The sequence below is a fragment of the Galbibacter sp. L-19 genome (genome assembly GCF_056857615.1).
This window is the reverse complement of the sequence record NZ_JBSXNL010000035.1, coordinates 1-48,134: the sequence shown is the minus strand read 5'-3', so window position 1 is coordinate 48,134 and position 48,134 is coordinate 1. Positions and strand designations below refer to the sequence as shown.

The window sequence follows — 48,134 nt, the reverse complement described above, 5'->3', positions numbered from 1 at the left end:
GTATACTTGTCTGCTCTTTTATCGCTTCAATGGCTACTTTGGCCTTAAAGGATGCGCTGAATTTTCTTCTTGATGTTTTCATATTGACAGGGTTAAAATTACAACTTAATTTCCTGTCCTAAATTTGGGGAGTATTATACTATGATGTTTATTGGAAAAAAATGTACCTCTATGCACTCAAAGTTTTAAACCACCAACAGCTTTGTGAAGATATTTTACAAGATATTTTTATTAGTATATGGGAGAAGGCTCCAACTGCAAAAATAAAGAATATAGAATCTTATCTTTTTAGGGCTCTTAAATATAAAATAGCAAATGCTTTAAGAGATGAAAAGTATACACAAATTAATAACGAACATTTAAATTTCCTTCCTTCTGAAGATTATGTAAAAAATGCAATAGAATACAAAGATCTAGAAACACAGGTTCATAAAACTATACAAACGCTTCCCGAAAAATGTAAAAATGTATTTTATTTGAGTAGAATTGAAGAATATACTAATCATGAAATTGCTGAGGAACTAAATATTTCTGTCCGTACTGTAGAAACTCATATTAGCAAAGCATTAAAACATTTAAGGGTTCATATTTCTTATCTATTAATAATAGCTTTTTTTTTTCAATGCATAACTTTTATCCAATTAAAACTATCTGGTTCAATATGTAGTTTAGAATTTTGAGTATTTAATTTTACAATTCCAGTTTTACGAGGATGCACTTTGTTATTTGAGTTGTGTGTATGCAAAACATAATAAGTTTGCCCAGAATTATCAATAACAATATCTCCATGTCCAGTTCCTAAGGACCCGATATTATTTTTAGAGATTATAGGGTTATTTGTAGCTTTTTTCCAAGGTCCAATTGGGGTTTTACTTGTAGCATAACCTACAGCATAATCTGGATTTCTAAAATCATTTGCCGAATAGATTAAATAGTATAGCTTCTTCTTTTTAAAAACAGTAGGTCCTTCCGCTACTGGCCATTCCACATTTTGAGTGTCTTCCCACTTTTCTTTTGCATTGATACACTCTTTTAGGGTTTCTGGTTTTATTTGATTTAGATTTTTATTCATTTCAGCTACAAAAATCCGATTCCCATTTTGCAATCTTACATGGTACATATATGCCTTTCCGTTATCAAAAAAAATAAAGGGATCTATTTGTTTTACAGGAGCTTTAATGGCTTCCATGTTATTTTTAAAAGGACCTAGCGGACTGTTACTTGTTGCAATTGCAATGTTTTCATTGGCAGTATAAGCCATATAATATTTGCCTTGATATTTAAAAATTTGTGGTGCCCAAAAACCTTTAGTACCATAAGCTTCTCCTTTTTTTAAGGCATATCCATTTTGTACTCCTTTTGGACCTTCCCAAGTTTTTAAATCTTTTGAAGTATATACTAAAAAGCCTTCTCCATCAATTCTAGGATCGCTTTTAGTTCCATACAAATAGTAAGTGTTATTATCTTTAAATATAGTAGGATCGGCTAAGTATATTTGGTCATTGGAGAGGTCTTGTCCAAAAGCATAAATGCTTATAAATATAAAAAGTAAACTTATTTTAAAATAATTCATCGTTAATAGGTCTCGATTAATAGTGTTATTGGTTGTAGCAATGGTTTGAACAAAGCCTAAATTTTTTTGTCATACTTTTAAGTACACATATTTTAACCAAAAATTCACAGCTATACCATTTTCATACCGTAAAGAGTTGCTGTTAGGGCATAGGTAGGAAATAAAAGATATAGCTATGAATTTATGGTAAATAGATTTATAGAGCGCTGCACTTTATAGTGCAGCGTACTTTAGTTATTTTCTACTGAAAACTTATATAATGAAACGGTATGGTATTCTTCCCCCGGATTCAAAGTAATTGAAGGGAAGTTAGGCTGATTTGGAGTATCTGGAAAGTGTTGTGTTTCTAGCGCAAACGTGGTTCTAAAATCATCTTTAACCCCCGATTTAAAAGTGTTTTTACTTTGCATAAAATTTCCACTATAAAATTGTACCCCTGGCTCTTCACTTGTTACATCCATAATAATTCCAGATTTATCGCCTACAATAGTAGCCACGTGGTTTAACCCATTTTTCTTACTCCCATTAAGTACAAAATTATGATCGTACCCCTTTCCAAAGGTTAATTGCTTATTGGTTTCTTCTATGCGTTCCCCAATAGTATGTGGAGTTCTAAAATCAAATGGAGTCCCTTCCACGTCTTCTATAGTTCCTGTAGGAATCAAACCAGCATCTACAGGGGTGTATTTATCAGCATAAATTTGAACTTTATGATTCAAAATAAAACCACTTCCTTCTCCATTCAGGTTAAAAAAAGCATGATTAGTTAAATTTACAACCGTAGGTTTATCTGTTGTTGCTTTATATTCTATTTTTACAGCGTTATCTTCTGTAATAGAATAGGTAACTGTTACATCTAGATTTCCAGGGAAACCTTCTTCCATATCTGCTGCACTATATTTTAATGCAATGGTGTGCTCATTTACTTTTTTTGCCTCCCAAACAACATCTTGAAATCCTTTTTTTCCTCCATGTAAGGTATTCTCTCCATTGTTTATTGGAATTGAATATTCTTTTCCGTTTAAGGTAAATTTTCCTTTAGCAATTCTATTTCCTACACGTCCAATTGTAGCTCCAAAATAAGGTTCGGTAGAATTTATAAATCCTTTTGCACTATCCATTCCTGCAACAACATCTATCATCTTTCCTTTTTTATCTGCCACCCATAATCCTACTATTCGCCCTCCATAATTTGTAAATGCTGCTTTTATATTGCTATTCTGAATCCAGTATAATTGTACCTTTTTTCCGTTGACAATAGTGTCAAAATTTTTGGTTTTTAATAAGGAAGCAATGGAGTCTTTTTTGATTACTTCTACAACATCTTTTGTAGCTGCTTTCTCTTTTTTTTCTTTTTTACAAGAAGCAAAACAAAGTATAGAAATTGCTATAAGTGAGATATGTTTTATTGAATTGAACATTATTTGTTATTTAGTTTTTTAATTAAATTAACTTCATCTTCACGATATGGAGTTCCATCTTTTCTAAACACATCATGAAACCACTCTATAGGTTCATCTCCATTAGCTATTGGGGTATCCCAGGCATAAATGGTATTACTTTTTCCGTTAACCAATCCCCAATTAATTGCTCCAATAGTATGTTCTTTTAACATAGGAAGTGTATTAGAGAACCTAGAATTTCTGGTTCTTGCCATATATTCTGTACAAATTAATGGGCGATTAAAAGATTCTAACAATTGAATAACTCTTAAATGCCATTCCGGTCCCTCGTAGTCGTGATAAGTTACAATATCAGAATTTGTTACCTGAAACTCATTTAGTTCTTTTTCATCCCATTTCCATATTCCAGCACTTATTGGTTGTGACGGATTTACTTCTCGTGCCCATGTAAAAATCTCTTTTAATAGCGGAAGCGACTCATTACTTTTTCCATTGTTACCAGGTTCGTTATATAAATCCCATAATAAGATGCGCTCATCATTAGCAAAAGTTTTTAAAATGTCTTTTACATAGGTTTCTAATTCTGGAAAATTAGCTTCGTTTTTTGAGGCAGGATACCCAGGATCTTGTACCCATCCAGAATTATGTGTTCCTGGTTTTGGAGCGGGCTGTTTCCCTATTTTAGGATTTGCATCCCAAACATCGTCTAGGAATACAAAAATTGTTTTGATTCCATTCTTGTCTGCAATATTTAAGTATTCCTCTACACGTTTTTTAAAGCCTTTTTTATCTACTTTATAGGCTAAACTGTGTAAATACACTCGCATAGTATTAAAACCGATTCCAGCAGCATACCCCAATTCTCTGTCAATTGTTTCTGGGTCGAAAGTATCTTCTTGCCACATTTCAAGCTGATTAATAGCGGTACTTGGAACAAAATTTGCTCCATTTATCCAGTTGTGAGAGTCGTACCACGATTGTGCTTTTTCAGCTGACCATTTATTTGTTTTTAAGACAGGGTTCTCCTGAGAAAAACCTAGATTACATACTAAAAGTAGTAGTAGTATTGAGCAAATATTTTTCATTTTTAAATTTATTTATGGTGTTTATATTTAATTAGTTAACAACGGGAAAAGCTTGTATTCTCAGTTTAGTAAATCCTACTGGAATTAAGCTTATGGTTTCAATTTTATCTGTTACATTTCCTTTATAAATGCCTTCACGTCCAGAAACTGGGAGATGTGCTAGCCCGTTAACAGCTTGCCAATCTGGAATTTTCTTTGCACGAATTTTTAATTCAAAGGGAGCGTTTTCTATATTCCATTTAAAATCTTCTTTTAAAGGAGAGCTACTTACTTTTACATTTTTATTAGTGTTTTCAATATCTTCACGAAGTAATCCATAATTCCAATCGGAATTGGTGTGTACCGTAAAATAGTTTCCTTCTGTTTTTTCAGTTTCCTGCTGCCATATTTCCTTCATTTTTAGTCCATAAACTAAGGGACCTCTTTCTATTGCACGAGAGTTTTCTGCCCATTGAGAAACTTTTACTTCCATTGGAAGACTAAGTTTTATAAGATCTCCATTTTTCCAAGTTCTATTAATTGTGACAATCGATTTATTTTTTTCAAAAATTACTTTTTCTCCGTTAACAGTAATAGAGGCATTATTGCACCATTTTGGAATTCTAAAATCCATAGGAAAGTCAATTTCTTTTCCAGTTGTTATCTCAAAATTCACATCCTTTCCAAAAGGGTAGGAGGTATTCTCTTTTATGACTATTTCTTGATTTTTTATTTTAGTTGAAATTGTATTCGGACTATAAATTAATGCTGCTAAACCTCCTTCCTTATTTTTAAACCACAAGTGTTGTGTGAATTTTGTCCATCCCTGATGCATATTTACGTAACAACAAGTATAACCACTTTTAACGCCTAAAACATTATTCATTTCTCTATTAAAAGGGAGCGTAAAAGCATATACTCCTCTATCAATTTCTATTTGATTGGCTAGTTGGAAATATTGTTTTTCGTTAAAATCGTCTGTAGTTTGAGGCGGCAAAGCATTAAATGTAGCTCTTTCTAACGCATCCATATAAAATGGGTCTCCTGTAATTCCAATAATTTCTTCTAAAGAGAACATTGTTTCCACAACAGCACAAAGTTCGGTACCTTGAATGGGGGCATTTCCATGTAAATCTTCATCTGCAGAGAAAATTCCATTTGGTAATCCATGTAAAGTCATTAAATCATTAAAGCCTATTTTGGAAGCTTTTAGATAAGTAGAGTCTCCTGTTCTTTGGTAATTCTCTGCTGGTTCCTTAATCGCCATTCCTACATTTACTCCATGCCGATGCATCCATGTTTTTCCATCAGGATTTACGGTAGCGTTAATTGCCCAATCTCTATTTCCTAACCATTCACTCCAGGCAAAAGATTGCTTCTTAATTTTTTCTGCAAGGGTTAATAACTTTTCATCGCCATTAACTGTATACAACCATTGAGCTATTCTTATATTTTCGACTCCTCGAGATTGCGCCCATTCTGTCCATTTTCCAATCGGACATTTATCAAGTGTTTTTAATTGGTAGTCAAAATACTTCTCCATAAATGGGACTACACGTTTGTCTTTTGTTGCCGTATAATACTGCTGGATTACTTTTAACATCACCATTCTTGGCCACCAATCTTCTCCTTTATCTGCATTTTCAAAATCTACCTTATTTCCTGTTTCTCTTTCCCATTCTGTAATCGGTCCGAAATATCCAGAAGGGCGTTGGTTTTCAATACTCCAATCAATATATTTTTTTACTTTTTGTTTAAGTCTTTCATTATTTAATTGATAGGCTAATGGAACTGCTCCATCCAACCAATATGGAGTTTCTTCCCAATCATCGCCATTTCCACCAAGCCAACCATTATCTATTTTTACTTTATCATAAATTTCATCTAAATGTCCTGTAGAATTATTTAGCATTATAGTAAGTTGATCTTCGAGCCAGCCATTTGGTTGAATTTCTCCTAAAGCAACTTCTTGGTGCACAGAAGTTACAAAGGTGCTTTCTTTTTTTGTATCGATCTCTTTATTTGTATTTGTGGTGCAAGAAGATAGAATGAAAGCTATCAGGAATTGAAACGTAAAAATTTTGGTAGTTAAAAGCTGCTTTTTCATTTATTTACATTTTCACAATTAATTATTTTCTAGTATTCTTATTATTTTCGTTTGGTATTGGTCATTGCCTATTACATGCCCATTATGGACTTTATAAATAATTTATTCTGAAGGAATTTGTAATGTGGTGTCTTCTGAAACGGGAATCCCTAGATTTGGGGAGCCATCTTTATTCCATGAAATTTTTTGCATCCTCGGAGACCTTTTAGATCCGCATCCTTCTCCAGGGTTAGAATTTGCATGGTAAAGAATCCAATCTTCTGTACCATCTGGAGATTTAAAAAACGAATTATGTCCTGGAGCATAGACTCCATTTTCTTCCGATTTTTTGAAAATAGGTTTTGAATGTTTTTTCCAAGCAGATGGATCTAAAATATCATCGCCTTCCAAGCTTAAAAGTCCCAAAGAATAGTAATCTGTCCAGCATCCATTTGCAGAAAATACAATAAAAATCTTCCCGTTATGTTCTAAATATTGTGGCCCTTCATTAACATTTACATGCGGAGGGTTATTAGCATCGTTTAGATCTCCTTGTTTTTCCCACACATAGGTAGGTTCAGACAATAAAACTCTATTGGAGTCTAATGTCCAAGGATTTTTCATAGGAGCAATGTAAATATTTTGTTGCCCATTTACAGACCCTTCCCAGCCAGACCATATCATATATAATTGTTTTTTGTATTCAAAAACATTGCCATCAATAGCCCACCTATCTGGATTGGCTGCAATTTTCCCTTTAAAAACCCATTCGCCTTTAAACGGGTCTTCAGCGCTGTTTTCCAGCACATACATTCTATGGTTGTTATTGTCGCCATTATCTGCAGCAAAATAAACATACCATTTGCCATTAATAATATGGAATTCTGGCGCCCAAATAGATTTAGAATACATTCCTGTTTCGGGAGGTGTCCAAATAGTTTTGTGCGCTGCATTTTCAAGTTCTGCTAAATTTTTGGTTTTCCAAAGTATCAATTTATTACCAACAGTATTTGTGTAGTAGTAATACCCGTTATGGTAGGTGCTATAAGGATCGGCACCAGAAGGTAAAACAGGGTTTGTAAACGTAGTGTTTTGTGCCCCTAATGATAATGTAAATAGCAGTATAATTTGTAAATAGTATAGTTTCATGGGTTGATAAATCTATTTTTTAAACCCCTCATTGAGGGTTTTATTTCCCGAGAGCCTGTCCAGAATATACCTAAGGACTCTACGTCGAAATGGGTTAAATTATTTTCTTTTGAATACCTCGTAGGTTTGCCTCGAGGTAGTTAATTGAACTTTTATTCTTTTAAATTGTAATGTATTTAGCTATTTGTCTCATAGTTATCTCTGACTCAAAATGAGGAATACTTTTCAGCATATAAATTACATTTTTTAATTAGATTTGAGAGTTAAATAGCATACTGTAATTTTGATATATGTTAATTATTTAACCCCTATTTTGGTAATTAGAAAATAATAATCTTCATTTTGTATTGATTTCTTAACTAATAGCAAATTAGATCATTTATTAGGTTTTATAGCTGTAACTAATGTTTCATTTTTTCATCCAATCTATCCAAAGTTACTTTTGGATTGCTGTTTTTCTTTTAAATGAATCAAAATGAGGATTGATGAAACAATATGTATAAAGATTATTAGTACTTTTTCACAAAATTTTAAAACATTGAAGAAAGGCCTGCTATTTTTAATTTTTATTCTACAAGTAAGTTTTGTTGTTAGATCTCAAGAGTATTATTTAAAGCATTTTCAAGTTGAAGATGGCTTATCTCATAATTCTGTTATTTGCTCTTTGCAAGACAAGGACGGTTTTTTGTGGTTTGGAACAAAGGATGGTTTAAATAGGTTTGATGGGTATAATTATAAGTTATACAGAAACGAATCATTAAATAATGCAAGCATTGGAAGTAATTTTATACAAGCTATCTACGAGCATCAAAACTTTTTATGGGTTGGTACAGATAATGGTTTGTATAAGTTTGATAAGGACCAAGATAAATTTACTCTGTTATCTATTACAAAGAATCAATCTATTCAAGATATAGAAAGTGATATTGATGGAAATATATGGTTTATAGCTGGGGGAACGCTTTATAAATATGAGGTTGACACTAATAAATACGTTGTTTTTGATCCTGCAGATTTTTTTGATGCGCTTAGTATTACAAAGAGTCCAGATAATACTTTATGGATAGCTTCTTTCAACCAAATTTATAAATACGATGCTAATAATGTAAATTTCACATCGGTAGGGGTTAAGCCTATAGACAGCACCGAGTTTCCTTATATTATATCCACCATTGAGTCGCTATCCTCAAAAGAAATTCTTATAGGAACTCAAAATCATGGAGCTATCCAATTTAATATTCAAAATGGAACTCAGCAAAACATCATTGAAAATGAAAATGAACCAATTTATGTAAGGGATTTTACAAAAAAAGGAGCAGACGAATTGTGGATAGGGACGGAGAACGGACTCTATATCTATAATTTGCAAACCCAAAAATCTACACATTTACAGAAAAACTATAAAGATCATTATGCCTTATCAGACAATGCTATTTATACAGTAACGGTAGATAATGAGCAAGGAGTTTGGTTGGGCACCTATTTTGGCGGAATTAACTATTATCCTAAACAATATACTCCCTTTAAAAAGTATTTTCCAAAGTTTAATGAAAATTCAATTAGTGGAAATATTGTAAGAGAAATTAAAGAAGATGAAGACGGGAATTTATGGATTGGCACCGAAGACGCTGGGATTAATAAATTTAATCCGAAGACAGAAAAGTTTATCAATATTAATCCCAAAAATGATGATAAAACAGCGCTAGCTTATTATAACATTCATGGAATATTACCAGATAAAGATAAAATTTGGGTAGGAACTTTTGAGCATGGATTGGATGCTTTGGATAAAGATACCGGTTTGGTTATAAAACATTACGGACTAAGAAGTAAAGGAGGGTTACACAGTAATTTTGTGTATTCAATATTTAAAACGCTTGACAAAGAAATATTAATTTTAACAACCTCTGGGATCCAGAAATACAATAAAGAAAAGGACTTTTTTGAAGATTACAGTATGCTCCCAGAAAGGTATTTTTTTACAACAATGGCAGCCTCAAAAAAGAATGAGTTATGGGTAGGTTCTTATAGAAACGGATTGTATTTAATTGATAAAACTTCTGGCGCAAAGAAAAATTTTACCTACAATCCTCAAGATGAAAATAGTATAAGTAGCAACGCCATCAATCAGGTATTTATAAGTAGTAATGAAACTGTTTGGATTACTACGGAAAATGGACTTAATAAATACAACCATAGTACAGGCAATTTTGAACGCTTTACCGTAAAAAATGGGCTTCCTAGTAATTTGGTTTATTCCATTTTGGAAGACAACAAACAAAATCTTTGGATAAGTAGTTCCAATGGGTTGGTAGAATTTAATCCTGTAAGTGAAGATGTTAAAGTTTATACCAAAGCAAATGGCTTAACTACCGATCAATTTAATTACAATGCGGCTTATAAAGATGCACAAGGAAACATGTATTTTGGAAGTGTTGATGGGATGATTTTTTTCAATCAGAAAAACTTTGTTAAGAATACGTATACCCCTCCTTTATATATTACCGATATAAAAATTAATAATAAGGAGGTTAATTTAGCAGATCCAGAGGGACCAATCCAAGGTTCTATTAGTAGTATTGAGAAATTAAATTTAAAGCATAATCAATCTTCCATAAGTGTGGATGTGGCTGCATTGAGTTATAATGCTCCCCAAATGACAAAATATTGGTACAAACTTGAAGGATTGAATACTGATTGGGTCGAATTAAATAAAAGTCATACTGCATATTTTACAAAGCTGTCTCCAGGGTCTTATACCTTAAAATATAAAGCGCTTAATTGGAATGGCTCTTGGAGTATGGGCAGAGATTTGGAAATTGACATAGCACCGCCGTTTTGGGCTAGTACTATTGCATACGCGTGCTATATTTTGATTGTTTCTTTACTCGTAATTTCTATTATTATCTATTATCATAAACTTACCGTAGAGAAGAATGATAGGAAGATAAGACAACTTAATAACAAAAAAGAGAAAGAGGTATATCAAGCTAAAATAGAGTTTTTTACCAATATTGCTCATGAGATTAGAACTCCACTTACATTGATTAAAAGTCCGCTTGAAAAACTATTAAAAGTAGATAGTCAGAATGCTTTTATGAAGGATAATCTAAATATTATGTCTAAAAATACATCACGACTTTTAGATTTAGTAAATCAGTTATTAGATTTTAGGAAGACAGAGATAGAAGGGCTAAACTTAAACTTTATAGAGGTAAATATTACAAATATTCTTAAAAATACGTACACTCGTTTTAGCAATGCAATAAAAGAAAAAGAATTGCTTTTTGAACTTTATTGTCCAGATGAAGATGTATACGCACATGCAGATGAAGAGGCTCTAAAAAAGATTTTGAGTAATTTATTCAATAACGCTATTAAATATGCTAAAAATAAAGTTAGTGTAATAATTAAAAAGGATCGAAATGAGTTTGTTTTGATTGTTAAGAATGATGGGGAGCTAATTCCTCATCATTTAAAAGAAAAAATATTCGAACCATTCTTTAGGCTTCCAGAGGCAAATCATCAAACAGGTACAGGGATCGGATTGTCTTTGGCGTATTCGTTAACAGAATTACATAATGGAACGCTAATATTGGATACTATAGATGTTTATATGAATACTTTTATTCTAAAACTGCCGCTTTATCAAGAACGGAAATTTGATTTCTATGAAAAAAATAAATTGCCTCTTTTAAATGAAAATATAATTGAAGATGTAAAAGAGAGTAATGCAGTGAAGGAAGTTAAACAAACAACAATTCTTTTAGTTGAAGATAATGAAGATCTTCTAGATTTTTTAGCTAATGATTTAGAGAATGATTATTCCATTGTAAAGGCTAATACTGCCGAAAAAGCATTGGAAACAATTCAAATAGAGAATATTCAGCTAGTTATTAGTGATGTTATGATGCCCGGAATGAGTGGTTTTGAAATGTGTAAAAAGATAAAAACCTCTTTTGAAACTAGTCATATTCCAGTTATTTTGCTTACTTCAAAAAGTGCTATAAATGCAAAGGTAGAAGGTCTAGAGTGTGGTGCAGATGCCTATATTGAAAAGCCTTTTTCTATTGAATATGTGCATATCCAAATTAAAAATATTTTGGAGAATAGAAAGCATATCATGAAACACTATTCGAGTTCTCCTTTGGCACATATAAAAAGCATTGGACATGCAAAACCAGATGAATCTTTTATAAAATCTCTGGATAAAGTTATTTACGACAATCTCTCAGATCCAAATTTAAGTGTTGAAGTATTAGCAGAAATAATGAATATGAGTCGCTCTACCCTCTACAGAAAAATAAAAGACCTCTCCAATTTAAGTCCGAATGAATTAATAAATATTACGCGACTTAAAAAGGCAGCGGAGCTTTTAAAAACAGGTGATTATAAAATTTATGAAGTCTCTGAAATGGTGGGTTATAATTCTCAAACTAGCTTCGGGAGAAATTTTCAAAAACAATTTAATATGACACCAACGGAGTATATTAATAAGTATTGAAAGATTGAAAGATTGAAAGATTGAAAGATTTGAAGATTGAATAAGTTGGGGGGCAGAAGTCCGAAGTCGGGAGACTGAAAATTATAGTAGAAAGTAAAAAAGTTATGAAGTTACAATGTTACGTTGTTATGAGGTTTTAGAAGAGTACTGCTAACTGAATACTGTAAGGTTAGGAGACAGGAATTATAGTAGAAAGTAAAAAAAGCTAAGAGGTTACAATGTTACGTTGTTATGAAGTTTTAGAAGAATAGTGCTAACTGAGCTCTGCTAACTGAATACTGAATACTGAATACTGAAAGGTCGGGAATCCGAAGTCAGTATTTTTATTACTTATTTTACATTTTCAAATTTCCAAATTGATTCATTTACAACTTTGTCCCTTTGCCTACTGAACATTAATGAAAATAATTAAAAATTAAATTATTTTTTTCAAAACTAAAACGTTTTAGTATATTGCGTTTGTAAAATTTATGTTAACTGTAAAATAAAAACCAACTAATCTACTAGAAAACTACCTCTCATACAAGCAGCCTATATGTCAATACAATTAAGTGAGGTAATACTTATAAAGGTTGTAAGAAGACTTAAAGAGAGGGAAGGTCTAGATTAATAAAGGATATTTAGTATGCAAAGAAGAAAATTTATACAAAACACCGCCATGGCAGGGAGTTTAGCTTTTCTAAACCCAATAGATTTAACAGCTGCACCAATAAAACAATTTCCAACAGTTAGAGTAGCAGAGAATCAGCGAAACTTTACGAGTAAGAGTATTGAAAAAGCAATAAAAGAGTTTTCGAAAAACGTAAAAGATGAAGAATTAACATGGTTATTTAACAACTGTTTTCCTAATACTTTAGATACTACAGTTACTTTTTCTAATGAAAATGGTAAGCCAGATACGTATGTTATTACTGGAGATATAGACGCTATGTGGCTTAGAGATAGTTCTGCTCAAGTATGGCCTTATATGGCTTTTATAGATGAAGATGCACATTTAAAAGATTTAATAGCTGGGGTAATTAACAGACAAACCAGCTATATTATAAAGGATCCCTATGCGAATGCTTTTTACGATGATCCAAATAAAAGAGGAGAATGGGCGAGTGATTATACCGATATGAAACCTGGGGTTCATGAGCGTAAATATGAAATTGATTCTTTGTGTTATCCAATTAGATTAGCTTATAATTATTGGAAAAAAACAGGCGAAAAAACGCTTTTTGGAGCAGAATGGAAAAAAGCAATTCAAGCAACCTTGAAAACATTTAAGGAGCAGCAGCAAAAAGAAAACCCTGGACCTTATTCTTTTATGCGAGAAACTCCACATGCTACAGATACGAGAGCATTAAGAGGTTATGGCTACCCTGTTAAACCAATAGGTTTAATTTGTTCTGCTTTTAGACCAAGTGACGATGCTACCGTATTTTCCTTTTTAATTCCTTCAAACTTTTTTGCTGTAGTTAGTTTAAAGCAAGCAGCAGAAATGGTTTCAGAAATTCATGGGGATGTAGATTTAGCAAATCAATTAATAGCTTTAAGTAAAGAGGTCGAAATGGCTTTGCAGAAATATGCTATTGTTAACCATCCAAAACATGGAGATATTTATGCATTTGAAATTGATGGTTATGGGAATCATTTACTTATGGACGATGCAAATGTACCTAGTTTACTGGCGCTACCGTATTTGGATGCCATAGATGTAAATGATAAAACCTATCAGAATACAAGACGTTTTGTATGGTCTTTAGATAATCCATTTTTCTTTAAGGGGAAAGCAGCCGAAGGAATTGGTGGTCCTCATGTAGGAATGGATATGGTATGGCCAATGTCGATTATAATGAAAGGATTAACTAGTAGCGATTCAGAAGAAATTAGAGAGTCTATTCAGACCTTAAAGAATACACACGGAGATACAGGTTTTATGCATGAGTCGTTCCACAAGGATAATCCAAAAGACTTTTCTAGATCTTGGTTTGCATGGGCAAATACTTTATTTGGAGAGTTACTATGGGAAACCTACAAAACCAACCCTGAATTATTAAAATAAACCTACTATGAAAATTATAAAAGTGAAAAACCTATGGAGAAGTATACTCCTAGTTTCTCTCTTTTTTGCGTCTTGTAATAAACAAGCTGCGGAAGATAATAAAGGAGATCAAGAGCAAGTAAATTATACTTCCTATGTAAATCCTTTTATAGGAACAGCCCCTTTAACAGACCCTAAAGCTATTGGATATACACCTCCAAAAGATTGGCGGGTATGGGCAGGATTAACGTATCCTGGCTCGTCTTTACCCAATGCTATGGTGCAATTAAGTCCTATTACCAAATACGGTTCTGGAGCAGGGTATGAGTATGAAGACACAGAAATTATAGGGTTTACTCATACCAATAAAGGTCATTGGAATCTATGTAATATTCCTATTTTACCTGTTGCAGCAAATGCTACCTATCCTTTTAAATCTTCTTTTAGTCATAAAAAAGAAAATGCTTCTCCTGCCTATTATGAGGTTTTTCTAGAAGATTATAAAGTGGATGTAAAATTAAGTTCCACTTTACGAAGCGGAATTCATCAATATACTTTTGAGAATAATCAGGGGAGAAAGCTTCTTTTCGATTTAGGTCGTTCTAATAATCATGTAGATAATTGGGAGATTAATTTGGTAGGTAAAAATGGAGTGAGTGGCTTTCAACAAATGGGAAGAGAAAAAATCTATTTTTATGCAGAAGTGAGTCAGCAAACATCAGGAATAGAAAAAAAGAATGAAGGAGCAAGCAATGGTTATGCGTTAATAAGCGTATCTGATGATGGAAATCCTGTTGTTCTAAAAATAGGTTTATCTTTTGTAAGTATAGCTAACGCGAAGGAAAATCTGACTCAAGAGATTGGAAATAAAACATTGGAAGAAATAAAACAATCTGGAAATGTAGTTTGGGAAACCTTACTCTCTAAAATTGAAGTTTCTGGAGGGAGTAAAAAGGAAAAGGAAATGTTTTATACGTCTTTTTATAGATCTTTTTTATGGCCAGCACTTAGAAGCGATATCAATGGGGAGTTTACCGATGATGCAGGAAAAACCCAACAAAAAGACTTTCAATATTATACCATTCCTTCTTTATGGGATACCTACCGAAATAAAGTGGTTTTATTAGATTTATTTTCCCCTAAAGTAAGCAACGATATTATTTCTTCATTAATTGATAGAGGAGAAATACGAGATTTTATTCCTACTTTCTTTCATGGAGATCATGCTGCTTCCTACATAACAGGAGCTTATAAAAGAGGTTTGAATAATTTTGATGTTGAAAAAGCATATCAATTATTATTAAACAATGCTTATAAAGAAGGAGGAACAAGACCTTTTATAACAGAATATATTGAAAAGGGATATATTTCTGACCCTAAGGTGGAAAATGCACATGTGGAGACCAAAGCAAAGGCGGGAGTTTCTAAAACTTTAGAATATGCCTACGACGATTATTCCTTAGCACAATTAGCAAAAGAAATGAACGATGAAGCGCATTATAAAGACTTATTGGCGCGTTCCAAAAATTATAAAAATGTTTTTGATACTGCAACCAACTTTATGAGAGGGCGCTTGGAAAATGGGGATTGGATTACTCCATTTGATCCGCAATATCCATATTATGAATATATGTATAGAGAGGCAAATGCATGGCAGGTTTCTTTTTATACGCCTCATGATATGCAAGGACTTGTGGCATTGTATGGAGGCGCAGCTCCTTTTGAAGCCAAATTGGATTCTTTATTTACTACTCCTTGGAATCCAGAGCATATTGCAAGAAATGTATCTAGCTTTATGGGGCAATACTGTCAAGGAAATCAACCAGGACATGAGGCTCCTTTCTCATATTATTTTGTAGATAAACCCTATAAATCTCAAAAAGTAATAGATGCGCTTTTAAAAGATTATTACGGAACGGGAGAACATGGATTGGCATTGCCTGGAATGGATGATGCAGGAGAAATGTCTTCATGGTATGTTTTTAGTGCAATGGGACTCTATCCTTTTTCACCATCTGATGCCGAATATTTAGTGAGCATTCCTCTTTTTGATGAAGTAAGTATAAAAACTTCAACCAATAAGCTTTTAAAAATCAAAGCAAATTCAGCAAAGAGAAAATTAAAAGCAATAAATGTTAATACCAAAAAAATAGATGGATACTTTATTTCTCATTCCCTTTTTGTAGAAGGAGGATCACTAGAATTGGAAACGGAATAGTGCGGATTACTAATCAACTACCTCGAGGCAAGCCTACGAGGTAGTTAAAGGAAAATATTTTAATCCATTTTGACGTAGAGCCTTTCGGTAGACTCTGGACAGGCTCTCGGGAATAAAAACCCTCAATGAGGGATTTAAGAACTGAATTATCAAATTTAAATAATAAAAAATGCCAATAGCAATTGGAGTGGATATAGGGGGGAGTCATATTTCCTGCGCAGCGGTTGATATGAAAACCCACAAAACACTTTCAAAAACATACTTTAAACAGGAGGTAAACTCCAAAGATAGTAAGGAAAACATCTTAAAAACTTGGGGGAATTGTATTAATAAAACCCTCGCTTCCATTATAGAAGAAACAGTAGAAGGAATCAGTTTTGCTATGCCTGGACCATTTAAGTATAAAGAAGGGATAGCTATGTTTGAAATAAACGATAAGTATGAGGCGCTTTATAATGTTTCTGTTGTAGAAGAATTACCAAAATACCTGTCTAGACAAGATTTAAAGCTTCGGTTTTTAAATGATGCTTCTTCATTTGGTTTGGGGAGTATCTTAACAGGGGGTGTTTCTTCAGATAAAAAAGTAATAGCGGTTACTTTAGGAACTGGTTTTGGTGCTGCATTTTTTGATGGAATGATGCCTGTATTAACAGGAGATAGGGTGCCAGAAAATGGATGTCTTTGGGATAAAGAATACAAAGATGGGATTTCTGATGATTATTTCTCCACCAGATGGTTTCTAAGTAAATATCAAGATAAATTCGGGGTGAAAACAATACATGGGGTAAAAAGCATTATTGAGGAGAATGAAGATGCGGCAAAAGAAATATTTACAGAGTTTAGCGACAATTTTTATGAGTATATGCTGCCCTATATTAATAATTTCACCCCTGATTTATTAGTCATAGGAGGTAGTATTGCCAAGTCTTCAAAATTATTTCTACCTAGATTGGAACAGCTTTTTGAGAACGGAGAGTCAAGCTTAAAAATTCAAATTATAGATAATACTGAAGTAGCAAATATAATAGGAGCTTCTTATACCCTTAACGATGTTTTTTGGAATGAAATCAAAACAATTCTTCCTGAAATTTAATACTAAAATTACACTATGAAAACCACAGACAAAACACCAGTAGTATCTAAAGCAATACTTCTACCCTTTATTTTAATAACGTCTCTTTTTGCTCTTTGGGGATTTGCAAATGCAGTTACAGATCCTATGGTACAGGCATTTAAGAAGGTTTTGGAGTTAAGTAATTCTCAAGCGGCATGGGTTCAAATGGCATTTTATGGAGGTTATTTCTGTATGGCTTTGCCAGCGGCACTTTTTGTACGTAAATATTCATATAAAAAAGGAATAATTATAGGTTTGATTCTTTATGCAGTTGGGGCATTATTGTTTTATCCAGCAGCTACTAACGAGCAGTTTTGGTTTTTTTGCCTTGGTTTATATGTCCTTACGTTTGGTTTAGCATTTTTAGAGACTACAGCAAATCCATACATATTATCCATGGGAGATAGTAAAACGGCTATTCAGCGTCTTAATCTGGCGCAAGCCTTTAATCCAGTAGGCTTGGTACTCGGACTTTTGGCTGCAAAGTATTTTGTTCTTGAAAACCTTCAATCGGATGATTTTGATGATTTTGGAGCATTATCAGAAGCCAAAAAAGCACTTATAAGAACTTCAGATTTAATGGTAATTAGAGATCCATATGTAATTTTAGGCTTGGTAGTTTTAGTAGTATTAGTTCTTATTTTGTTAAGTAAAATGCCGCAAGTACGGGCTAAAGAAGAGGAAGTAAGTCTCTCTAAAACCTTTTCTGGATTATTTAAAAACAAACGTTATGCATACGGTGTTCTGTCGTTAGTTTTATATATGGGAGCTCAAATTATGTGCTGGACATACATATACCAATATGCGGAAGGGATTAATATTACTGCAGATGTAGCAGCCAATTATCAATTGTGTGCTTTTATTTTATTCACCATAGGAAGAGCTATAGGAACCTATTTGTTAAAATTTATGAGCTCTTCTCGTTTGCTATTATATTTTTCAATTTTAGGAATGCTTTGCTGTCTGGCCACTATGTTTATTCAAAATGAAATAGGACTGTATTGCTTGGTATTGGTTTCTTTATTTTTATCAATTATGTTTCCTACCATATATGGAATAGCACTAAACGGTTTAAGTGAAGAAGATTCTAAAATAGGAGCTGCAGGTTTAGTTATGGCAATAGTTGGTGGTGCTTTATTACCGCAATTGCAAGGTATTTTAATAGATTTAGGAGGATCAGCAGTAAATGATATTAGCATTTTAGGAGTATCAGAAATTAACTTTTCGTTTATATTACCAGCTGTTTGTTTTTTATTAATAGCCTTTTATTCTATAGGTGTTTATAAGGGAAGAATTACAGCAAATCAATAATCTGTCGTTGGTGGGTTTATCTCCCTCTTTAAACATTATGATGCAATTTCTAGCTTAAAAGCATTGAATTTGTCGGTTTTGAATAATAAATATGAAATTTTGACACAAAAGGGAAGTGACTACTAGATTAAAATTCTTCACTTTGGTTTTATGAATTTGAAATTTTAACTCTTTTCCATTCAATTTTTAATCTTTTATCGGGAATTGATAAAAAAAGAGTTACAAGTTAAGAATTTGTATAGTGAAGGTATTAGATCAACTACCTCGAGGCAAGCCTACGAGGTATTCAAAGGAAAATAATTTAACTCATTTCGACGTAGAACGTCGGGGAATTAAACCCTCTATGAGGGATTGAAAAGAACCTTCTAGTTTTTGTAACTTATTTTAATATTTAATAGAAATGATTAATCGACTGAGATTTAAAGAAAAAAGCATTTTGTTAGGGATAACATTACTGTTTAGTGTTGTGGCAGTAGCGCAACAATGGAAACCCGCAGGAAAAAAAATAAAAACATCGTGGGCAGAGAAGATAGATGTAAATAATGTTTTAGGAGAATACCCTAGGCCAATAATGGTAAGGAAAGAATGGAAAAACCTAAATGGTTTATGGGATTATAGTATTCAGAAAAAAGGAGGCGAAGCTCCTAAAAAAGGAGATGGAAAAATTTTAGTGCCTTTTGCTGTAGAATCTAGTCTTTCTGGTGTAATGAAAGAAGTAGGTGCTGAAAATGAATTATGGTATAATAAAACTTTTACCATACCAGACAATTGGGATGGAAGTAATATTTTATTACACTTTGGAGCAGTAGACTGGAAATCGGATATTTGGTTGAATGGTGTAAAAATAGGTTCTCATACTGGAGGATACACTCCATTTTCGTTTGATATTACCCCATTTTTAAGTAGCGGAGAACAAAAATTAACGGTAAAAGTTTGGGACCCTACAAGTGATGGTCCGCAGCCAAGAGGAAAACAAGTAAAAAATCCTGATGGTATTTGGTACACTCCCGTAACGGGGATTTGGCAAACTGTGTGGTTAGAGCCTGTTGCAGAAAAAAGCATAAAAAATTTAAAAATTACACCAGATATAGATAATAGTGCTATTAAAGTTAAACCGCTATTAACCAATGCTTCTTATGGAGATATTATTGAGGTAATCATTAAAGAAAATAACAAAGTAATAGCGGTTTCTAAAGCTAGTGCTAATGAGGAAGTTGAAATTTATATAGAAAACCAAAAATTATGGTCGCCTGAATCCCCTTTTTTATATGATTTAACCGTTAAACTTTTAAGTGGAGATACAACAACAGATACAGTTGATAGTTATTTTGCTATGCGAAAAATCTCCAAAAAGAGAGATGAAAATGGTGTTGTTAGAATGCAGTTAAATAACAAAGATTATTTTCAATTTGGACCTTTAGATCAAGGTTGGTGGCCAGATGGGCTGTATACTGCACCAACAGATGAGGCTTTAAAATACGATATTGTTAAAACTAAAGAATTAGGGTTTAATATGATTCGTAAACACGTAAAGGTAGAGCCAGCTAGATGGTATACACATTGTGATGAATTAGGGATTTTGGTTTGGCAAGATATGCCAAACGGAGATGCTGCTCCAATTTGGCAAAACAGAAAATATTTTGATGGTACAGCATTAAAAAGAAGCGCCAAATCTGAGCAGATTTACCGTAAAGAATGGAAAGAAATTATAGATTATTTATATTCTTATCCTAGCATTGTAGTTTGGGTTCCTTTCAACGAAGCGTGGGGACAATTTAAAACTGTAGAAATTACAGAATGGACGCAACAATATGATCCTTCACGTTTGATTAATTCTGCTAGTGGAGGTAACCATTTTCAAACAGGAGATATTTTAGATTTACATAATTACCCAGGGCCAGATATGTATTTATATGATGCACAAAGAGTTACTGTTTTAGGGGAGTATGGAGGAATAGGCTTGCCATTAGAAGGACATTTATGGAAAACCGATAATAATTGGGGATATGTAAAATTTAAAAATTCAAGAGAAACAACAGAGGAGTATATTAAATATGCTAAGAAGTTAAAAGGATTTGTAAAAACAGGATTTTCTGCAGCAGTTTACACACAAACTACCGATGTTGAAGGAGAAGTAAATGGGTTTATGACTTATGATAGGAAGGTTGATAAAATGGACTTTAAGAAAGTTCGTGAAATAAATCAAGAGGTAATAAATGAACTTACTAACTAATAATACATATATATAAAATTAGCATCCGTTTTGGGATCTAAAAAGCTCTTAAGAATTTTTCTTAGGAGCTTTTTAGGTTCTAAACGGTATGTTTTAAGAGTTATTTTTGTATAGATTCTGATCCTATAAATTCCTATAAAAATAACGCTAACTTTTCAAGGTTTTTATTTGTCTAATAAGCCAATTTTAGACGTTTTCTAGCGCATTATAAATTAGTTGATAATTAAAAAGCATATTTAATACATTCTTAGCTTATAAGTAGCTGATAATCCGTATAGTAAGGTGTGTTTTTGACATGTTCAAATTGTCTCACAATACCGCAAATAGTTTCATTTCTGCATTCATTTTAAGAAAAATTAACACAATGAACATTTTGTACGAAAGATTGAAACAAAACCACTAGCTACATTATTCATATAATACGCTACTTTGAATTAAGTAAATCGCAAAAAATAAAGTTTAAAATTTAATATTATCAATTTTCAATAGAATTAATTGAGGTATTGATAATCGACTTTATTTTTTTTGGATAATTTAATTAAAGTTTTTTTTACTCTTATTCTGATAAAAGCCTTACCAAGCTTTTGTATTCAAGATTTACTTACAAGCTAACTTAAAATGAATGTTTCAAAAAAATGAAATTCAATGAAAACAACTTTTAAAAATCAAATTAAACAATTGGTTTTTGCCTTAACATTTTGCTTTATCGCGATGTCTAATTTGTATGGACAAGATCAAGTAACAATTAATGGTAAAGTAACCGATGAGAATCAAGTCCCGATACCTTATGTAAATGTATTGGTAAAAGGAGGAGAAGGCAGTGGAGCCACCACAGATTTTGATGGTAATTATCAGATTTCAGCTGCTTCAGATGCAGTTTTGGTAATTAGTTCTATAGGGTTTAAATCCCAAGAAGTATCTGTAGACGGCCGTACAACAGTAAATGTAAAATTAAAAGAAGATGTTGAAGCTTTAGACGAAGTAATTGTAGTAGGATATTCTTCAGTGGAGAAGAAGGATTTAACAGCGGCAGTTTCTTCAGTATCAAGCAGCGATATTCAGAATGTACACGCAGGGAGTACGGTAAGTACTTCTTTGGCAGGAAAGCTTCCTGGGGTTAGTTTTAGAATGCCAGATGGGCGTCCGGGAGCTTCAGCAAATGTACAGATTAGAAATATGGGGAATCCGTTGTATGTAATAGATGGAGTACAGCAAGATGTAGGACAGTTTAATAATTTATCTCCAAACGATATAGAAAGTATTTCGGTATTAAAAGATGGATCGGCTGCAATATATGGTTCTAGAGCTGCAAATGGGGTAGTTGTAGTAACCACAAAGAAAGGAAGAAAAGGAGCTAGAAGTACCGTAAATATTGATGCGTATACAGGTTGGCAAAACTGGACTAGATTCCCTGAAACTGTAAACGACTCTTATGAATATATGCTTGGTAAGGCAGAGGCGGAAGTAAATGAGTTTGGTTCTACAGCTATTACAGCAGAAGAATTAGAAAAATATAGAATAGGAGAAGCACAAGGGTATCAATCTTTTAATTGGAAGGATTTTATAGTGAAAAAAAATGCTCCAGTTACTAGTTTTAATGTAAGTGCCTCTGGAGGATCAGAAAAAATAAACTACTATTTATCGTACACAAAATTAAATCAGGAAGCGGTTTTTGGAGATGAATGGACTTTCAATAGAGATAATATCCAAAGTAATGTTGATGCTCAAATAACTAATAATCTAAAAGTTGGAGTTCAGATAAATGGAAGAATAGAAGAACGAAAAAACCCAGGAATTCCAGGTTATGATGATTATTGGCAACCTCGTTTTGCAATTTTAAGAAATAGACCATTTGAGCGTCCTTATGCAAACGATAATCCAGAATATTTAAATGATATTGGTCATAATGAAACAAATGCAGGACTACATAATTTTGAAGTTGGTGGCTATTATGTAGATACATGGAGAGTATTGCAAAATAACTTTACTGCAGAATACGATTTTGGTTTTATAGATGGATTAAAAGCAAAAGGAATGTATTCCTATTTTATTTCTGATAGAGTGCAAAATGGACATGAATATACGTATGATGCCTATACGTATGATCAAGAAAATGATGAATATACAGTTACTGGAGGAAGTACCAATCCTTTTAGAGAGCGAACTACTCACAAGAAAATCCAAAATGTATTTCAAGGTTCTTTAAATTATAATAAGGTAATTAATGATGAGCATACTTTAAGCGCTATGTTCTTAATAGAGCGGATTGATATTAATGAAACCAATCAATATTTACATGCTGTACCAGGAACAAATGTACTGCCATTAATATATTTTTCTGATATGGATCAATATGACGATTCAGAATATGAAGAAGCTAGAATTGGATATGTAGGTAACTTTACCTATAACTATAAAGATAAATATTACATTAATTCTTCTATCAGAAGAGATGCTTCTTGGAAATTTGCTCCAGATAAGCGTGTAGGTATTTTCCCTTCTATTTCTGGTGGATGGAGAATTACAGAAGAGCCTTTTATTAAGGATTTAGTAGGTGATGATTTTATTGTAAACGACTTTAAGATAAGGGCTTCTTATGGGGTGTTGGGAGATGATGATATTGGAATTGGATCTTTTGATTATTTAACTGGATATAATTATGGAGGAACTCCAGTTATTATTGACGGAAATCCAATAGTACCGAGTACAGATAGAGGGCAACCTATAGATAACCTTTCTTGGTTTGAAAGTGAAATTACCGATATAGGAGTAGATTTTGGACTATTTGACGGAAAGTTAACTGGTACTTTTGATTATTTCTATAGAGCGCGCTCTGGCTTAAGAGGTAGAAAGTATGATGTGCTAGTACCTAATGAATTGGGATATTCTTTGCCAGACGAAAATGTTAATAGTGATGCTGTATATGGGTCGGAAGCTTCGCTTTCTTATTACGGAAATATTGGAGATTTATCAATAATGGTTTCTGGAAATGCATCGTATACCAAAACAAAATTCTTAGAGAGTTACAAGCCTAGGTTTGGTAATTCTTATGATGAGTACAGAAATTCATCAGAAGGAAGATATAATAATATTTTCTGGGGATATACAGCAATAGGTCAATTTGAATCGCAAGAACAAATAGATAATTATCCAATTAATAATGATGGACGTGGGAATACTTCTATGAATCCTGGAGATATAATGTACAAAGATGTTAATGGGGATGGAAAAATAGATGGATATGATGAAACTCCAATAGGCTACAATCAAACACAACCATTAATAAACTATGGCTTGAGTCTATCATTAGGTTACAAAGGCTTTGATTTTACGGCAGATTTTTCTGGAAATTCAGGCTATTCTTGGAATCAAAACTGGGAATCTAGAAGACCATTTATAAACGAAGGAGCTCTAGCAGAAATATTTTTAGACAGATGGAAAAGAGAGGACCCTTTTGATCCTAACAGCGAGTGGACTGCTGGGAAATACCCTGGCTTACGCTATAATAATGGTAGCCATAGTAACAATTGGAATTCTACATTTTGGTTGCATAACATTACATCTTTTAGAATAAGAACAATGGAGCTTGGGTATTCTTTCCCACAAGTGGTACTAGATAAATTAAGATTACAAAAACTGAGACTTTATGTTAACGGTTACAACTTATATTCTTTTGACAACTTGGAAGAGTATGGAGTAGATCCAGAAGTTGTGGACGACAATAGTTTACAATACCCACAAAATAGAGTAATTAATGTTGGTATTAATCTTTCCATCTAACATAAAAAATAATAATAATGAAACATCCATGTCTAAATTTTAGACACACATTGAAATGATTATTTGGATGTTCCATGTGACTGTTAAAAATGATAAAAATAAACACATGAAAAAGTATTTATATATAGTAATTACTGCAGCGCTACTAAGTACTAGTTGCAATAAAGACGAAGACTTTCTAGACAGAGAGCCTACCGATATTTTAACTGAAGAGCAAGTGTTTTCAGACCCAGCCGTAACATTATCGGTTATTGCTGGTTTGTATAACCGTTATTATGATTTCGCTTATATTGAAGATTGGGTATCTATTTCACAATTCAATATTGCCTTTTGGTCGGAAACAGGAAGGTATGGTAGTTTTCAAAACAATGAATTTGGATATGGAGATTGGGGTACCTGGGACTATGCATATATAAGAGATATTAATTTATTTATAGAACGTTGTGAACCAGCTACAGAATTAAGCGACGCCGATAAACAACGATTTATTGCTGAAGCGCGATTTTTAAGGGCTTCTTATTATTTTGAATTAGTTAAAAGAATGGGGGGCGTGCCACTAATTTTGGAAGCTGAAGAATATGATTTCAATGGAGATCCATCTTATTTACAGCATCCAAGAGAAACGGAAGCTACCATTTATGATTTTGTAATTAGTGAAGCTGAAGCTATAAAAGACTTCTTACCAGCTAATGTTGGAACTAAATCTAGAGCTACCAAAGCGGCAGCACTGGCAATGGAAGCTAGAGCTGCATTGTATGCAGGGTCTATTGCTAAATATGGGGCAAGTACGCCTCAAGTATCCTTACCTGAAGGAGAAGTTGGGATTCCTGCTGCTAAAGCAGATGCATACTATCAAAAAGCATTAACCGCTGCTAAAGACATTATAGATGGAAAAGCAGGAGGGTATGCTTTATATCAGAAGAAACCTGATTTGTCGGAAAATTTTGCCAGTATTTTTACGGATAAGGTAGAAAACCCTGAAGTTATTTTTATTGAAGATTATAAACTTCAGAGTGGTAAAACACATGAATTTACAGTATTAAATCAACCTATTTTTGGAGCAGAAGAAGAGTCTGGAGGCAGAACAAATCCTTCTTTAAACTTTGTACAATCTTTTGAAACTTTAGACGGTACTTACCAGCCTTTACCAAATGTAGATGCTTCTGGAAACCCTATTTATTATGACAATGTAGGAGCTATTTTTGAAGGTCGTGATGCCCGTTTAGCGGGAACAGTTATTTTACCAGGCTCGTCTTTTAAAGGACGACAAACCGATATTTGGGCAGGTTACCAAATGCCAGATGGAGCTATAATTAGCGGAGATTCTAGAGGACAACAAAAAGAAGTTGGTAATTTAGGAACTGTGCAAGTGGTTGGTTTTGATGGACCAATAGACGGATTAGAATTTACTGCACAAACAGGATTTTACCTTCGTAAATTTCAAGATCCTAAAGCAGGTTCTGGTCAGCGTGGGGTTAAAAGTGATGTGTGGCAAATGCGTTACCGATATGCGGAGGTATTATTAAATGCCGCAGAAGCTGCTTTTGAATTAGGTCAAGGAGGATTAGCAGCAGATTATCTTAACCAAATTAGGAGTCGCGCCGGAATTACAACTTCACTTACAGCTGGAGATGTAACTTTTGATAAAATAGTGCATGAACGTTATATAGAACTTGCATTTGAAGGACATTTTTTCTTTGATATCAAAAGATGGAGAATAGCAGACAAAGTACTAGATGGAGCGCCTATTAGTCCTTCCGAAGTAACAGAAAACATTGGAGATCCTTTAAAACGTAAAACCCAACCTTATGGAATCTGGCCTTATAAAATATATAATCCAGGGAATGAAAACGATGGGAAATTTATTTATAAAATTATAAAACCAGCAAGGGTAACAGGAGCCGACCGCTTTAGGCTTGGAAATTATTATTCTAAAATTGGAGATGATATTATTAACAACAACCCTAAAATTATTAGAAATCCTAATCAGTAATAGAAATTAGAAAAAAAGAGGAATGTCTATTAATTATGTGAAGTAAACTACCTCGGAGCAAGCTCACGAGGCATTAGAAGAAAAAACTAAAAAAACATTTCGAAGCAAGCTTCAGAGCATTAAAATCTCGATTATCGAGTAAAATTGAAATGAACATTCTTACTATTTTTTGAAAAATAAATAAACTTGTAAACATGAAATTAAAATATTCAATATTCATATTGGGAGCACTTACTTTTTTAGCTTCCTGTGATAAAGTAGATAATTACGAGGAACCCGATGCATTTTTTACTGGGCAAGTAGTTTATAATAATGAGCCCATTAGAGTAGGGAGTAACCAAGTAGATTTTCAATTATGGCAATCTGGATTTGGGAAAGAAACGCCTCTAGGAGTGACCTTAGATCAAGAAGGAAAGTTTAGTGCCAGATTGTATAGTGGAGATTATAGATTGGCTTTTGTAAAAGGACAAGGACCTTTTAGAACCAATATTATAAATGAGCAGCAATTGGATACTATTTTTGTTGATTTAAATGGAAATACAGAAATGAATATAGAGGTAACACCTTATTATCTAATTGAAAATGCTGAATTTACTAAAAGTGGGACTACCATTGTAGGAAAATGTAGTATTAATAAAATAATTGCAGATAGCGATGCAAAAGACATAGAGCGTGTTACCTTGTATGTAAATAAAACACAGTTTGTTTCGGACAATGGAGATTATAATATAATTGCTTCTGATGGAGATTTTAGCGATTTAAATAACATAAATATAAGTGTTGACCTTCCAGAAACAACTGTAAACAGGGAACAATTATATGCCAGAATAGGTGTAAGAATGGTAGGCGTAGAGGATATGATTTTTTCTCCTGTTGAGAAAATTGATCTGTAGTTTTTAATCCATCATTGAGGGTTTTATTTCCCAGATCCTGTTCTAAGTATCTTGAAGTGTTCTAGGTCGAAATGGATTAATTTTAGCCTCAGATTAACGGATGTATCTTTCCTTTTTCTTTGGAGGTCTTGCTAGAAGGGTAAGGGAGGAAAAAGATATATTAGTGAATCTGAGGTAAACAGACTTTCGGTCTTCTGCAGACTTTTTATTTTAAGAGCAGAATGGTTTAGTATAATAGTTAAAAATAAATATATGTATAAGAATTTTTTAATCATTTTAATAATATGTCTTGCAAGTTGTAATACACAAGAAAAGAAAACAGTAATTACAGCACAAGCAAAAGAAGGAGATAATGCGCGTCAAGCTTCAGCGTATCCTTTAATAACCCACGATCCATATTTTAGTATATGGTCTTTTTCCGACAACATTAATCAATCTCCTACTAAACATTGGACAGGAACGAACCAGTCGTTAATAGGAATGGTTAAAGTGGATGGTGTTTCGTATCGAGTTTTAGGGGATGATGTACCGAGTTATAAAACAATTGTTCCTACTGGGATAGAAAGTACTTATGAAGCAAAAATTACAGAAAGCAAACCGAATAATAATTGGCAAGTTAATGATTTTGATGATTCTTCATGGGAAACAAAACCAGCACCTTATGGCGATGGAGATCAAGCAAAAACAAAATGGACAACCGATCATATTTGGTACCGACGACAATTTGATCTAAATAACACTAATTATGAGGAGCTTTTTTTAAAGCTTAGACATGATGATAATGTAGAAGTTTATATAAATGGAGTGGAGGTATATACTTGTGAATGTTGGAATGATAGCTATGAGTATTATGATATTCCTAAAGAAGCTATTAAAGCCTTAAAAGCAAAAGGAAATTTACTAGCTATTCATGTTAAAAATAATCAAGGAGGACAGTCGTTAGACGCTGGAATTGTAGAGAAAATAAAGGATGAAACTACTGCAACTGTTGCAAAACAAAAATCTCTTAATGTTTCTGCTACCCAAACTTCTTATGTTTTAGAGTGTGGAGCTGTGGATGTAAATCTTACATTTTCGTCACCATTAATTATGGATAATCTGGAGTTGTTTTCAAGACCTGTTTCTTATATTTCAATGAAGACTAAATCTAATGACGGAAATACACATAAAGTACAGGTTTATTTTGGAGCATCCACTGCTTTAGCATCAGATGTTGTGAGTCAGAAAATGGTTGCTTCAACTGGCGAAACTACGGATGTTGATTATATAAGAACAGGAACTGTAGAGCAGCCCATTTTAGAAAAAAAAGGGGATAACTTACGGATAGACTGGGGGAGTTTGTATATAGCAACTCCAAAATCTGCTAAGGTTACACAAAATGTAAGTACTGCTATTAATGCTAAAACCGATTTTATAACAGGAAACAATAGTGAGTTTGTAGCAGAGGGGAAAGATTTGATGTTAAGCACCATTTTTCCAGAAGAATCGGTAAAAGAAACTAAAGATCATGTTATAATGTTAGGATATGATGATTTGTACTCCATTCAATATTTTGGAGAGAATTTACGTCCTTGGTGGAATAAAGACGGGAGCAATTCAATAGAAAAAGAATTAAATAAAGCAGCAAATTCTTACAGTGAAGTTATAGCACAATGTAATACTTTTGATCAAAACCTTCATGAAAAAGCAGTAAATGCTGGAGGAGAAGCGTATGCTAAATTATGTGAAATAGCGTATAGGCAGAGTATTGCAGCACATAAATTAGTAGAAAGTCCTAAGGGGGAATTACTGTTTTTATCTAAAGAAAATTTTAGTAATGGGTGTATCAATACGGTAGATGTTACTTATCCTTCTGCACCTTTATATTTGTTGTACAATCCAGATTTCTTAAAAGGGATGTTAACGGGAATTTTCTATTATTCTGAAAGTGGAAGACACACAGAACCTTTTGCTGCTCATGACATTGGAACCTATCCAAAAGCAAATGGAGAGGTATATGGAGAGCCTATGCCTGTTGAAGAATCTGGAAATATGATTATTCTTACAGCTGCTATTACTAAAGCTGAAAATGATATTTCTTATGCTGAAAAGCATTGGGAAACCCTTACAATTTGGGCAGATTACTTAGCAGAAAAAGGTTTTGATCCTGGAAATCAATTGTGTACAGATGATTTTGCTGGTCATTTGGCTAGAAATGCAAATTTATCTATTAAAGCTATTGTAGCTTTAGGTTCTTATGGATATATGGCAAAGCAATTAGGAAAAGATGCTATTGCTAAAAAATATACAGAAATGGCTAAAAATATGGCAGGTAAATGGATGAAATTGGCAGATGCAGGAGATCATTACGCACTTACATTTGATAATATGGACACTTGGAGTCAAAAATATAATTTAGTGTGGGATAAAGTTATAGGTCTTGATTTGTTTCCAGAATCGGTTTATAAAAAAGAAATAGCGTATTATTTGACCAAGCAAAATAAATATGGAATTCCGTTGGATAGTAGAGCAGATTATACTAAATCTGATTGGATTTTATGGACAGCAACTTTAAGTAATGATATGAAAACGTTTAAAGAATTGGCAGATCCTGTATATACCTATGCAAAAGAAACAAAAGATAGAGTTCCTATGAGCGATTGGTATTTTACTTCCAACGGTAATCAAAGAGGTTTTCAAGCCAGAAGTGTTGTAGGAGGATATTATATAAAGTTATTGAATGACAAATGGAAAAAATAAGTAGTTAGTATTGAGAATTAATAGCTCCTTTTAATCAGGAGTTGAAATAGTATGTAATTAATCCCGTATGCTTTATAGCTTACGGGATTTTCTTTTAGTTTAAAGATTGAAAAGTCCGAAGACCGAAGACGGGAGTCCGAAGCCTGAAGTCTGAAGTTCAGGAAACAAGAATATAGAGAAAAGATTATAGATTTTACGCTGTTATGGAGTTACGATGTTACACAATCACAACTTTACTTCTCTGAACCTTTGCCACTTTGAGTCAAAAAGTTAAGAAGTTAAGAAGTTATGGAGTTACGATGTTTTAGGAAACTTTTTACCTTCTGCATTCTGTCTCCCGACTTCGGACTTCCGTCTTTATTTCATTTCCTCATTTTCAAATCATCAAATTTATAACTCTGCCACTTTGAGTCAAAAAGTTAAGAAGTTATCGAGTTATGCTGTTACGATGTTACAATGACAAAAACTGCATACTGTAACTGCCAACTGAACACTTCGGTCTTTATTTCATTTCCTCATTTCCAAATTAGCACATTTATAACTTTGCCACTTTGAGTCAAAAAAGTTAAGAAGTTATGGAGTTACGATGTTACAATGAAAAAAAACTGCATATTGTAACTGCCAACTGAACACTTCGCTCTTTGGTCTTCGGACTTCCGTCTTCAATTCATTTCCTCATTTCCAAATTAGCACATTTATAACTTTGTCACTTTGAGTCAAAAAAGTTAAGAAGTTATCGGGTTATGTTGTTACGATGTTTTAGGAAAGTTTTTACCTTCTGCATTCTGTCTCCCGACTTCGGACTTCCGTCTTCATTTCATTTCCTCATTTTCAAATTAGCACATTTATAACTTTGCCACTTTGAGTCAAAAAAGTTAAGAAGTTATCGAGTTATGCTGTTACGATGTTACAATGACAAAAACTGCATACTGTAACTGCCAACTGAACACTTTGGTCTTCGGACTTCCGTCTTTATTTCATTTCCTTATTTTCAAATTAGCACATTTATAACTTTGCCACTTTGAGTCAAAAAGTTAAGAAGTTATCGAGTTATGTTGTTATAAAGAAAAAAAATTCCTACATACTACTGAATACAACGACTCCCTACTGTCTACTGTCTACTGAACACTGAACACTGAACACTGCTTTTTCGGTCTTTCAACTTCCGACTTCTCTTGTTACTTTAATAATTTTTTGCTACTTTAAATATTATATTAACAATATTATTCCTAATAAATTTGTAATACGTTAATTTCTAGAGTGTTTCATTTTTTACTTAATTTAAAAAACGTAACTAATTAAACTTATTTGTATGTTCAAAACCAAATTAATTAATTTTAACATTATTTTAACAAAATAAACATGAACAAAACTTCGGATATACTTTAAATTTAGAGTAGGAATCTTACTACTATTTTGTAGTCATTAAAAAATATATGTTGTATAATTATCAGTAGAAATAACGAATAATATGTATTAAGTTACTTATTTACATGTACTTGTGTGTGTTTACCATATACCGACCTAAACCAAAAACCAATGAAAATAACTACTACTTCAAATCTAACTATGGTGTTGATATTGCTTATTTTGTTTAAGCAATACAATTATTCCCAAACAAGAAATTTCTTCAATTTCATTCAGAATAAAATTAACAAATTTTTAACAAAACCGACTTAGATAGAACTTCGTATATACTACAAAGCCCAAGTAGGAATCTTACTACGATTTTAGTGATAATTCTAAAATTCATCTAAAAGAATTATCAGTAGAAATAATGAATAACATTTTATTAAGTATTGAATTAATTGGTGTTCCCTCAGATTTACGATAAACCAACGTAAACCATAAACCAATGAAAAAAAAACTACTACTTCAAAACTTATCTTGGGATGACTATCGGTTATTTTTTTACCAATACGCTTATTTCCAAACTAGAAATTTCATCACTTTTATTACGAGCAAAAGTCATTTAGATTTTTTAACAAAACCGACTTAAACGACGTTTTTTTAGCTGCTTAAAAGCTAGAGTAGAAATCTTGCTACAATTTTAATGACAATTTTTTAATTCATATTAAAAAATTGTCATTAGAAGCAGTGGATAACATTTTATTAAATGTATAAATTATTATTGGTGTTCCCTCAGATTTACGATAATCCAACGTAAACGTAAACCAATGAAAAAAACTACTATTTCAAAGCTTATCTTTGGGATGCTATTGCTTATTTTATTTAACCAATATGTCCATTCCCAAACAAGAAATTTCACCAATTCTATTACGAATCAAAGTAATGTAGACAATGCAACTAATGCAATTGATACAGATTTTTCAACAAATGCGTCCATATGGGCAAGTTCAGGATTACTTATAGGAATTGGAGCGTATTCTGGAAATTTGGAAGTTCAATTTCCTACAACTGTTCCAGCTAATACCACGTCATACGTAAAAATAGCTACCGATGACAATTTGTTACCAGCATTATTAGGAGGAAGTTTAGGCGGACTCTTATCGGATGTACTTGGGGTAGTGCTTATCGGAAACCAAGAATTTACGGTACAAGCGCTAAATGGAACCAATCCAATATTACAAGGTCGTTCAGAAATTGATAATGATTTTGCGGAGATAGACTTAGAATTGTAATTAATAGCCAAGGAGAATATTTTATTGCTATAACTCCCGCTCAAGCTTATAATAGGGTAAGACTTACCAATAGATTAGGGTCGCTTATAGGGTTGGGAAATACCAAAAGTTTAAGAATGTTTGAAACCTACTACGTTTCAAACCCATCAGTATGTGGAGATGCTGCTTTTACTTCGTTTGACGGTAGCGGGATTACATTAGACCTATTAAATCTCGGACAAGCAGGGGTGGTAAATCCAAGAAATGCTATTGATGATAATCCAGATAACTATTCAGAACTCAACTTAGGAATTCTGGGTGTTTTAGCGTCCATTCAACAATCTATTTACTTTGAAGGTTCTTCAAATAGTACCGATAGTTATAGCATAAAATTACAACTATCACCGGCACTTATTTCTGTAGGGGCTTTAGACAACATTAGAATTATTGCTAGTAATAAAGGAGAAGTAGTTCAAGATGTTGCGTTTTCAAGCTTATTAAATGTTGATTTACTCTCTTTAATTCAGCTTGAAGCAAATAAAAATCTTCCTTCAACCATTCCATTTAGTCCAGGTGTGCCAATAGATAGGGTAACGGTTAGATATACCTCTTTATTAAACGTTGAACTAGCACAAAGTTTAAATCTTTATGGAGTAACAAGAGCACCTGCTTTACCAACTATAGATGCGGCTTCTCTAGATAAAATGGTTTGTACAGGAAGTACTACAGATTTATTGGCAAACACAACACCAAATAATTTGGAGTTGAGATGGTATGATGCGCCATCAAATGGAAATCTACTTGGCACAGTAAATTCTGGAGAGACATTTACAACGCCAGCAATTACAGAAGATACAACTTTTTATGTAGCCGCAGCAACACCGGGTTGTGATACTGAATCTGCTAGGGTAGCTGTAGCTGTAACAGCTATAGAAAGACCTACCGCTGCAGCTATTTCTATAGTTGGCGCTGAAAATGATATTTGTGAGTCTAGTAATGTTATTTTAGTTCCTGCTAGTAGTATTGATGGAACTTATTCTTGGTATTTTGATGCCAATAAAACAGCACAAATAACAGACGGTTTAACACAAGGAACTGTAACCTATTCAATAGATAATGAAGGAAAACTCACCATAGCAGGACTAACAGCTACCGATACTCCTATTGATTATTTTGTAAGTATTACAGATCCAGACACTGGATGTAGTAATGCAAGTGGCGATTTAGCTACAGCAACTGTAAATGTAATTACTAATACATTAAATCCTACCATTACACTAGATGCTAATATTACTGCCGATGATGTAATTAATATTTCGGAGTCTCAAACCACCATTCCTATTTCTGGAAATGCTGGAGGCGATGCACAAGCTGGAGACATGGTAACACTTATTATTAATAAAATGGAATACACTGGAAATCTTGAAACAGATTTGAGTTTTAGTATTCCTGTAAATGGAAGTGATCTAATTGCAGATGCAGATTTAACCATTGAAGCTTTTGTAGAAACAGATAATGGTACATGTACAAGTAATGCTACCGATACAGAAACGTATACGTTGGATATTACATTACCAACAGTACCAACGGTTAATTCTCAACAAACAAATGATACCACTCCTATTATAACGGGTACGGCAGATTCTTCCGACGATTTAAGTATTGTAGTTAATGGAGTAACTTATACTGAAGCAGATGGGAATCTTGTAGATAATACCGATGATACTTGGTCTTTGCAAATTCCTGCTGGGAATGATTTACCAGAAGGGATTTATGATGTAGTAGTAACTGCTACAGATTCCGCAGGAAATATGGCTAATGATGCCACTACCAATGAACTTACTATAGACTTAACAGCTCCAGAGATACCAACAGTAACTCCATTAACAACTAATAGTAGTACCCCTACTATTTCTGGAACTGCTACCTCGGAAGACGAGCTTACTATTCTACTAAATGGAATTACTTATACGGAAGGCGATGGTAATCTTACCGATAATGCAAACGATACATGGACACTTGTAATTCCTGCTGCCAATGCCATTCCAGATGGAACGTATGATGTAGTTGCCACTGCAACAGATCTTGCAGGAAATATAGCTACAGATGCTACTACAGACGAGTTAATTATAAATGCTTTAGCTCCAAATGCTCCAACGGTAGACTTTTTAACAACTAATGATGCCACTCCTATACTAACAGGAACCGCAGAATCTATTTATGATTTATCGGTGGAAGTTAATGGGGTTATTTATTTAGAAGCCGATGTGGATTTAACCGATAATGGAGACGATACTTGGGCATTACAGATTCCAGATGCTAATTTAATCCCAGATGGAATGTATGATGTAAAAGCTGTTGTAAGCGATGGCGCTTTATCGGCTAATGATGGTACTATAAACGAACTTTCTATAGATACAACACCACCTGCAACGCCAACTGTAGCTACTCAAGCTACAAATGATACTACCCCATTAATTACTGGTACAGCAAGCTCGGAAGACGACTTAACCATTGATGTAAATGGAGTTGTTTATACGGAAGGGGATGGAAATTTAACCGACAATGGAGACGACACTTGGGCATTGCAAATCCCTGATGGGAATGCATTACCAGATGGAACGTATGATGTAGCTGCTACCGCTACAGATCAAGTTGGAAATGCCGCCACAGATGCTACGGTGGATGAATTAACTATAAGTACAAGTCTTCCAGCAGTGCCAACAGTAGATAAATTAATGACGGCAGATGCAACTCCAATAATTACAGGTACAGCAAGCTCTGGGGATGCGCTTACTGTAAAAATAAATGGAATTACGTATACGGAAGGGGATGGAAATTTAACCGATAATGGAGATGATACATGGGCATTACAAATTCCAGATGCAAATATCCTTCCAGATGGTTTTTATGATGTAGAAGCAGTTGTAACAGACCAATTTGGAAATACAAATTCAGATACAACAATTAATGAAGTAACTATAGACACTATGGTGCCTACAGTACCAACAGTGAATACTTTAATGACCAACGATTCTACTCCAACAATTACGGGTACTGCAGATTCTCAAGATCAATTAAGTGTTACTGTTAATGGAATTACGTATACGGAAGGCGATGGTAGACTGAGAGATAGCGGTACAAACTTATGGTCGCTTGCCATTCCTTCTGCAAACTCAATTCCAGATGGAGTTTATAATGTGTTAGCATCTGTTATGGATTTAGCAGGAAATACTTCTGTTGATGCCACTACAGACGAGTTAACTATTAATACGGAACTTCCTACCATGCCTACAGTAAATGAATTGGCAACAAACGATTCCACACCAACCATAACTGGTACAGCAGATTCTTCAGATAATCTTACTGTGGAAGTTAATGGTATTGTTTATACGGAAGGCGATGGGGATTTGGTAGACGATACAGATGATACTTGGACGCTTCAAATACCGCAAGCAAATGAGCTACCTGATGGAGTTTATGATGTTATGGCAACGGCTTCAGATGATGTAGGGAATACCTCTACAGACGCAACTACAGATGAATTGTCTATAGATACAGCTATTGTTGTGCCTGTTGTTCCTACGGTGAATAAATTAACTACAGATGATACGACACCAGTAATTACGGGTACTGCAACCGCTGCAGATGAGCTTACTGTTACTGTAAATGGTTTTACATATAGTGAAGGAGCAGGGAGTTTAGTAGATAATGGAGATGATACATGGACTTTACAAATTCCAACAAGTAATGTATTAACTCCTAATGTATACAATGTTATAGCTACCGCAGTGAATGCATCTGGTGGATCTTCTACAGATACCACTACTAATGAGTTATCTATCATAGTTGGGAATAACGATGAAGATCCTAATATCCCTACTATAAATGAAATAACTACTACAGATCCTACGCCAATTATAACTGGAACCGCAGATTCTGCAGATGATTTAGTAGTTGTTCTAGATGGAAATACGTACACAGAAGGCGATGGGAATCTTACCGATAATGGAGATGATACTTGGACGTTACAAGTGCCAGATGAGAATGCTTTAGCCGAAGGAGTTTATGATGTGCAAGCTACTGTTACTGATGGTGTAGGAAATACTGCAGATGATGTAACTACAGATGAGTTAACATTAAATTTTGATACTCCAACTGAGCCAACTGTAGATGAAATAGCTACTACAAATCCTACGCCAACTATAACTGGAACCGCAGATTCTGCAGATGATTTAGTAGTAATTCTAGATGGGAATACCTATACAGAAGGCGATGGTGATCTTACTGATGATGGAGACAACACCTGGACGTTACAAGTACCAGATGAGAATGCTTTAGCCGAAGGAGTTTATGATGTGCAAGCTACTGCTACAAATAGTTCAGGAAATTCAGTAAGCGATGCAACAACGGATGAGTTAACCATAGAAAGTCTTCCTGTATCGGATATCAACATTTTAAAAACAGTAAACAATATAAATCCGTTAGTGGGAGAAACCATAGAGTTTACCATTCTTATAACTAATAATGGAGAAACAGAATTTACTAATGTTAATATTGATGAAACTATAAATTCAGGATTTATATATAAAACTCATACTACAGATAGAGGTTACTACAATCCTTCAAATGGGGTTTGGGAAATAGATTTATTAGAGGCAAACCAGACAGCAACCTTAACACTTAGTGTTGAAGTAGTTCCTACTGGAGTTCATTCCAATGTAGCATCAATTAGAACTACTACGCCTATAGATGATAATACTGATAATAATACTTCAGAAGTAATTATCGAACTGAGTTGTTTGACTGTTTTTAATGAATTTACACCTAATAACGATGGTTATAACGATTATTTCAGAATAGAATGTATTGAGAAATACCCAACTAACGAACTGAGAGTTTTTAATCGTAACGGAAACAAAGTTTATGAAACCGTTGGATATTCAAACAATTGGGATGGAACCGCAAATGTTAACGGTGCTGTAGATAAGGGTAAAAAACTTCCTGCAGGGGTATACTTTTATTCCCTTAAAATAGATGAATTGGGAGAAGATAAATCAGGATGGTTATACATCGCAAAATAAACCAAAAACCTCAAAACAAAATTTCATGAAAAATTCAATTCAATATAAATTAATTTTTATAACGCTCTTAGGCTTTTTAATAACGGAAAAAGCAACTGCGCAGCAACAACCACAGTATACGCAATATATGTATAATACGCTCGTATTAAACTCTGGTTATGTTGCCGATAATAGGCTAGAGGTAGGGTTACTTCATCGTTCTCAATGGGTTGGGCTCGATGGAGCTCCTTCTACACAGTCCTTAACGGTAGGTGGAAAAGTAGGACAGCGTATAGGTGTTGGACTTACTATGGTTAACGATAATATTGGACCATCTAACGAACTGGATATAAACGGAGTATTTTCATATAATATTCCTATTAGTTACAACGCTCGTTTATCCTTTGGGATGAATGCTGGGTTGGATATATTAAACGTGGATTGGTCTGAAGGAAAATATGCCAATACTCAAGATCCAATTCTTTCTAATAATGTAAATAATATAAGACCTATTATTGGAGCTGGTGCTTATTTATATAGTGATAAGTGGTATGTGGGACTTTCTACTCCTAATTTTATAAAAACCGAAACATATAATGACGATGAAGAACTTGTAATCGACCAAACAACGCAGTTTTATTTGATGGGAGGTTATGTTTTTCAGGTAAGTAGCGATGTAAAACTTAAACCATCTACATTGCTTAAATATAGTGAAGGAACTCCAATAACAGTAGATTTATCATTAAATGCGCTTATCCAAGATAAATTTAGTGTTGGTGCAGCGTATCGATTTAATGATTCAATGAGTGCTATGCTTGGTTTTCAGATATCAAGAAGCTTTTTTGCGGGCTATGCGTTTGATTATGCAACCACAGAGCTTAATAAATATAATGATGGTTCACACGAAATTATATTAAAATATACCTTACCAGACTCGAATAGAAGAGCTAAATCACCTAGATTTTTCTAACCAAAACCAACTACTATTATGAAAAAAATACTAATCTTTATCGCTTTCCTTTCCTTTGGAATGTATGCCCAGAATAATACATGGAAAGCAGACAAGCTTTATGCTGAATATCATTATGAAGCAGCAGCAAATCAATATAAAAAAATTATAGACAGGAGTACTACCTTAAATCCGGGTGCATTGGAACGCTTGGCAAATAGCTATTTTAATATTGCCGACTACCAAAATGCGTATGTATGGTATGATAAACTTTATAATTTAAATAACGAACGGATGAAGGAAAGTACTTTTATAAAGTATCTACAGTCTGCAAAATCCAGTAGAGATTATGAAAAAGCAAACCGTCTTATTCAAGATTATTATGCCGATGATTACAGTAGAATTGAAACAATAACCATTCAGAAAAGAAATCTTGACGAAATAAAAGTATCAGATTCTCTTTACAAGATTCAGAATGTGGCTATTAACTCCAAGATGTCAGATTTTGCTCCGATATATTATAAAGATTATATTGTTTTCTCATCCACCAGAGATACAAGTGTTACAAAGGATAAATTATATCCATGGAATAATCAGCCGTATTTGGATCTTTATATTGCTGAAAAAAACAAGGAAAATGGAGAACTGAAAGACGCAAAAAAGTTCAGTTTAAAATCAAAATCCAATTTCCATGATGCTACACCATGTTTTAGTAAAGATGGAAAGTTTGTTTATTTTACTAGAAATTATAGTGCTAATAAAAAGCTAAAAACTAATAAAGAAGGAGTTTCAAATTTTGAAATTGTTAGAGGGTATATTAATGGAGATAATATTACCAATATTGAAACGCTAAGCTTTAATAGTATGAAATATTCTTGTGGGCATCCTGCAATTTCTCCAGATGGGAAGTATTTGTATTTTGTATCTGATATGCCTGGTGGTTATGGAGCGTCTGATATTTACTACACTGAAATTTTTGAAGATGGAAAAACAAATACTCCAATAAACCTAGGGCCAACTATTAATACCCCAGGAAGAGAAATGTTTCCTTTTGTTACAGATAGTACGTTGTATTTCTCATCAGATGCGCATTATGGGCTAGGAGGGTTAGATATTTTTGAGAGTAAGATTAAAGGAAAAAACAGCTATGAGATTCCGTTAAATTTAGGCGGGAGTTTAAACAGCAATATGGACGATTTTAGTTTGATTTATAACCCTACCAATCGTACAGGTTATTTTGCTTCTAATAGAAGTTTAGGAAAAGGAGATGATGATATTTATTACTTCAGAAAAAAAGAACCTTTACTATTTCAAACTTTTTCAGGGCATGTATATGATGAAAAAACAAAAGAGCCACTTGAAGGAGTTTCTGTAGAAGTTAAAGATATTCTTAATGATGCTGTTACACAAACTATACAAACAGGAGATAGTGGATATTATGAACTAGAACTTCCATTTAAAATGGAACAACAGTTAACATTTTCTAAACCAGATTATACATCAGAAAAAATATATGCAAAGACTACAGAAGATCCTAAAGTAGCGCTAAGAGGGAATGATGTATACCTAACTTCTTTAAAAAGTTTAACGGTTAAAGAGGGCAACGATTTAAAAATAGATGTAGATCCTATATTCTTTGAGTATAACAAAGCCGATATTACCCCACAAGCACAAGTAGCACTAGAAAAAGTGTTATATGTTATGAAAGAATTTCCAACGCTTCATATCATGATAGAATCTCACACCGATTCTAGGGGTTCCGATAGTTATAATATGAGCCTTTCAAATTCTAGAGCAGAGCATACAAAACGTTACATTATTGCAAACGGAATTGAAGCAAATAGAATTGAAGGTGCTAGAGGGTTTGGAGAGAGTAAATTAAAAAATAAATGCTCAAATGGGGTAAGTTGCAGTGAGGAAGAACATTCCTTAAACCGAAGGTCCAATTTTATCATAGTTGAGAATAAACCAGACTTTTAAATCCTCTAAAATATAGAAAGTGACTGTCTAAAAAAGCATGTTTTTATGACAGTCACTTTTTTTTAATCACTTATCCTAAGAGTGAAATGCATATGTGCTTTAGATAATAATACGAATGTTATAATAATTTCAGAACTTCATTTTCATTCTTTATAAGGTATAAACTAGGAGTTCTATTTTTAAGAATATTTTCGAACAACTTCTGATAAATATGTTGCATACTCCCCAATTTTCTTTCTCGTTTTTTAATTATATAAAATCTAAAATACGTCGAATCTCTTTTGTAATGAAGTATATTCGCCAAAAATAGGTTTAATTGAAAGACAACTAGCCATCGTAAAATTCTTACGAATTTTTACGATAGTATTGATTTTGTTTACTAAATTAGTCGCCAGAACCAAAGTAATAAACCACACCTGAATTATTATATAAAAACGATTAAATTTTTTAATAAAAAGAAGATTAATATTATATAAAATCGGGTTATGAACATATATAGTCAACGCATTGTATAATCTATTGCGTTATCATCAAATGTATATTACACTATTCATTTGGATGCTTGTAATATATTCATCAAACGTATATGGGCAAAGGGTTTATGCTACTACACAACAAAATAGCCATTCACTTTCTGCGAGTATAAGTAATGAGAACAGGGCAATAGATGCAGATTACGCCAACTACTCTACACTAAATATTGGAGTGGGCATTGGTGGACTTTTTTTTGCGCAACAAAATCTTCAGTTTACGGGGGTTCTTCGCCCAAGACCTACCTCTCCTATTATTATAAAGTTTGGATCTACTATAATGCTTTCAGAGCTGACAGACGAAATAGCTATTCAGCGTACCAATGGAGGGATTAATGGAACAGTAGGAACCGCCTATACAAGTACTCCATTGGCAGCCCTCATTACCACAAATGGTGGCGCTAACGCAACAGAAGTTTCAATACCAATTCCTGGATCTAGTGAAGAAAGTGATGGTTTGCGTTTAAGGTTAAGTACTTCTTCACGATTTTCAATATCTGCTAGGCTTTATTACGCTTTTTTCATAGCACCTCCTATTCTTGTAAATACCAGTATCGCTATTTGTGAGGGAGAAATAGGAGCTGTAGGAATAAATAATTTTCAACCCAACTATACCTGTAAATTATATGATTCTCTTACAGGTGGAAATCTTGTAGGAAGTAGTACTAGTCAAGTTATTTCTTTTAACGCTGCAAATTTGACGAGTGGGAATTATTATGTAGTAGCTGTTGAAACTGCCACCAATTTTTCATCATCTAGAACTCTTATTCAGATAACAAAATATTTAAAACCAGGGAATCCAGCTATAGAAATCAATATAAATCAGAATTAAATAATTAAGCATTAATCTAAAATGTAAAAAAATGAAAACGTTCAACAAAATTTTATTTACAACTCTTTTGGGAATAGGGTTATTAACCTCATTTCAGAGTTATGCGCAAACTGCGCCAAATCCACAAGCGTCTATTTCAACACCTACACATCTGGATGTTGGAACAATTAATAGTGATGCTACCACCGTAACAGTTATTAATGACGCTGTATTATTTTACAACCCTGCTACAAGTGGCCCTTCAATTACACTAACTGCTAGTTTAGATGATGGAAATGGGAATGTATTCAACTCTTATCAATGGTATTTAGTATTGCAAAATGGGACTGAGAATATAGTATCTGGCCAAACAACTGCAAATTTATCTTTAGCACAGCTTGCTCCTGGATATCATAAATATAGAGTATATGGTTTGGTAAATAATGAAGGAGGAACCGTTATTTGTCAATCCGAAGAATATCAGGATTTAATCCTTTTTGTATTATCGCCTTTAGATATTACTACTACTGTAACTTTAAATGATAATCCGCAAGAGTATTGCGCAAACAATGTGTTTGACACCCCTACAAATCTTTCAGTAACCAATATTACAGCAGATTATAGTGCAAATACAAACGGGTATAGCAATCCTTTAGGGAGTAATTTTGAAGTTAGCTATAATTGGTATGCAGTTTTAGAAGGAGGAACAGCTAATCCAATTAATCTTGAAACCGCTGTAAATAACTATAATATTTCTATAACAGACCCTGGAACCTATACTTTTTATGTGGAAGTTAAGTATGTGGTAAAAACAGATGATGGCACAAGAAGTTATATAACCTATGTTGGAAATATTAAAGATTCTACAGGGGATCCATTTGAAATTACTATAACAGCTGTTCCAGGAGCTCCAACTATTTCAATTGGTAACATTACCAATTAAGAGAGTTCCATAAATTAAAATTTGATTTTGCTATTGTTTTACAATGAATTAATTTATGCAAACTCCTTATTCGTTATATTATTTCAGAATATATCTGGGGATGCTAGTGGTTATTGCAAGTTTTTTTGAGAAAGCGTATGCGCAAGCAGAAAATGAACAAATAACTATTAGTCCTGGAGAATCTGTGCAATTAAATGCTTTTTCAGAAGGCGCTACTTATTATGTATGGTTACGAAATAATGAAGTTATTGAGAATGCAACAAATAGTGTTTATTCAGTAACAAAAGAAGGGATTTATAAGGCTATAGCGTATAACGATTATAACTGTGGGTCGGAGCTGTCAAATAATATTGAAGTTAGGTATAGCAAAACTTCAGAAGAGTTTACAGCGCTTCATTTTTGTGAGAAGGCAAAACCAACTATTATGGAGTTGGATATTGGATTAAATGACTTGATTTGGTATTCAACTAAAGAGCGGAATGTAAGTTTACCTGCAACCACACTTTTGGAAGATGGTAAAATGTATTATGCTTCAAGTCTGAGTTCAGAAGTTAGCTATGCTGTTGAGGTATTTATGGATGCCTGTATAGACATAGCAATACAGAAAGAAGTAGATAAAGTAAAAGTTCCTTATGAAACTATTGTAAACTTTACTATTTCAGTTTTTAATACAACCAATATTCCAGCAATAAATGTTATAGTTAAGGAAGAATTACCATCTGGTTATATTTATCAAGAACATCAATCTAGTGCGGGAATTTATAAGGTTGCAGAAGGTATTTGGAGTATCCCAAAATTAGCATCCAAGGCACAAGAAAATTTAAAGATAAAAGTGAAGGTTGCTAATAAAGGCGATTATCTGAACCAAGTAAGCTTAGTTTATTCAGAACCAGAAGATTTTGAAATACAAAACAATGTTTCAACTGCTTCTGTAAATCCGTTAGGCATAATAGTACATGATATTTTTACTCCCAATAATGATGGAATGAACGATACTTTTGTAATTGATTCTATAGATAACTATCCAGAAAATGTACTTAAAATTTATAACAGATATGGGACGTTAGTATATCATAAAAAAACGTACGATAATAGCTGGGATGGATTTATTAATGTAAATGGAATGCTTAATAAAAACGAACGTCTGCCTCCAGGAGTATATTTTTATAATTTAGCTTTAGGAAGCGATACTGAACCAATAATAGGTTGGATTTTTATAGGATATTAAGAGCTTCATTTTTTTCTAAGAGTATTTATAAACTGTTATTCATTAATTTTTAAGGATATTGATTGTCGATAAATTTTAAGGAGTTTCCTCAACTAATTAATACAATGATTATATATATGATATATGTCATAAGAGGAGGTAGAATAGATGTATAGTTTTGGCATTAGTATTGATTTTATAAGAACTAAATAAATTTATGAAGGTTAAAAACTATAAAATTCAGTATATTTATTTGTAAATAATTGATATAAAGCGTATTAAATAATAAAGAAAAGTATTATGATTATTAGAAAAATAGTATTAGCTGTATTTGCTACAGCAATGATTGTGGCTTGTGGCGATAAAAAAGGAGAAAAAAACAGTAGTGAAAGTGAGTTTACTAGGGTTGGAGAACCAGAGAATATGGAAGTAGAAGTGGTTGAAAATTATTTTCCAAAGAAAGAAATTACACCAAATGTAATTCAATTTTATACTATTGACAATGAAAAAGAATTTAATCAAAAATTTGGGGTAGCTAAAACCATGAATAATAAAGTAACTCCAATTGATTTTAGTAAGAATAGAGTAGGGGTTATTATTTTACCAGAAACCAATAAAAAAACAACTATAGAAATTGAGGATACAGAAAGAATAGGTTCTGGAGCTGTTATTGAATATGAAATTACAGAAGGCGAAGAACAATCGTTTAGTACAACTCCAGCTCTTATATTTAAGCTTCCAGGAGATAACCGTTTAAAAACAATCGAATTTAAAGCGGGGAAAGAAGTTAATGTTATTGGGGTTTCCGAAAAATAATCAAATCATTTATATAAATAAAATAAGGCTGTCTAGATATTTAGGCAGCTTTTTTGTTGTTTAAAGAATATGCTTTAATCCCGCATTGTGGGTTTTATTCCCAGAGCCTGTCCTGAGTATCTTGAAAAGTTCTACGTCGAAATGGATTAAATTATTTTCCTTTGAATACCTCCTAGGCTCACCTTGAGTTAGTTTATTGTGATATATATTTTTATTTTTTTAAATGAATATGGTTGTATGGTGGGTATTTTTAGACAAATTTAGTTTTCGTTTAAATCAATTTAGTAAGTTTTACTATATTTAATCCAAATGAGTAAACCATCCTATTATAATTAATTATGAACAGAAGAAAATTTATCAAACAAACTGGACTTGTAACAGCTGGGGTATATACCTTGAGCACTTCAAATTTAATGGCAAGTATTGTAAATAATAAATCCATTAATCCATTTGGAGTGCAGCTATATAGCGTTAGAGATGTATTGCCAGATGACCCAAGAGGAGTAATGACCAAATTGGCAAAAATGGGGTATAAACAGTTTGAAAGTTACAGTGGAGAAAAAGGATTTTTATGGGGACTTTCTCCAAAAGAAATGAAGGTTTTTTTAGGAGATATTGGGGTTGATATGGTGAGTACCCATTTTAATTATCTTGATGTGGTTAACAATTCAGATACATTAAAAATGAATATAGAAATGGCCAAAGGTGCTGGTCTAAAATATATGCTTTGCCCATATCTTGGTCCTCAAAAAAGTTGGGATGAGTGGAAGCAAGTTGCAGATAACCTTAATAAAGTAGGGGAAGAGGTTAGTAAAGCTGGATTAAAATTTGGATACCATAATCATGATTATTCGTTCAAACCTTTAGAAGGAAAACTTCCTCAAGATTATCTAATTGAAAATACAGATCCAAACTACGTAATGTTTGAATTAGACCTTTGTTGGATTGATGTAGCGGGTGTAGATACAGAAGATCATTTAAAAAAATATGGCGATCGTTATGAATTATGTCACATTAAAGATTATACAATCAAAGACGGGAAACCGTTGCAAAACGATTTAGGAAAAGGTACTGTAAATATTAAAGACACTTTAAACGCTGCCTTAAAAAGTAATATTAAATACTATATAGTAGAACAAGAAGAATATCCAAACTCTTCATTAGAGAGTTTAGAATATGATGCTAAATATATGGAACTTCTTAGTCTGTAGGAGTATCAAAAATTTTATCTTAAAAAAAATGGCTGTATAAGAAAGTACCTAAGCTGTATGTGTTATCTAACTTATATTGTTATAGGCGCATGTTTTGTCGTCAAAAACTGGGATTGTCTTGTTGTCAAACCGAGCTTGTTTTGTTTTTAAATTTGGCTTGTCCTGTTTTCAAACTGATTTTTCTTTTTGTAAGCTGAGCTTGTTTTGTTTTCAAATTGGGCTTGTCCTGTTGTCAAACTGAGCTTGTCTTGTTTTCAAACTAATTTTTTCTTTTTGTAAGCTGAGCTTGTCTTGTTTTCAAATTGGGCTTGTCCTGTTGTCAAACTGAGCTTGTCGAAGTTTAGCTACTAACTCTCAATAAAATCCTTCGACAAGTTCGACAACTACAAATTACTCTTTAAACGACCACTTTTTCTTGATTTTAAACCCTTATATTCAGGTATTTCTTTCCAATAGCTATAATTCTTTCTTACAGCAAATTACCTTATTTCTTTCAGTATAAAATAAAACATCTATTACAACTAATAGGCAGCATTTCTATTAGGAGTCATTAATGTCCGTAAGAAATACAAGAACGCTTTGCTGTAAGAAAAAACAAAGACTAAATATTAACTATCATAAAATAAGTAGTTTAAATAAATAACATTCCTACAATCTTCTTTTTATTCATTTTTATTAATAGCAAGTGGCTATTTTGAAAACCTCATTTAAACCTAGATATAAGTAGCGTCCAATAAATTTCGTTAACCTTTATCGCACAACAATAATTAGGAATTAATTATTCATCATAAATAAGGTTCGTACACATTATAAATGTTAAAATAACACTTTTTTAATTATTTCTATTGTTTTTTTAAAAGTAAATTATACATTTACAAAACCTACGATGTTAAATTTCTGTTATATTAAAAAATTCAATCGATTGAATTTGAGGTATAATCGAATAAACGTTAAATAATTATTAATAAACTAACTAAGAAATGAAAACAAAAAAAACTAACAAAAGTTATTTCTTTTGCTGTTTTCTCTATTTACTAATAGGGATAACCTCTATAACAGCAGCAGAAAGGAATTCTAATCTAATGCAAACTCCAATTAGTGGAACTGTAACTTCTGGTACCGATAATGCCCCATTGCCTGGGGTTAGTGTGGTAGTAAAAGGAACCAATAATGGAGTTGTAACCGATTTTGATGGATTCTATGAATTGAGTGGGGTAGCACCAGATGCAATTTTAGAATTTTCTTACATAGGTTTTAAAACACAATCTATTTCGGTAAATGGAAAAACAACTTTAAATGTAACATTAGAGGAAGATTTAGCACAATTAGACGAAGTAGTTGTAGTAGGTTACGGAACCCAAAAACGTTCCGATGTAACTGGATCTGTTTCTTCGGTTCCAGAAGATAGGCTTGAAAATCTTCCTGTTACTAACGTTACTCAAGCTATCCAAGGTACAACAGCAGGACTTAATATTACAGAAGGTTCTTCGGTTCCAGGAAGTACTGGTTCCATACAAATTAGAGGGGTTAACTCCATTAACGCCAATACGAGTCCGTTTATAGTAGTAGATGGAACTCCATTTTATGGCTCGATGAACGATATTAATACCCGAGATATTAAATCTATAGAAATTTTAAAAGATGCATCTGCAGTGGCTATTTATGGTACACGTGGTTCTAATGGGGTTATTTTAATAACAACCAAAAGAGGGGTAACTGGGAAACCAACCATTAATTATTCTGTTTACACAGGACTGGAGAGTATCTCTCATGTTTTACTGGACTTGCTATATTTGACTGGACAGTAAGAAAGGAGTTTATATATTTATAAACTTTAAAAAAATAATAATGTCAAAAGCACGAAATTTTTACACCAAAGAATTTAAACAAAAAGCTGTAGAGCTTAGTTATGCTAAA

Annotated in this window: 26 protein-coding genes; 21 read left to right on the top strand and 5 right to left on the bottom strand. The window is 33.1% G+C overall.

Annotated elements, in window-relative coordinates; genetic code table 11:
• Nucleotides 1-122: 122 nt before the first annotated feature.
• On the top strand, nucleotides 123-680 hold the full coding sequence (locus tag AC13CQ_RS03565; RefSeq protein ID WP_474507695.1) for an RNA polymerase sigma-70 factor: 558 nt from the start codon (nucleotides 123-125) through the stop codon (nucleotides 678-680).
• Here AC13CQ_RS03565 and AC13CQ_RS03560 read toward each other — a convergent pair.
• From AC13CQ_RS03560 to AC13CQ_RS03540, 5 genes are all read right to left on the bottom strand, one after another.
• Nucleotides 620-1,573, bottom strand: a complete 954-nt coding sequence (locus AC13CQ_RS03560; protein WP_337900794.1) for a glycoside hydrolase family 43 protein — start codon at nucleotides 1,571-1,573, stop codon at nucleotides 620-622. The two genes, AC13CQ_RS03565 and AC13CQ_RS03560, sit on opposite strands and share 61 nt — an antisense overlap.
• A 230-nt stretch (nucleotides 1,574-1,803) precedes the next feature.
• Nucleotides 1,804-2,994, bottom strand: coding sequence for an aldose epimerase family protein (locus AC13CQ_RS03555; RefSeq protein WP_474507098.1), 1,191 nt, complete (start codon nucleotides 2,992-2,994; stop codon nucleotides 1,804-1,806).
• Entirely contained in the window at nucleotides 2,994-4,061 is a 1,068-nt protein-coding gene (locus AC13CQ_RS03550) for a cellulase family glycosylhydrolase (protein WP_337900796.1), read from the bottom strand. The genes AC13CQ_RS03555 and AC13CQ_RS03550 overlap by 1 nt, the downstream gene beginning before the upstream one ends.
• Before the next feature lie 31 nt (nucleotides 4,062-4,092).
• Complete coding sequence (locus AC13CQ_RS03545) at nucleotides 4,093-6,147, bottom strand: beta-L-arabinofuranosidase domain-containing protein (protein WP_337900797.1); 2,055 nt, start codon at nucleotides 6,145-6,147, stop codon at nucleotides 4,093-4,095.
• 102 nt (nucleotides 6,148-6,249) lie between these two features.
• On the bottom strand, nucleotides 6,250-7,275 hold the full coding sequence (locus tag AC13CQ_RS03540) for a glycoside hydrolase family 43 protein (protein WP_337900798.1): 1,026 nt from the start codon (nucleotides 7,273-7,275) through the stop codon (nucleotides 6,250-6,252).
• Between the two features lie 538 nt (nucleotides 7,276-7,813).
• On the opposite strand from AC13CQ_RS03540, the gene AC13CQ_RS03535 reads away from it, so the two are divergent.
• From AC13CQ_RS03535 to AC13CQ_RS03440, 20 genes are all read left to right on the top strand, one after another.
• Entirely contained in the window at nucleotides 7,814-11,779 is a 3,966-nt protein-coding gene (locus tag AC13CQ_RS03535) for a two-component regulator propeller domain-containing protein (RefSeq protein WP_474507097.1), read from the top strand.
• A gap of 625 nt (nucleotides 11,780-12,404) precedes the next feature.
• Nucleotides 12,405-13,826, top strand: a complete 1,422-nt coding sequence (locus AC13CQ_RS03530; RefSeq protein ID WP_008616307.1) for a glycoside hydrolase family 125 protein — start codon at nucleotides 12,405-12,407, stop codon at nucleotides 13,824-13,826.
• A 7-nt stretch (nucleotides 13,827-13,833) separates the two neighbouring features.
• Nucleotides 13,834-16,023: a GH92 family glycosyl hydrolase gene (locus AC13CQ_RS03525; RefSeq protein ID WP_474507096.1), complete on the top strand. Its 2,190-nt coding sequence runs from the start codon at nucleotides 13,834-13,836 to the stop codon at nucleotides 16,021-16,023.
• A gap of 169 nt (nucleotides 16,024-16,192) precedes the next feature.
• Nucleotides 16,193-17,116, top strand: coding sequence for an ROK family protein (locus AC13CQ_RS03520; RefSeq protein WP_337900802.1), 924 nt, complete (start codon nucleotides 16,193-16,195; stop codon nucleotides 17,114-17,116).
• Between the two features lie 15 nt (nucleotides 17,117-17,131).
• Entirely contained in the window at nucleotides 17,132-18,448 is a 1,317-nt protein-coding gene (fucP, locus tag AC13CQ_RS03515; RefSeq protein ID WP_337900803.1) for an L-fucose:H+ symporter permease, read from the top strand.
• Between the two features lie 400 nt (nucleotides 18,449-18,848).
• Entirely contained in the window at nucleotides 18,849-20,681 is a 1,833-nt protein-coding gene (locus AC13CQ_RS03510; RefSeq protein WP_337900805.1) for a glycoside hydrolase family 2 protein, read from the top strand.
• A gap of 645 nt (nucleotides 20,682-21,326) precedes the next feature.
• On the top strand, nucleotides 21,327-24,461 hold the full coding sequence (locus AC13CQ_RS03505) for a SusC/RagA family TonB-linked outer membrane protein (RefSeq protein ID WP_008616314.1): 3,135 nt from the start codon (nucleotides 21,327-21,329) through the stop codon (nucleotides 24,459-24,461).
• A 106-nt stretch (nucleotides 24,462-24,567) separates the two neighbouring features.
• Complete coding sequence (locus tag AC13CQ_RS03500; protein ID WP_337900807.1) at nucleotides 24,568-26,454, top strand: RagB/SusD family nutrient uptake outer membrane protein; 1,887 nt, start codon at nucleotides 24,568-24,570, stop codon at nucleotides 26,452-26,454.
• Nucleotides 26,455-26,648: 194 nt separating this feature from the next.
• The gene (locus AC13CQ_RS03495) at nucleotides 26,649-27,347 is read left to right on the top strand and encodes a DUF3823 domain-containing protein (RefSeq protein WP_335587392.1); all 699 of its coding nucleotides are present in this window, start codon (nucleotides 26,649-26,651) and stop codon (nucleotides 27,345-27,347) included.
• Between the two features lie 252 nt (nucleotides 27,348-27,599).
• Entirely contained in the window at nucleotides 27,600-30,086 is a 2,487-nt protein-coding gene (locus AC13CQ_RS03490) for a glutaminase family protein (protein ID WP_337900808.1), read from the top strand.
• Between the two features lie 2,177 nt (nucleotides 30,087-32,263).
• Nucleotides 32,264-32,728 (top strand): hypothetical protein, encoded by a 465-nt coding sequence (locus AC13CQ_RS03485; protein WP_474507694.1) that lies wholly within the window; start codon nucleotides 32,264-32,266, stop codon nucleotides 32,726-32,728.
• 116 nt (nucleotides 32,729-32,844) lie between these two features.
• A complete protein-coding gene (locus AC13CQ_RS03480; protein ID WP_474507693.1) occupies nucleotides 32,845-37,791 on the top strand; it encodes an Ig-like domain-containing protein in 4,947 nt (1,648 codons plus the stop codon).
• A gap of 25 nt (nucleotides 37,792-37,816) precedes the next feature.
• On the top strand, nucleotides 37,817-38,740 hold the full coding sequence (locus AC13CQ_RS03475) for a PorP/SprF family type IX secretion system membrane protein (protein ID WP_474507092.1): 924 nt from the start codon (nucleotides 37,817-37,819) through the stop codon (nucleotides 38,738-38,740).
• Between the two features lie 18 nt (nucleotides 38,741-38,758).
• Nucleotides 38,759-40,699, top strand: a complete 1,941-nt coding sequence (locus AC13CQ_RS03470; RefSeq protein ID WP_335588901.1) for an OmpA family protein — start codon at nucleotides 38,759-38,761, stop codon at nucleotides 40,697-40,699.
• 558 nt (nucleotides 40,700-41,257) lie between these two features.
• Nucleotides 41,258-42,061 carry an immunoglobulin domain-containing protein gene (locus AC13CQ_RS03465; RefSeq protein ID WP_482882705.1) on the top strand — a complete coding sequence of 268 codons (804 nt, stop codon included), beginning with the start codon at nucleotides 41,258-41,260 and terminating at the stop codon, nucleotides 42,059-42,061.
• A 31-nt stretch (nucleotides 42,062-42,092) separates the two neighbouring features.
• Entirely contained in the window at nucleotides 42,093-42,983 is an 891-nt protein-coding gene (locus AC13CQ_RS03460) for a hypothetical protein (protein ID WP_474507136.1), read from the top strand.
• A 55-nt stretch (nucleotides 42,984-43,038) separates the two neighbouring features.
• The gene (locus AC13CQ_RS03455) at nucleotides 43,039-44,211 is read left to right on the top strand and encodes a T9SS type B sorting domain-containing protein (protein ID WP_482882704.1); all 1,173 of its coding nucleotides are present in this window, start codon (nucleotides 43,039-43,041) and stop codon (nucleotides 44,209-44,211) included.
• Between the two features lie 279 nt (nucleotides 44,212-44,490).
• Nucleotides 44,491-45,006 carry a hypothetical protein gene (locus tag AC13CQ_RS03450; RefSeq protein WP_474507134.1) on the top strand — a complete coding sequence of 172 codons (516 nt, stop codon included), beginning with the start codon at nucleotides 44,491-44,493 and terminating at the stop codon, nucleotides 45,004-45,006.
• Between the two features lie 338 nt (nucleotides 45,007-45,344).
• Nucleotides 45,345-46,217: a sugar phosphate isomerase/epimerase family protein gene (locus AC13CQ_RS03445; RefSeq protein WP_456866667.1), complete on the top strand. Its 873-nt coding sequence runs from the start codon at nucleotides 45,345-45,347 to the stop codon at nucleotides 46,215-46,217.
• Between the two features lie 980 nt (nucleotides 46,218-47,197).
• Nucleotides 47,198-48,025, top strand: coding sequence for a carboxypeptidase-like regulatory domain-containing protein (locus AC13CQ_RS03440; RefSeq protein ID WP_482882703.1), 828 nt, complete (start codon nucleotides 47,198-47,200; stop codon nucleotides 48,023-48,025).
• Nucleotides 48,026-48,134: the final 109 nt, after the last annotated feature.

Excerpts from the sequence above, each read along its gene's own strand:
- AC13CQ_RS03560 (WP_337900794.1), bottom strand. The coding sequence starts at position 1,573 with ATGAATTATTTTAAAATAAGTTTACTTTTTATATTTATAAGCATTTAT.
- AC13CQ_RS03555 (WP_474507098.1), bottom strand. The coding sequence starts at position 2,994 with ATGTTCAATTCAATAAAACATATCTCACTTATAGCAATTTCTATACTT.
- AC13CQ_RS03550 (WP_337900796.1), bottom strand. The coding sequence starts at position 4,061 with ATGAAAAATATTTGCTCAATACTACTACTACTTTTAGTATGTAATCTA.
- AC13CQ_RS03545 (WP_337900797.1), bottom strand. The coding sequence starts at position 6,147 with ATGAAAAAGCAGCTTTTAACTACCAAAATTTTTACGTTTCAATTCCTG.
- AC13CQ_RS03540 (WP_337900798.1), bottom strand. The coding sequence starts at position 7,275 with ATGAAACTATACTATTTACAAATTATACTGCTATTTACATTATCATTA.
- AC13CQ_RS03530 (WP_008616307.1), top strand. The coding sequence starts at position 12,405 with ATGCAAAGAAGAAAATTTATACAAAACACCGCCATGGCAGGGAGTTTA.
- AC13CQ_RS03525 (WP_474507096.1), top strand. The coding sequence starts at position 13,834 with ATGAAAATTATAAAAGTGAAAAACCTATGGAGAAGTATACTCCTAGTT.
- AC13CQ_RS03520 (WP_337900802.1), top strand. The coding sequence starts at position 16,193 with ATGCCAATAGCAATTGGAGTGGATATAGGGGGGAGTCATATTTCCTGC.
- fucP (WP_337900803.1), top strand. The coding sequence starts at position 17,132 with ATGAAAACCACAGACAAAACACCAGTAGTATCTAAAGCAATACTTCTA.
- AC13CQ_RS03510 (WP_337900805.1), top strand. The coding sequence starts at position 18,849 with ATGATTAATCGACTGAGATTTAAAGAAAAAAGCATTTTGTTAGGGATA.
- AC13CQ_RS03505 (WP_008616314.1), top strand. The coding sequence starts at position 21,327 with ATGAAAACAACTTTTAAAAATCAAATTAAACAATTGGTTTTTGCCTTA.
- AC13CQ_RS03500 (WP_337900807.1), top strand. The coding sequence starts at position 24,568 with ATGAAAAAGTATTTATATATAGTAATTACTGCAGCGCTACTAAGTACT.
- AC13CQ_RS03495 (WP_335587392.1), top strand. The coding sequence starts at position 26,649 with ATGAAATTAAAATATTCAATATTCATATTGGGAGCACTTACTTTTTTA.
- AC13CQ_RS03490 (WP_337900808.1), top strand. The coding sequence starts at position 27,600 with ATGTATAAGAATTTTTTAATCATTTTAATAATATGTCTTGCAAGTTGT.
- AC13CQ_RS03485 (WP_474507694.1), top strand. The coding sequence starts at position 32,264 with ATGAAAAAAACTACTATTTCAAAGCTTATCTTTGGGATGCTATTGCTT.
- AC13CQ_RS03480 (WP_474507693.1), top strand. The coding sequence starts at position 32,845 with ATGTTTGAAACCTACTACGTTTCAAACCCATCAGTATGTGGAGATGCT.
- AC13CQ_RS03475 (WP_474507092.1), top strand. The coding sequence starts at position 37,817 with ATGAAAAATTCAATTCAATATAAATTAATTTTTATAACGCTCTTAGGC.
- AC13CQ_RS03470 (WP_335588901.1), top strand. The coding sequence starts at position 38,759 with ATGAAAAAAATACTAATCTTTATCGCTTTCCTTTCCTTTGGAATGTAT.
- AC13CQ_RS03465 (WP_482882705.1), top strand. The coding sequence starts at position 41,258 with ATGCTTGTAATATATTCATCAAACGTATATGGGCAAAGGGTTTATGCT.
- AC13CQ_RS03460 (WP_474507136.1), top strand. The coding sequence starts at position 42,093 with ATGAAAACGTTCAACAAAATTTTATTTACAACTCTTTTGGGAATAGGG.
- AC13CQ_RS03455 (WP_482882704.1), top strand. The coding sequence starts at position 43,039 with ATGCAAACTCCTTATTCGTTATATTATTTCAGAATATATCTGGGGATG.
- AC13CQ_RS03450 (WP_474507134.1), top strand. The coding sequence starts at position 44,491 with ATGATTATTAGAAAAATAGTATTAGCTGTATTTGCTACAGCAATGATT.
- AC13CQ_RS03445 (WP_456866667.1), top strand. The coding sequence starts at position 45,345 with ATGAACAGAAGAAAATTTATCAAACAAACTGGACTTGTAACAGCTGGG.
- AC13CQ_RS03440 (WP_482882703.1), top strand. The coding sequence starts at position 47,198 with ATGAAAACAAAAAAAACTAACAAAAGTTATTTCTTTTGCTGTTTTCTC.